Source organism: Collinsella sp. An7, assembly GCF_002159335.1.
Lineage (GTDB): Bacteria > Actinomycetota > Coriobacteriia > Coriobacteriales > Coriobacteriaceae > Coprousia.
Genome location: NZ_NFHP01000002.1, coordinates 343,349 through 400,322, shown reverse-complemented (window position 1 = coordinate 400,322; position 56,974 = coordinate 343,349). Strand labels below are relative to the sequence as shown.

The 56,974-nt window shown below is 64.6% G+C and carries 50 protein-coding genes, 1 tRNA gene, 1 pseudogene and 1 riboswitch (2 of these 53 cut by a window edge); of the genes and pseudogenes, 42 read left to right on the top strand and 10 right to left on the bottom strand.

All coding sequences use genetic code 11. The features are described from left to right. Positions 1–2,011, bottom strand: partial view of a BglG family transcription antiterminator gene (locus B5G20_RS03905; RefSeq protein ID WP_158094386.1) — the 5' portion only. Its footprint begins 11 nt before the window's first position; 2,011 of the gene's 2,022 nt are visible here — the first part of the coding sequence; it begins with the start codon at positions 2,009–2,011; the stop codon falls past the left edge of the window. A gap of 442 nt (positions 2,012–2,453) precedes the next feature. Between B5G20_RS03905 and B5G20_RS03900 the strand changes: the two genes are divergently transcribed. The 6 genes from B5G20_RS03900 (at position 2,454) to B5G20_RS03875 (ending at position 8,049) form a co-directional block, all read left to right on the top strand. Next, a complete protein-coding gene (locus B5G20_RS03900; RefSeq protein WP_087355228.1) occupies positions 2,454–2,717 on the top strand; it encodes an HPr family phosphocarrier protein in 264 nt (87 codons plus the stop codon). Positions 2,718–2,797: 80 nt separating this feature from the next. Continuing rightward, on the top strand, positions 2,798–3,112 hold the full coding sequence (locus B5G20_RS03895) for a PTS sugar transporter subunit IIB (protein ID WP_087355226.1): 315 nt from the start codon (positions 2,798–2,800) through the stop codon (positions 3,110–3,112). A 35-nt stretch (positions 3,113–3,147) separates the two neighbouring features. Continuing rightward, on the top strand, positions 3,148–4,452 hold the full coding sequence (locus tag B5G20_RS03890) for a PTS transporter subunit EIIC (RefSeq protein ID WP_087355225.1): 1,305 nt from the start codon (positions 3,148–3,150) through the stop codon (positions 4,450–4,452). A 123-nt stretch (positions 4,453–4,575) separates the two neighbouring features. Beyond that, on the top strand, positions 4,576–4,911 hold the full coding sequence (locus tag B5G20_RS03885) for a PTS lactose/cellobiose transporter subunit IIA (RefSeq protein ID WP_087355223.1): 336 nt from the start codon (positions 4,576–4,578) through the stop codon (positions 4,909–4,911). A 5-nt stretch (positions 4,912–4,916) separates the two neighbouring features. Further along, the gene (locus tag B5G20_RS03880) at positions 4,917–6,422 is read left to right on the top strand and encodes a family 1 glycosylhydrolase (protein WP_343283987.1); all 1,506 of its coding nucleotides are present in this window, start codon (positions 4,917–4,919) and stop codon (positions 6,420–6,422) included. Between the two features lie 172 nt (positions 6,423–6,594). Continuing rightward, positions 6,595–8,049 carry a glycoside hydrolase family 1 protein gene (locus tag B5G20_RS03875; RefSeq protein WP_087355220.1) on the top strand — a complete coding sequence of 485 codons (1,455 nt, stop codon included), beginning with the start codon at positions 6,595–6,597 and terminating at the stop codon, positions 8,047–8,049. 356 nt (positions 8,050–8,405) lie between these two features. Here B5G20_RS03875 and B5G20_RS03870 read toward each other — a convergent pair whose 3' ends face one another. The 3 genes from B5G20_RS03870 to B5G20_RS03860 form a co-directional block, all read right to left on the bottom strand. Continuing rightward, entirely contained in the window at positions 8,406–9,212 is an 807-nt protein-coding gene (locus B5G20_RS03870; RefSeq protein ID WP_087355218.1) for an energy-coupling factor transporter transmembrane component T, read from the bottom strand. Continuing rightward, a complete protein-coding gene (locus B5G20_RS03865; protein WP_239286861.1) occupies positions 9,196–11,430 on the bottom strand; it encodes an energy-coupling factor transporter ATPase in 2,235 nt (744 codons plus the stop codon). Before B5G20_RS03865 ends, B5G20_RS03870 begins: the two co-directional genes overlap by 17 nt. 176 nt (positions 11,431–11,606) lie before the next feature. After that, positions 11,607–12,152: an ECF transporter S component gene (locus B5G20_RS03860; protein WP_087355216.1), complete on the bottom strand. Its 546-nt coding sequence runs from the start codon at positions 12,150–12,152 to the stop codon at positions 11,607–11,609. Positions 12,153–12,158: 6 nt separating this feature from the next. Beyond that, positions 12,159–12,316: riboswitch (FMN riboswitch) on the bottom strand. 395 nt (positions 12,317–12,711) lie between these two features. On the opposite strand from B5G20_RS03860, the gene nadA reads away from it, so the two are divergent. From nadA to murB, 5 genes are all read left to right on the top strand, one after another. Continuing rightward, complete coding sequence (nadA, locus tag B5G20_RS03855) at positions 12,712–13,707, top strand: quinolinate synthase NadA (protein WP_204207637.1); 996 nt, start codon at positions 12,712–12,714, stop codon at positions 13,705–13,707. A 2-nt stretch (positions 13,708–13,709) separates the two neighbouring features. Next, positions 13,710–15,398 (top strand): FAD-binding protein, encoded by a 1,689-nt coding sequence (locus tag B5G20_RS10545; protein ID WP_087355212.1) that lies wholly within the window; start codon positions 13,710–13,712, stop codon positions 15,396–15,398. A gap of 245 nt (positions 15,399–15,643) precedes the next feature. Next, a complete protein-coding gene (nadC, locus tag B5G20_RS03845; protein WP_087355209.1) occupies positions 15,644–16,543 on the top strand; it encodes a carboxylating nicotinate-nucleotide diphosphorylase in 900 nt (299 codons plus the stop codon). Next, positions 16,540–17,088 carry a transcription repressor NadR gene (locus B5G20_RS03840; protein WP_087355207.1) on the top strand — a complete coding sequence of 183 codons (549 nt, stop codon included), beginning with the start codon at positions 16,540–16,542 and terminating at the stop codon, positions 17,086–17,088. The genes nadC and B5G20_RS03840 overlap by 4 nt, the downstream gene beginning before the upstream one ends. 120 nt (positions 17,089–17,208) lie before the next feature. After that, the gene (gene murB / locus B5G20_RS03835) at positions 17,209–18,171 is read left to right on the top strand and encodes a UDP-N-acetylmuramate dehydrogenase (RefSeq protein ID WP_087355205.1); all 963 of its coding nucleotides are present in this window, start codon (positions 17,209–17,211) and stop codon (positions 18,169–18,171) included. A gap of 584 nt (positions 18,172–18,755) precedes the next feature. On the opposite strand, the gene B5G20_RS03830 is transcribed toward murB, so the two are convergent. Continuing rightward, positions 18,756–19,898, bottom strand: a complete 1,143-nt coding sequence (locus tag B5G20_RS03830; RefSeq protein ID WP_239286860.1) for an FAD:protein FMN transferase — start codon at positions 19,896–19,898, stop codon at positions 18,756–18,758. Then, positions 19,891–20,421, bottom strand: a complete 531-nt coding sequence (locus B5G20_RS03825; RefSeq protein ID WP_087355201.1) for a Gx transporter family protein — start codon at positions 20,419–20,421, stop codon at positions 19,891–19,893. The genes B5G20_RS03830 and B5G20_RS03825 overlap by 8 nt, the downstream gene beginning before the upstream one ends. Positions 20,422–20,668: 247 nt before the next feature. On the opposite strand from B5G20_RS03825, the gene hisG reads away from it, so the two are divergent. From hisG to B5G20_RS10320, 18 genes and pseudogenes are all read left to right on the top strand, one after another. Then, positions 20,669–22,447, top strand: coding sequence for an ATP phosphoribosyltransferase (gene hisG, locus B5G20_RS03820; RefSeq protein WP_087355199.1), 1,779 nt, complete (start codon positions 20,669–20,671; stop codon positions 22,445–22,447). A gap of 155 nt (positions 22,448–22,602) precedes the next feature. Then, a complete protein-coding gene (locus tag B5G20_RS03815; protein ID WP_158094385.1) occupies positions 22,603–22,860 on the top strand; it encodes an HPr family phosphocarrier protein in 258 nt (85 codons plus the stop codon). Positions 22,861–23,057: 197 nt separating this feature from the next. Next, entirely contained in the window at positions 23,058–23,732 is a 675-nt protein-coding gene (locus B5G20_RS03810) for a YitT family protein (protein WP_087355193.1), read from the top strand. Between the two features lie 187 nt (positions 23,733–23,919). Then, positions 23,920–24,848 (top strand): annotated as a pseudogene (locus B5G20_RS03805) (type I phosphomannose isomerase catalytic subunit). Positions 24,849–25,246: 398 nt separating this feature from the next. Continuing rightward, positions 25,247–25,468, top strand: a complete 222-nt coding sequence (locus B5G20_RS03800; RefSeq protein WP_087355192.1) for a FeoA family protein — start codon at positions 25,247–25,249, stop codon at positions 25,466–25,468. A 75-nt stretch (positions 25,469–25,543) separates the two neighbouring features. Then, entirely contained in the window at positions 25,544–25,765 is a 222-nt protein-coding gene (locus B5G20_RS03795) for a FeoA family protein (RefSeq protein ID WP_087355190.1), read from the top strand. A gap of 123 nt (positions 25,766–25,888) precedes the next feature. Beyond that, on the top strand, positions 25,889–28,129 hold the full coding sequence (gene feoB, locus B5G20_RS03790) for a ferrous iron transport protein B (protein WP_087355187.1): 2,241 nt from the start codon (positions 25,889–25,891) through the stop codon (positions 28,127–28,129). A 143-nt stretch (positions 28,130–28,272) separates the two neighbouring features. Next, a complete protein-coding gene (locus B5G20_RS03785; protein ID WP_087355185.1) occupies positions 28,273–28,479 on the top strand; it encodes a hypothetical protein in 207 nt (68 codons plus the stop codon). A gap of 1,115 nt (positions 28,480–29,594) precedes the next feature. Beyond that, positions 29,595–30,935 carry a glutamine synthetase family protein gene (locus B5G20_RS03780; RefSeq protein ID WP_087355183.1) on the top strand — a complete coding sequence of 447 codons (1,341 nt, stop codon included), beginning with the start codon at positions 29,595–29,597 and terminating at the stop codon, positions 30,933–30,935. A 182-nt stretch (positions 30,936–31,117) separates the two neighbouring features. Next, on the top strand, positions 31,118–31,780 hold the full coding sequence (locus B5G20_RS03775) for a winged-helix domain-containing protein (protein ID WP_087355181.1): 663 nt from the start codon (positions 31,118–31,120) through the stop codon (positions 31,778–31,780). Positions 31,781–32,282: 502 nt separating this feature from the next. After that, a complete protein-coding gene (locus B5G20_RS03770; RefSeq protein ID WP_087355179.1) occupies positions 32,283–33,746 on the top strand; it encodes a trypsin-like peptidase domain-containing protein in 1,464 nt (487 codons plus the stop codon). Positions 33,747–33,980: 234 nt separating this feature from the next. Continuing rightward, on the top strand, positions 33,981–34,451 hold the full coding sequence (locus B5G20_RS03765) for a dCMP deaminase family protein (RefSeq protein WP_087355177.1): 471 nt from the start codon (positions 33,981–33,983) through the stop codon (positions 34,449–34,451). Positions 34,452–34,761: 310 nt separating this feature from the next. Then, positions 34,762–36,099 (top strand): electron transport complex subunit RsxC, encoded by a 1,338-nt coding sequence (gene rsxC / locus B5G20_RS03760; RefSeq protein WP_087355175.1) that lies wholly within the window; start codon positions 34,762–34,764, stop codon positions 36,097–36,099. A gap of 4 nt (positions 36,100–36,103) precedes the next feature. Then, the gene (locus B5G20_RS03755; RefSeq protein WP_087355173.1) at positions 36,104–37,036 is read left to right on the top strand and encodes an RnfABCDGE type electron transport complex subunit D; all 933 of its coding nucleotides are present in this window, start codon (positions 36,104–36,106) and stop codon (positions 37,034–37,036) included. Next, the gene (locus B5G20_RS03750) at positions 37,023–37,643 is read left to right on the top strand and encodes an FMN-binding protein (protein ID WP_239286859.1); all 621 of its coding nucleotides are present in this window, start codon (positions 37,023–37,025) and stop codon (positions 37,641–37,643) included. Before B5G20_RS03755 ends, B5G20_RS03750 begins: the two co-directional genes overlap by 14 nt. Beyond that, positions 37,643–38,335: an Rnf-Nqr domain containing protein gene (locus tag B5G20_RS03745; protein ID WP_087355171.1), complete on the top strand. Its 693-nt coding sequence runs from the start codon at positions 37,643–37,645 to the stop codon at positions 38,333–38,335. Before B5G20_RS03750 ends, B5G20_RS03745 begins: the two co-directional genes overlap by 1 nt. Then, complete coding sequence (locus B5G20_RS03740) at positions 38,332–38,928, top strand: Rnf-Nqr domain containing protein (protein WP_087355169.1); 597 nt, start codon at positions 38,332–38,334, stop codon at positions 38,926–38,928. The genes B5G20_RS03745 and B5G20_RS03740 overlap by 4 nt, the downstream gene beginning before the upstream one ends. A gap of 69 nt (positions 38,929–38,997) precedes the next feature. Then, positions 38,998–39,165, top strand: a complete 168-nt coding sequence (locus B5G20_RS10320; RefSeq protein ID WP_158094384.1) for a hypothetical protein — start codon at positions 38,998–39,000, stop codon at positions 39,163–39,165. Between the two features lie 235 nt (positions 39,166–39,400). On the opposite strand, the gene B5G20_RS03735 is transcribed toward B5G20_RS10320, so the two are convergent. Both B5G20_RS03735 and B5G20_RS03730 read right to left on the bottom strand, forming a co-directional pair. Then, complete coding sequence (locus B5G20_RS03735; RefSeq protein WP_087355167.1) at positions 39,401–39,670, bottom strand: type II toxin-antitoxin system RelE/ParE family toxin; 270 nt, start codon at positions 39,668–39,670, stop codon at positions 39,401–39,403. After that, positions 39,663–39,968, bottom strand: coding sequence for a hypothetical protein (locus tag B5G20_RS03730; RefSeq protein ID WP_087355165.1), 306 nt, complete (start codon positions 39,966–39,968; stop codon positions 39,663–39,665). Before B5G20_RS03730 ends, B5G20_RS03735 begins: the two co-directional genes overlap by 8 nt. Before the next feature lie 183 nt (positions 39,969–40,151). Here B5G20_RS03730 and ligA point away from each other — a divergent pair, with 183 nt between their 5' ends. The 11 genes from ligA (at position 40,152) to B5G20_RS03670 (ending at position 53,401) form a co-directional block, all read left to right on the top strand. Next, a complete protein-coding gene (gene ligA / locus B5G20_RS03725) occupies positions 40,152–42,416 on the top strand; it encodes an NAD-dependent DNA ligase LigA (RefSeq protein ID WP_239286858.1) in 2,265 nt (754 codons plus the stop codon). Positions 42,417–42,632: 216 nt separating this feature from the next. After that, positions 42,633–43,208: a hypothetical protein gene (locus B5G20_RS03720; RefSeq protein WP_087355161.1), complete on the top strand. Its 576-nt coding sequence runs from the start codon at positions 42,633–42,635 to the stop codon at positions 43,206–43,208. A gap of 9 nt (positions 43,209–43,217) precedes the next feature. Further along, positions 43,218–43,544 (top strand): helix-turn-helix domain-containing protein, encoded by a 327-nt coding sequence (locus tag B5G20_RS03715; protein ID WP_239286857.1) that lies wholly within the window; start codon positions 43,218–43,220, stop codon positions 43,542–43,544. A 328-nt stretch (positions 43,545–43,872) separates the two neighbouring features. Continuing rightward, the gene (locus tag B5G20_RS03710; protein ID WP_143750209.1) at positions 43,873–45,354 is read left to right on the top strand and encodes an erythromycin esterase family protein; all 1,482 of its coding nucleotides are present in this window, start codon (positions 43,873–43,875) and stop codon (positions 45,352–45,354) included. 546 nt (positions 45,355–45,900) lie between these two features. Beyond that, complete coding sequence (locus B5G20_RS03700; protein ID WP_087355155.1) at positions 45,901–46,857, top strand: hypothetical protein; 957 nt, start codon at positions 45,901–45,903, stop codon at positions 46,855–46,857. Between the two features lie 675 nt (positions 46,858–47,532). Next, complete coding sequence (locus B5G20_RS10450) at positions 47,533–48,099, top strand: MarR family transcriptional regulator (protein ID WP_204207636.1); 567 nt, start codon at positions 47,533–47,535, stop codon at positions 48,097–48,099. Beyond that, positions 48,092–49,939, top strand: a complete 1,848-nt coding sequence (locus B5G20_RS03690) for an ABC transporter ATP-binding protein (protein ID WP_087355153.1) — start codon at positions 48,092–48,094, stop codon at positions 49,937–49,939. The genes B5G20_RS10450 and B5G20_RS03690 overlap by 8 nt, the downstream gene beginning before the upstream one ends. After that, on the top strand, positions 49,939–51,885 hold the full coding sequence (locus tag B5G20_RS10445; RefSeq protein WP_204207635.1) for an ABC transporter ATP-binding protein: 1,947 nt from the start codon (positions 49,939–49,941) through the stop codon (positions 51,883–51,885). Before B5G20_RS03690 ends, B5G20_RS10445 begins: the two co-directional genes overlap by 1 nt. Positions 51,886–52,467: 582 nt before the next feature. Next, positions 52,468–52,824, top strand: coding sequence for a hypothetical protein (locus B5G20_RS03675; protein WP_087355150.1), 357 nt, complete (start codon positions 52,468–52,470; stop codon positions 52,822–52,824). Between the two features lie 62 nt (positions 52,825–52,886). Further along, the gene (locus B5G20_RS10420) at positions 52,887–53,150 is read left to right on the top strand and encodes a hypothetical protein (protein WP_162607365.1); all 264 of its coding nucleotides are present in this window, start codon (positions 52,887–52,889) and stop codon (positions 53,148–53,150) included. 2 nt (positions 53,151–53,152) lie between these two features. After that, positions 53,153–53,401, top strand: a complete 249-nt coding sequence (locus B5G20_RS03670) for a hypothetical protein (RefSeq protein ID WP_204207634.1) — start codon at positions 53,153–53,155, stop codon at positions 53,399–53,401. Positions 53,402–53,589: 188 nt separating this feature from the next. Here B5G20_RS03670 and B5G20_RS03665 read toward each other — a convergent pair. After that, positions 53,590–53,666: transfer RNA gene (locus B5G20_RS03665), tRNA-Arg, on the bottom strand. Between the two features lie 280 nt (positions 53,667–53,946). Between B5G20_RS03665 and B5G20_RS03660 the strand changes: the two genes are divergently transcribed. Further along, positions 53,947–55,182, top strand: coding sequence for a DUF362 domain-containing protein (locus B5G20_RS03660; RefSeq protein ID WP_239286856.1), 1,236 nt, complete (start codon positions 53,947–53,949; stop codon positions 55,180–55,182). Positions 55,183–55,543: 361 nt separating this feature from the next. Here the strand turns inward: B5G20_RS03660 and B5G20_RS03655 are convergent, their stop codons facing one another. Beyond that, positions 55,544–56,323 carry a MurR/RpiR family transcriptional regulator gene (locus B5G20_RS03655; RefSeq protein ID WP_087355146.1) on the bottom strand — a complete coding sequence of 260 codons (780 nt, stop codon included), beginning with the start codon at positions 56,321–56,323 and terminating at the stop codon, positions 55,544–55,546. A 182-nt stretch (positions 56,324–56,505) separates the two neighbouring features. Between B5G20_RS03655 and B5G20_RS03650 the strand changes: the two genes are divergently transcribed. Continuing rightward, positions 56,506–56,974, top strand: partial view of a 6-phospho-beta-glucosidase gene (locus B5G20_RS03650; RefSeq protein ID WP_087355145.1) — the beginning only. Its footprint extends 926 nt past the window's final position; only the first 469 of its 1,395 coding nucleotides appear in the window; its start codon is at positions 56,506–56,508; its stop codon lies beyond the right edge, outside the window.

Below are 56,974 nucleotides of genomic sequence, written 5' to 3'. Positions count from 1 at the left end.
TCTCGCAGAGGCGCGCGATAAAGGACTCGTAGTCGGTGGCGTCCATGAGCGCCGATGCCTGCTCGCGGTTGGCAAGTACCGAGACAAGTGGGTCAAACACCTCATAGAACACCTCTTGGTCACTCTTGCTAAACGAGAGCATCACCACGAGGTTTACCTTGGCGTCTCCCCAGCTGATGGGTGCGCGTGATAGCATCACCGAGATCGACGAGTGCAGACTCGCTAGGCGTAGAGCATGCGGTAGGGCGATTGTGCCGTAGACGGTGCTTGAGAGCTCCTCGCGCTCGCGCACCTGCCGTTCAAAGTCTTCTGTTACATACCCGCGCGCATGGAGCCGCTCGGCCATAAGATGGATCACCTCATCGCGGTCGAGCGGACGAGTGTTTACCTCGAACAATGCCGGCTCGATGAGCCCCTCCAGATGCGAGCGGAGGACGCAGCGGCGCTTCTCGGCGCGAATGTCGTCCACCATGCGGCGGATGTGCGCCCGGTCAGCCTCGGTGGGCACGATGCTTACCAGATAGGTGGGGACTCCGTAGTAGGCGTTGACCGGCACGGTGGTGATAAGAAGCTCGGCGCCCGCCAGATGGCCGAGGTCCCCCTCGTCGGTAACCACGTTGGTTACCAGCAGATCCTCCTCAAAGTGTCGGTTGAGAAAGAGCAGGATCTTGGCGTCGATGTTGTAGTACGACGGGCAGTAGAGTACCGCCTTGACCTTGTTGGTGAGCTGCTTCTGCGTCTCGAGGGTGCTGCCCAGGTGAAAGGCTATGTAGGCAATCTCGTCGTCGTTGACGTGTATGCCGGCTCGGCGCTGTAGCAGGTCGGCCTCCACCACCGCGGTGTCATAGAGCAAAGGGCAGCTCGTTTTGATTTGTAGCGTGAGCGGATTTTTAGAGAGTCCGCCCGTACGTGCTCGCACGATGAGATTCTTAACGTGCAGGGCAAAGCGGACGTAGAACTCGTGCTCCGAAAGGTCGATGCCGGCGTTTTCTTTAAGGTCGGCGATCATCTCGTTCACGATTTCGAGGCAACCCGCTCCCACAAAGCGCTCGATGTTCTCGCGGCTGGCGGTTCGGTAGTCGAGCATCGTGGTGCGCGAAGCGAGGAGAAGCGCGAGCTCCGAGACTTCCGTTGCGTTGAGCTCAACGTTAAAGTGCCGTTCGAGCTCCCGGGCGATGGTGCGCGCCATCTCGAGCTCTTGGGGGCCGATGGCGCTGTCGGCACCTGCTGCGGCGATTACGCCCGATGTTTGGTCTGGTGCGGCTTCAGTGCCGGAAGTCGTGGCGTCGCCATCGCCCTCACTCGCGCTGCCCCGCGCGCTTACCTTCGGTAGCGCTGCCGAGACCGTGCGGCCGCCTTGGATGCGGTCGATGGTGATTGCCACATGGAGCACCAGGTTGATCATGGAGTAGTCGTTGGCAAAGCAGTGGCTTGCCCCCAGTACGGAGCGCACGCACGCCTCGATATAGGCGATGTCAATCTGGGGGAATGCCTGCTGTACGGTCTTGAGGTCGAGAAAGTTTACAGTTGCCTCGTTGTAGAGCAGGTCCGAGACAAGGCGACGCTTGTCGCGTTCGCGTCCCGTGATCTGGAGATGGTTGTTTTCGAGTTTGAGGCCGAGGTGGAAGGGCGAGAGCTTTCCGCGGATGGCCGACACCACGCCCTTGATGGTTGAGTAGCTTACAAAGAGCTGCTCGCAGAGGTCGAAGATATCGACGGAGTCGGAGGCGAGTAGCCGGTGCAATACATAGACGGTACGCTCTTCGTTGGTTTGAGGGGTGTCTCCGGGAGTGCGGCCCTGCTCCAGTAGGGCGCGCACCGTCTCGGGATCGCAGCGGTAGCCCTGTTGACCCGAGATGACGACGCCGGGTGCTTCGCGGTTGATGCGCTGCACGTACGTTTTGACGGTGCGCACCGATACGTCGAGCTGCGCGGCGAGTGCACGTGAGGTGAGGGGTTTGGTCTGCTGTGCCAGCAGGCGAAGCAGCGTAAACTCGCGGTCGCTCAACATTGTGCCCATCCTTCTTGTTGCGGGTTGGTTCCGTGTACAGGGCTTCTGTCCCCTGATGTGCGGCGTATCCAAGCGCGCGAAACCGCGTCGATTATGCAATGGCCGTAGGGGCACCGTCCCGATTGTTCGGTTCGCCATGGGGGTTCCATCCAGTATACCCGGCACCGTGTGTCGCTGCGTCAAGCTGCCGGGATCCCTTCTTGCACACCGTCCGTGCAGACTCACGGGCCCCGCCCTTGCACGGGGGCGGTGCAGCCCGCTGTGCCTCGCTGCTGCCCCGTACCGGTGCAGAAGCCGCGTTGAGCCGTCTCGGCCGCCGCGGGAGTATACGGGTGCAGGGAAGGCGGGTGGTTGCATCGCCTTGCGTCGGAGCGGCTCTAGGCTATGGCCGGCTGGCAGCGTGCATGCGGCACCTGATGGAATATAGGCAAGGAGGGGAGAGATGCAGACGTTCGAGTACACCGTTACCGATCCGGTAGGGCTGCACGCGCGTCCGGCGGCTAATCTATCGCGTGCGGCGGCGGAGCTTGCCTCGACGGTGCGCGTGGCCAAGAAGGACGCGACAAAAGATGCGGACGCCAAGAGCATGCTGGGCGTTATGGGGCTCGGCATCCGCACGGGCGACACCGCGGTCTTTACCGTGGCGGGCGAGACCGAGGAGGCCGATGCCGAGATACTCCAGGCATTCTGCGCGGCGGAGCTGTAGGGCAGTCTGCCGCAAGAGCCGGTAGAACCTGCGCCAGAGCATGGGCTCGAGGCGCCTAGCAAAGAAGAAGGAGAACGACCATGGCAGACAAGACGATCTTCCTCTGCTGCAGCACGGGAGCGAGCAGCGGCTTTATCGCCAAGAACATCCGTCAGGCGGCTAAGGCAGAGGGCATCGAGGTCAACGTGATTGCGCGATCCGACTCGGTGATCGAGGACTACATCGAGGATGTCGACGTCATCCTCATCGCTCCGCACCTGAGCTACCTGCTCGATGACCTTGAGGACATCGCCGACGAGCACGATGTGCCACTCGTGATGATTCCCAAGAAGGCTTACGGCGACATGGACGGCGCGACCATCCTGCAGATCGCCCTCGAGGAGATGGACGCGTAGGCGTCCGGCGCTCATACGCATGTAAGGAGTAATCCATGGAAAAGTTTATGGCGTGGATGGAGAATTCCTTCGCACCCAAGATGAACAAGCTGGCACACAACCCCTGGGTTGCGGCCGTTCAGCAGGCCATCCTCACGGCGATGCCCATGATTTTCATCGGTTCGTTTGTGACGGTGCTGACCGCCTTCGGCGGGCTCATCGAGGGCTTCCCTGATTTCTCGCCCATCAACACCTTCTCGATCGGCTTGCTGTCGGTCTTCCTCTCTTATCTGGTTCCCTACCTCATCATGGAGAAGAAGCGCAACAACAAGACCAAGAAGGAGGCTGGTATTGCGGGCATCGCGCTCTACCTGCTCATTGCGGGTCCTGTGCTCGACGCCGATGCGGGTACCATCTCCTTCACCACGTCTGCCTTGGGCAACGGCGGCATGATCGCCGCTCTCATGGCGGGTCTCTTTACGGGTTTTGTGATGAACCTCTTTGCCAAGCACTCCTTCTTCAAGGAGGACACGGCGATTCCCGACTTCATTACCGTGTGGTTTGATACGCTCATCCCCATCCTCATCATCATCTTCTGCGGCTGGCTCTTCACCTTCCAGTTCCACATCAACATCTCCGATGTGGTTTACACCATCTTCAGCCCGGTGATTGCGGTAGGCGACAGCTTCCTTGGCTACACGCTCTTCTTTGGCTTTGAGTATGCCTTCCTCTACACCTTTGGTATCTCCACTTGGGTGCTCTATCCCATCGAGACCGCCATTATTATGAACGCTCTTGCTATTAACCAGGCTGCCGTGGCCGCGGGTGAGGCTGCCACGATGGTGAGCGCCTATGGCTCCTCATACTACTGGTGCATCGGTGGCGGTGGCTGCACGCTTGCCCTCGGTCTCATGATGCTCTTCTTTGCTAAATCTGAGAAGCTCAAGGTCATTGGCCGCACCACGCTCGTGCCGTCGCTCTGCAACATCAATGAGCCGCTTGTTTTTGGCGCACCGATTGCCTTTAACCCGATTCTCATGATCCCCATGTGGATTATCGGCTTTGCCGGTCCGGCTATCACTTGGCTCGCCATCCACTTTGGTCTGGTGCCCGCTGTCTCGACGCTCTTCTCGTTCTGGTACCTGCCCGACTTTATCCCCGCGTGGGCGGTGGGCGGCTTTGCCGGCGTCATCCTCTTCTGCGTGATCTTTGCGCTCAGCTGCGTGGTCTACTTCCCGTTCTTCAAGGTCTACGACAAGCAGTGCCTTGAGGAGGAGGAAGCCGAGCGCGAGGAGAAGGAGGCTCGCCTCGCCAAGAAGGCTGCCCGTGAGGCTCGTCGCGCGGCCCGCGAGAACGCGTAAGAACCCCAGTCTCCCCAGACGGGCGGTGCCGACTCCTGCGACGGCACCGCCCACTCGGGCAAGTAGACAGAGAACGTAATACGGCTGGCCAATCGGGCCCGCCGCAGACCGAAAGGAACCGCGATGCATACCGCAGATGAACTCAACCAGGCCGCGATGCAGATCATCCTCTGCGCGGGCGACTGCCGTGAGATGCTCGGTGAGGTCGTGGATCTGATGATCGATGACGCCGACGACGACGCGGTAGACGCCAAGCTTGATGAGGCCAAGAAAGAGATCGTCAAGGCGCACGTGCAGCAGACCGATATGATCCAGGACTCCATAGAGGACGATGTGCTCAACACCACGCTGCTCTTTACCCATGCACAGGACACCCTTATGACCATCAACAGCGAGGTCAACATGGTGACCAACATGGTTAAGCTCTACCGCAAGCTCCGTGGCGCGAAGGAGGTGTAAACGGTATGGCAAGCGTTGACGAGCAGGCCGTGGGCACCGGCGCGGCGGACCAGGCGCCTAGCATCACCGTGGATATGACGCCCCCGGCGGGCTTCCCCGAGGACTTTCTCTGGGGCGGCGCCATTGCCGCCAACCAGGCCGAGGGTGCTTGGCGTGAGGACGGTAAGGGACCCTCGATCGCCGACATCGAAATCCTGCCTGAGGAGTACAGCCGCCTTGGCACGCTTGGCTTCTCGCACACCGCCGACGAGGTCGAGGCCGCCATCACCGATACGGAGGGGTACTATCCGCGCCGGTACGGCATCGACTTCTTCCACACCTTCGAGCAGGACCTCGCCCTCATGCACGAGATGGGCTTCCGGTGCTTCCGCACGTCGTTTAACTGGACGCGCATCTTCCCCAACGGAGACGACCCGGAGCCCTGCGAGGCCGGTCTTGTCTTCTACGATCGGCTTATCGATACCATGCGTCGTTACGGGATCGAACCCGTCATGACCATCTCGCACTACGAGATGCCGACGCGCCTGGTAACTGCCTACGATGGTTGGGCCGATCGCCGCGTACTCGGGCACTTTTTGCGTCTGTGCCGAGTTCTCTTTGAGCGCTACCACGACCGCGTGCGCTACTGGATTCCCTTTAACCAGATTAACAGCCTGGGCGGATGGGGAGAGTTTGCGAGTCTGGGGCTTGTAAACGACCGCTTCCCCGACCGCGTGGCGGCTACCTACCAGGCGCTGCACAACCAGTTTGTGGCAAGCGCTGAAGCGGTGCGAATCGGCCACGAGGTCGACCCGACCCTCCAGATTGGCATGATGCTCGGCGACGACCGTCGCTACGCCGCCACTTGCAAACCCTCCGACCAGCTCTGCGCTTATCAGCAGATGCAGATGAGCGATTACTTCTACTGCGACGTGCTGCTGCGCGGCGGCTATCCCGGGTATGCCAAGCGGTTCTTTGCCGAGCGCGGAATCTCGTTTGTTGTGACGGAAGAAGATGCCCGCGTGCTCGCCGAGAACCCGGCGGACTTTTTGTCGTTCTCGTACTACGCCACGCGTGTGGCGGACCCGTCGTGCTTTGAGGTGGGGGCGGACAACCCCTATCTGGAGAAGTCGATCTGGGGTTGGGCTATCGACCCCACGGGCTTCCGCATCTCGCTCAACGATTATTGGGATCGCTACCGCAAGCCGCTCTTTATCGCGGAGAACGGTTTGGGTGCGCTCGACGAGGTGACCGAGGACGGGCAGGTGCACGATCAGTACCGTATCGACTACCTGCGCGCGCACATCGAGGCGATGCGCGAGGCCGTGCGCGACGGTGTTGAGGTCTTTGGGTACGCTTCGTGGGGTCCGATTGACATCGTGAGCTGCTCGCAGGGCGAGATGAGCAAGCGCTACGGCTACATCTACGTCGATCGCGACGACCGGGGCAACGGTACGGGTCGGCGTATCAAGAAAGATAGCTTTGCCTGGTACCAGCACGTCATTGCCACTAATGGTGCTGACTTAGGGTAACAAGCCTGCGCGGTCTTCTGCTGAACGCAGCCTCACCCCTTGAGCGTCGGGCATGGCGCGTAGGCCCATGTCTTCTTCGCTCGGAGCGGTCCGGCGCGCTGCGGAAGGCCGCCTTTGCTGTTGTGTGGGGCGGGACACCCTGCACGGCTCAGCTACACAGAAGGGACTGAACATGAGAGAGATTCCAAAGGGATTCCCCGAGGGGTTCTTCTGGGGCGGCGCGCTCGCCGCAAACCAGTGCGAGGGCGCTTGGCAGGAGGACGGCAAGGGCCCGTGCGTGGCCGACATCCTGCGCGTGCAGGACAAGGGCGATCCCAAGAAGAAGTCCAACAAAGAGACCTCGACCGAGGACATCGCTGCGGCGCTCGCCGACACCGAGGGCGTCTATCCCAAGCGCTTTGGTATCGACTTTTATCACACCTATCCCGATGACCTCAAGCTTCTCGCCGGTACGGGTATGAACTCCCTGCGCATCTCCATCAACTGGGCGCGTATCTTCCCTTCGGGCGATGATGCCGAGCCCAACGAGGCCGGCCTCGCCTTCTACGAGCGCCTCATCGACGAGATCCGCGCCAACGGCATGGAGCCGCTCGTTACGCTCTCGCACTACGAGATGCCGCTCCACCTGACAACGACCTATCGTGGCTGGTACGGGCGCGAGACCATCGACTTGTTTGTGCGCTACTGCACGACTGTGATGGAGCGTCTGCGCGATAAGGTGCGCTGGTGGATCGTGGTAAACCAGATCAACCTCATCCACCATGAGTCGTTCAACCATCTGGGTATTCCCTCCGACAGCGTGGAGAACCTCTGGGAGGCCAAGTACCAGGGGCTCATGAACGAGTGCGTTGCGTCGGCGCGCGTGGTTGCGGCGGGGCATGCCATCAACCCCGACTTTAAGATCGGTATGATGGTCTACGACGCGCTGACGGCACCCGCCACCTGCGAGCCGGCCGATGTGGCGGCCAACTACCAGCACAACCAGATGGAGTGCCTCACGAGTGACGTGCTCATGCGCGGCGTTGTTCCGGGCTATGCGTGGCGTTTCTTTGCCGAGCATGGGCTCGATATCGAGGTAACGTCCGAGGACGAGGCGGCGCTCGCCGCGGGGACGGCGGACTTCTTCTCGCTGTCGTACTACTACTCGGCTATCTGCTCGGCAAAGAGCTGGGGCGAGGTTGCGGTTAACGAGGACGGGACCATGCCCAACCCGCATCTCGAGGCCAACGCTTGGGGTTGGGCGATTGATCCTGAGGGTTTGCGCACCGCGCTCAACATGTTCTATGACCGCTACCAGAAGCCGATTATCATCGCCGAGAACGGCTTTGGTTGCGAGGACGTGCTCGAGCCCGACGGCACGGTGCACGATCAGTACCGCATCGATTACCTGCGTGCTCACGTTGCCGCGACGCGCGAGGCTATCCGCGACGGTGTTGACGTAATCGGGTACTACCCGTGGGGGCCGATCGACATCATCTCGTGCTCGTCGAGCGAGATGCGCAAGCGCTACGGGTTTATCTACGTTGACCAGGACGATTACGGCAACGGATCCAAGAAGCGCTACAAGAAGGATTCGTACGACTGGTACCGTCGCGTCACCGCGTCAAACGGTGCCGACCTGGGGTAGCGGCCGAGCGCGATGACGGGAGGTCGTTCCTCTTGCGTAGAAGGCAGCCGGACTGGGGTCTGCGCGGATGCGTTGGCTCCGGTCCGGCTGCCTTTTTGGTTTTTCGCGCCGCGGTGCGGCTTTGCCAAAAACTCGACCCCCGATGTGAGTGGATGTTTTGCGGGAGGGCGAGTAGACCGGTCGTTTTCCGGTGTTTCGTCCCTCAAAAGGCCTGGTGAGCACTTTAGTGTGATGGAGTGCTACTGGACGGTTTCAAAAGATACGCTCACATCGGGGGTCGAGTTGTTAGCGCCCATTCTGGGACGGTGTTGAAATGCGCCATTTGCGCCGATGCTGGTGCACATGGCGCATTTCGGTCATCCGATGGTGCTGAGGGTTATGAGGGCAACGAGGTAGATCGCCACGCCGAGGACAAACGGCAGGTCGCGGCGGGGAAGCCAGCGGAGCTCGTGGTAGTGGGTGCGCCCCGCCCCGCCAGTGTAGCAGCGGGCCTCCATGGCGCGGCCGAGGTTCTCGGCGTGCCGCAACGTGCTCGCAAACATCGGCACGAGGAGCGGCACGCAGGCCCGGGCGTAGGCGAGGGCGCTTTTGCCCTCGAGGTCGGCGCCGCGGGCTGTCTGAGCGGCGACGACGTTTTTTGCCTCCTGCGAGAGCGTCGGCACAAAGCGCAGCGCGATCGAGAGCACGAGGGTTACCTGGCTCACTGGCACCCCGATGCGCTCGAGCGGGCCGAGCAGCTTCTCGGCGGCGTCGGTAAGCGCGACGGGCTGCGTGGTGAGCATGAGGAGCGACCCGGCGAGCAGCAGCAAAAAGAAGCGAAGGGTATAGAGGAGCGCCGCCTCTACGCCGCCCGAGTAGATGCGCAGTGCGCCAACGGTGAGGACGGGCTCACCGGTCTGCACAAAGAACAGGTTGATGACCGACGTGATAACAAGAAAGAGCGCGATGGGCCTGATCTGTGCGAGCAGCCGCCCCGCGGGCACGCGCGCGGCGGCGATGCAGGCCCCAACGGCCGCGGCGGCGAGCACCAGCGTGGGCAGGTTTGAGACAAAAAAGCAGCTCACCATAAAGACGACCGTCGCCACGAGCTTGGCGCGCGGATCGAGCCGGTGAATGGGCGAGTCGACCGAGTAATACTGGCCGATGCTAACGCGCAGCGCCATGGCGCACCTCCTCGTAATCCGGATCGGTAAGGGCAGTGTTGCAGGTGGAGCACGCGGCGCCCGTGGCTGGGTCTGAGCTCAGCTCGAGCTGCTGGGTGTGAGCATGTTTGATTGGACCCGAATTGTCCCGTGTGGTGCCCAAGCGGGCAAGCTGACCGATGAGCTCGACGAGCTCATGTCGGGTGAGGGGCTCGTAGGGGAGCCGCACGCCGGCGGACTCGAGCTTTCGGGCAAAGGTGAGAGCCTCCGGCAGCCCCGGAGCGGGGGACCGGAGGGCTGCGGGTCTGGCGGACCGGGAGGGGCTGCCCGGCACGGTGCTCGCGTTCGCAGTGACAACGTTTGATGCGCTCTGGCCCGCGGTGGCTGCCTCGGGGGCGTCCACCCTGGCCCCTCGTGCACCAAAGACCGTTCGGGGCGTTCCATCGGCCACGAGCGCTCCGTCGGCCAGCACAAGCACGCGATCGGCGAGCTCAGCCACGTCGTCCATGCTGTGCGTAACCATAAGGATGGTCACGCCGCGCTCGCGCAGACGGCCGATGAGCGTGTGCATCCGCGTGCGGCCCTGTGGGTCGAGACCGGCCATCGGCTCGTCGAGAATCAAAAGCGGCGTCTTGAGCGCAAGCACGCCGGCGAGAGCGACGCTGCGCTGCTGCCCGCCCGAGAGCGCAAACGGCGAGCGCCGCAGTAGCTCGGGCGTGGGCGCGATGCCCGTGAGTTCGAGCGCCTCGTGGACACGCTCTTGGACCTCGTCCTCGGTGAGACCGAGGTTGCGCGGTCCAAAGGCAACGTCGTCAAAAACGGTCTCGGCAAAGAGCTGCCGGTCGGGGAGCTGCGAGACGTACCCCACCTGAGCGCGCAGCTTGCGGCGGCGGGAGAGGTCGTCGGTGGCGATGCCCCCCACGCGCACCGTGCCGGTGCGGGGGAGCTTGAGCGCGCAGGCGAGCTCGACGGTGGTGGACTTGCCCGAGCCGGTGCGCCCTACCAGGGCGGTGAGGCTGCCGCGCGGCATGTCAAACGTGAGGTGTTCCACAGCGAGCGGCCCCGCAGGGGCGGTGCGCTTCTGGCACCGCTGCCAGAAGCGGCGGCGCGTGCGAGCGGGGCGCTCGTCTGCGTAAGAGAACGAGACATCTAGGAACGAGATGGCGGCCTCATCTGCGGGGCGGCACGCGCCGTCCGGCTGCACCACGCGCTCGAGGCCCGCGGTGTCACAAGGGCTCGCACTGGACCATCGGTCGCCGGCCAGCCGGGAGGCCAGCACCCGCGCCAGCTCCTCAGAGCGCGCCGTGCGCGGCAGCGGGCCGAGCTCGGGTACGGCGCGCTCGAGCGTCCAGGCGAGCTCCTCGGCAAAGGGCAGCTCGAGCCCCAGGCGGTGGACGGTCTCGCGCTCGGCAAAGACCTCGGCGGGCGTGCCGTCGAGTGCGATGCGCCCACGCTCGAGCACGATCACGCGGTCGGCGGCGAAGGCATCGTCCATAAAGTGTGTGACGTGGACGATGGTGATGCCGCGCCGGTTAAGGCGCTGCACGATTGTCTGGATGGCGCGGCGGCCGGCTGCGTCGAGCATGGCGGCCGGTTCGTCGAGCAGAAGAATCTGGGGGTCCATGGCAAGCGCCCCGGCAATGGCGACGCGCTGCTGCTGGCCTCCCGAGAGGTCGGCCGGGTCTGCCTGGGCGCAGGTGGCCATGTCGACCGCCTCGAGCGCGGAATCGACCCGTTGCGCGATCTGCGCCGAGGGAACGCCGAGGTTCTCGGGGCCAAACGCCACATCGTCGGCGACGATGCTCGTGACCATCTGGTCCTCAGGGTGCTGAAAGACCATCGCGGCACGCCGCCGGATGGCCGCCGCGCCCTCGGGCGTGCCGGTGCCGATGCCAAAGACCTCGACGCTTCCGGCGGTGGGCACGATGAGTCCGTTGATGAGCTGGACAAGGGTCGACTTGCCGGAACCGTTGGCGCCGAGGATGCAAACGTGCTCGCCTGCGCGGATGCTGAGTGTGATGCCGGCGAGCGCCTCGGTGGGTTCGAGGTCGGGTTGCTCGGGTGCGGGGCCGGCGTTTGGCGCGCCCATCTCCGCAGCGTGCGCGGTGGCGGCTGCGTCGGTCGTCCTAGCACCCGCCTCAGACGCGTCGGCTGGCGCGGGATAGCGAACGTGCACGTCGCGCAGCACGATCTGTGCGTGCCCGTCCTCCTCGGCACCTGTGCGCTCGTCCGCCGGCATGCGAGGGGCGGGTGCGCCCGGCGTGCCCGCACCCGCGCGTCTCTCGCGTGCTGCCTTGGCGCCCCTTGGCACATCACCGCCCCGCGCATCCACGTCCGGCCAAACCTGCTCGTTATCTACCTGCTCCGTCATCAATCTCCGAACTATCTGCCGCATCCGCCGCTTGGTCGCGTTTGCTACTTGCGGCCGCTCGCCATGGGCGTGCCCAGCGCGGCGAGCGCCGGCGCCTCGAGCACCTGGCCCGCGACCACGTTGATGACCATCTTAAGCGTGTTGAACGGCACGAGGATCGGCAGGATCATCGCCATCACGTCCTCCATCGACACGGCGGTATAGAGCGGCGTGACCACAAGGTTGAGTGCGCACGTGACCGCGATGGAGAGCACGGCGCCCGCAACCATGCCCGCAAGGCTCGCCGTGCGGGTGCGGCTGCGGGCAAAGATGAGCGCTGCGGGAATCACGAGCGCGCAGGTAGAGGCCATGCCCATCGGCGCGCCAAACGGGTCGAGAAAGACGCGCGGCAGCCACGAGATGATGGCCACCGCGGCACCCATCTTGGGCCCAAAGGCGAGCGCCGCGATCAGGCACACGATGCCCGACGGGTCGTACATGAGCCACGGCGCCGCGGGAAAGATGGGAATCTGGATAAAGCTCAGCACGAGCGACGCGGCCGTAAAGAGCGCCGCCAAGGCGATATTCCTGGTATTGATAGAACTGTTCATAGGAAGCCTCCGTTTCTTCCATCCGGACTGTACCGTCGGCCCCGGACTCTCACCGGGTCAGCCGCCAAAGCGGGTCGCGGGCTTCTGACGTGCGCTTGTGTGCGGGGTTCCGCTGCGCGCCAGTTACCGCCGGTAGGGAATTTCACCCAACCCTGAAACTGTGCAGCGTCACTATAGCGCTTTGACCTGCGGCGCACAACGGGGTGTTATGCATAGGCGGGCGGTCTGGCCTGTGCGGGGGGGGTGCTCGGTGGCCTTTCTGGTGCGATGGCCTTCCCGGTTTGTGGCCAGACGGCCCGGGTTGTGCCGGGGTGCGCGCCGGGCAGCGCCCCGGGTGCCTGCCGCACTGCTTGGTTTGCGTGGAGACGCGCCTGGTGCCCTTCGATCGACGTCTCGTGCCCACCGCTCGCATCTCCTTGGCTCCTTGGCCGAGCTCCTTATGCGCGTCTCGAGCTGTCTTGTCAGGTGTCTTGTCAGCTTGTGGCAACCGTGCCATACTTGCCCGCAATGCATCGGCGCGATGTCGGCACGATGCGCATATCGTCGTATAGGGGGTTATATGAGTCAGCAAATGGAGCAGGTGGCGGTATGTGCTGCGCCTGCGTCTAGAGCGACCGAGGCGGCGGAAAGCGGTGCCACCGAGCTTGCCGCCCGCGTGCGCCGCCTCGCCGTGGAGCGCGACGCCGTTATCCTTGCGCACTACTACGCCCCGGCCGAGGTTCAGGCCGTGGCCGATTATGTGGGCGATTCGTTTTACCTCGCCAAGCTCGCCGTCGAGCTGCCGCAGCAGACCATCGTGCTGGCGGGCGTGGCCTTTATGGGCGAGAGCGTCAAACTGCTCAACCCAGCCAAGACGGTTCTTCTGCCCGAGCCCGCGGCCGACTGTCCCATGGCCCACATGGTGCGGGCGGAGACCATCGCCGCGGCGCGCGAGCGATGGGGGAGCGACCTCGCCGTGGTGTGCTACGTCAACTCGACCATTGCCGCCAAGGCGGCGAGCGACGTGTGCGTGACTTCGTCCAACGCGGTCAAGATCGTGCGCGAGCTGCCCGAGGGGCATGTGCTGTTTATCCCCGACCGCAACCTCGGCCGCTACGTGGCCGAGCAGGTGCCCGAGAAGGACGTTCTCCTAAACGACGGCTGCTGCCCGCGGCACGATGCGGTCTCGGTTGTCGAGGTGCAGACGCTGCGGGCGGCGCACCCGGAGGCGGAGGTGCTCGCGCACCCGGAGTGCACACCCGAGGTGCTCGCCGAGGCCGACTACATCGGTTCTACCTCGGGAATCATCGCGCGCGCCGAGGCGAGCGAGGCGCAGGAGTTCATCGTCCTCACGGTGCGCGGCGTGAGCTATGAGCTCCACCGCCGTTGCCCCGGCAAGCGGTTCTTCTTCCCGCCAACGCCGCTCACCTGCGCCGATATGGATTCGATCACGCTCGGGAAGGTCGCCCGTTGCCTCGAGACGGGCGAGGGCGCGGTTGAGCTCGACGCCTCGGCTCCCGCGTCGCTGGCCGCCAAGCGCGCGCTCGACCGCATGCTCGAGTTGGCGGGGCGATAGCGATGGCAGGGGAAGTGCGCCTCGGCGCGGCCGACAGGGCGTGGCCGGCTGCCCCGACGCAGGCTGAAGAGGCCGAGTTCGGCACGGCCGTCGCAGCGCCCCCGCCGGCCGGGACCTCCTGCGACGTGCTCATCGCGGGATGCGGCGTGGCCGGTCTCTACGCCGCGCTCAACCTCCCGGCGAGCTGCCGGATCATCATGCTCTCCAAGGGGCGCGTGGACGAGTGCGATTCCATGCTCGCCCAGGGCGGCATCTGCGTATTGCCCGAGGCTGCCGATTACCAGGCGTTCTTTGATGACACACTGCGTGCCGGCCACGGCGAGAACCGCCGCGAGAGCGTCGACATCATGATCCGCTCGAGCCGCTCGGTCATCAACGACCTCGTGGCGCTCGGCGTCAACTTTGAGCGCGAGCCCGACGGCAGCCTCGCCTTTACGCGCGAGGGCGCGCACTCCCGTCCGCGCATCTGCTACCAGGCCGATATCACCGGCCGCGAGATCACGACCAAGCTCCTCGCACAGGTGCGGCGCCTGCCCAACGTTGAGATTTGGGAGCATGCGGCGCTCATCGACCTTCTAGATGAGGCCGACCCGGCAACGGGTGGCCGCCGGTGCGCGGGCGGCCTGGTGCGGCGGGTGAGCGAGGCGGAGTCGACGGCAACGGTGGAGGAGCTGCGCGCGGGCAGTGGGTGCGCCTTAGGGGAAACTGTGCCCGCGGCGGCTCCGGCTGCGGCGGCAAGCTCCGCCTCCGCTGCAGCCCCGGACTCGTCTCCGTCTCCGGCGCCCACAGCCCCGGTACCCGGCCCGGACCCCGCAGAAGCTTCGGCCTCAACGCCCGGTCCGGCCCTAGCAGCCGACGCCCCAGACTCCGCGCACCCCGTTGCCGTCCGCGCCGGGGCGACCATCCTCGCCTGCGGCGGCATCGGCGGGCTCTACGCGCACTCAACCAACTTCCCGCAGCTCACGGGCGACGCGTGCTTTCTCGCAAACGAGCATGGCCTTGAGCTCGAGAACCCCGACTACGTTCAGATTCACCCTACGGGCCTCTACTCCACCAAGCCGGGGCGCACGTTCCTCATCTCGGAGAGCTGCCGGGGCGAGGGTGCCGTGTTGCTCGACCGCGCCGGCGAGCGGTTCTGCGATGAGCTGCAGCCGCGCGACGTGGTGACCGAGGCCATCCGCACCCAGATGCGCGCTGATGGCACCGACCATGAGTGGTTGTCGTTTGTTCCGGTGCCGCGCGAGGTGGTGCGCACGCACTTTGCCAACATCCGCGCACACTGCCGCGACGAGGAGGGCATCGACATCTTGGAGGAGCCCATCCCCGTGGTGCCCACGCAACATTACTTTATGGGCGGCATCCACGTCGACCGCGACTCGGCAACCGCGCTACCCGGGCTCTTTGCGGCAGGCGAGACGAGCTGCAACGGCGTGCACGGGGCCAACCGCCTTGCGAGCAACAGCCTGCTGGAGTCGCTCGTCTTTGCCCGGCGCGCGGCGGTGCGCATTGCCACGGGGGCGTCGCTGGCGGTTGAGGAGGCGGGTGAACCCGCGCTCGATGGACGGCATCGCTCGTGCGGAGTGGATGGTGCCGCGATCGACCTTCTGTGCGGGGAGGCCGGCACGGTGCGCAAAGGCGGGTGCGTAACGGGCGAGCCCGAGCTCGGCGCGGTCGGCTATGCTGGTGCATGAGGACGGTTTTGCGGCGCGAGCTTGCGGTACGCGTCTGCAGCTCGAACCCGCATGCGGTGCCTGCGCTGACGACCGACGCCCGCACCCAGCGTCCGTGCCCCGCAATCCGCACCTGCTCAGCGACGGCTCCCTGCCCACCTGAGGCCCTGGCTTTGCCGCTTTCTGCACCCGACCTCACCCGCAGCTGCCGGTCCCACCCGCCTGTCGACCGGCTCGCTGCGAAGCTCACACGAAAGGATTGCACTATGGACCCTGTATATATGCGTCTCCACGGCGACGATATCATCCACCGCGCACTCGAGGAGGACATCACCTACGTGGACGTGAGCACCGCTGCCGTCTGCCCCGGCCCGCGCGCTGCCACCGTGGAGCTCATCGCCAAGGCACCGGGCATCATTGCGGGGCTCGACGTTTTTGAGCGCGCCTTTACCCTGCTCGACCCGTCCACCCGCGTGGAGGCCCGCGTGGCCGATGGAGACGAGGTCGAGTCGGGTGAGCTCTTGGCCCAGGTGCGCGGTGACGCGCGCGTGCTGCTTTCGGGCGAGCGCGTGGCCCTCAACTTTCTGCAGCGCATGAGCGGTATCGCCACCTATACGCGCGGTATGGTGCGTGCGCTCGAGGGAACGCGCACCTGTCTGGTGGACACGCGCAAGACCATGCCGGGGCTCCGCGCGTTTGAGAAGGCGGCCGTGGCCATCGGCGGCGGGCGCAATCACCGCTACAACCTCTCGACGGCCGTGATGCTCAAAGACAACCACATCGACGCCGCGGGCGGTGTGGCGGCGGCTATCGAGGCAGCGCGGGCCCGCGCGCCCTTTACCTGCACCGTTGAGGTGGAGTGCGAGAACCTCGCCATGGTGCGCGAGGCGGTTGCGGCGGGGGCGGACATCATCATGTTCGACAACATGTCCCACGACCAGATGGCCGAGGCCATCGCGCTCATCGACGGACGGGCGCGCACCGAGTGCTCGGGCAACGTCGACGCGGCCAACATTCGCGCCCTCGCCGACCTCGGGGTCGACTACATCTCCTCGGGGGCGCTCACCCACTCCGCGCCGATTCTCGACATCTCGCTCAAGCACCTGCGCCTGCTGGACGCACCGACCGGGGTAGAGTCCGCTCAGCAGCCGGAGGACGGGCGGTGAGCGCCGGGTCGGGCGGCGCGCGCCGCAAGCGCATCGTCGAGGTGCTGCGCGCTGCCGAGCGGCCGCTCTCGGGCAGTGCGCTCGCCCGCGAGCTCGGCGTGAGCCGTCAGGTAGTGGTGCAGGACATCGCCCTTCTCCGTGCCGACGGCAGCGATATCGTGGCCACGAGCCGCGGCTACGTCTTGCGCGAGGGCGATTCCTCCTCTGTGCCCACGAGGCTCGTCAAGGTGCACCATACCCTCGACGAGCTGGGCGACGAGCTCACCTGCATCGTCGACCTCGGTGGCACCGTGCTCAACGTCATGGTCAACCACCGCGTGTACGGCATGATCTCGGCCGACCTCAACATCCGTAACCGCCGGGACGTGGCGCGCTACCTGGACGAGATTCGCTCGGGCAAGAGCTTCCCGCTCATGACGGTGACCTCGGGCTACCACTTCCACCGCATCACGGCTGACACCGAGGCCGCCCTCGACGAGATTGAGGCCGCGCTTGCCGCCCGCGGCTACCTGGCGGAGGTCTTTCCCTACGAGCAGGGGATGTGATGCCGGGTTGCTCGCTGCTCGCGCCTATCGCTCTGACTAGGGTAGAATCGGGCAGGTGCGCGCCGCAGCGGGCGGTCGCGCACGGCGGACAGCGACCCGGCCCGACCAAAAGGGGTGCCCATGCACGACTACGATAGCTTTAACGAGGACGTTATCTGCACGCTTACCATGGCGGCGGGCGAGGACAACGTGGCGATGGTCGAGCCCATGAGCCGGCACACCACGTTTAAGATCGGCGGACCGGCCGACGTGCTCGTGACGCCCGAGACGCCCGAGGCACTCGTCAAGGTGCTCGACACCTGCGCCATCGCCGGCGTTCCCGTGACGGTGGTGGGTAACGGCAGCGACCTTTTGGTGGGCGACCGCGGCATCCGCGGTGTGGTGGTGCTGCTGCGCGAGAACCTCGCCCGCGTGGCGGTCGAGGGCACCCGTGTTACGGCCGAGGCTGGCGCGCTTCTGCGCGACGTGGCGCTTACCGCGGCGGACGCGGGTCTCACGGGGATGGAGCCCCTCTGGGGCATCCCCGCAACGGTGGGCGGCGCATGTTTTATGAACGCGGGCGCCTACGACGCGTGCACGGCCGATGTTCTGGAATCGGTGACGGTGTATGTGCCGGGCGGCCCGGATGAGGGCGGCGCCCGCCTGCGCGGGCGGGTGCGGACGCTCGGCCGCGACGAGCTGCGTATGGGCTACCGCAAGAGCCGCGTGGCGGACGAGGGGCTCATCGTTATCTCGGCCATCTTTGCGCTTGCCCCCGGCAACGAGGCGCAGATTCGTGCCGACATGGACACCTACCAGCGCCGCCGCGAAGAGAAGCAGCCGCTCGAGCTGCCGAGCGCCGGTTCGACGTTCAAGCGGCCGGAGGGGTACTTTGCCGGCAAGCTCATCATGGACGCGGGCCTGGCGGGCGCAAGCGTGGGCGCGGCCGAGGTCTCGACCAAGCACTGCGGTTTTGTGGTCAACACGGGCGGCGCCACCGCGGCGGACGTCTGCGCGCTCATCGAGAAGGTGCAGGACACGGTGCGCGAGAAGTTTGGCGTGGAGCTGGAGCCCGAGGTACGGCGCATCGGCGAGTTTGTGTAGGGAAGCGCCGTCGTCTGGGACCTTTGTGTCCCCGGGCCGCCGAGACAACGGGGCTGGCGCCGTTGCCGCAGCTCGTTGCCTAAGGCCCCGTTCTGCCTCCCTATATGACGATTTGCGGAAATGGTAGTCGAGCCATCCGCAACTGCCGCACGTTGTTATCTAAAGGCCGTGTTGGAGCCTCTTGGGTAATAACCTGCGGCAACCGTGTGCCCCTCTGTCGCCGTTGCCGCAGCTCGTCGCCGAAGGGCGGTACCGACCTGTCTTGCGAGTGCGCGTGTGTCGGCGAGGTAATCTTGCTTTATGCATATCTAAATCAAAACATCCACTTATGTGCATACAGTTTGAGGTCGGGCGTCTGATGCGCGCCGAAAGGCCATCCGCCTGGTCAAAATCCGGAGAAATCAACGATTCTCAGACCAACGTTGAGCCCGCTGGGGGCACGCGGGCGTATCTCGATGACAAAACTGCAGGACACGTTTTATGCATCGACGGCGCTGGCGAACCAATCGTTGAATTCTCCGGATTTTGAGGAGGCCCCTGCATCTTGCGGCGGCGCGGCGTCGGCGCTCGTAGCGCGGGCTTGTTTATGCTTTGAAGTCCGTCAGCTCTTGCCAGCGGGTGCTCTCGCACGTCGTGCCGTCCTCCAAGATAAAGTACGCCGCGGTGTTGTCGTAGGCGTCCGCGAGCTCGGTGCCGCGGGCGCTGCCGGCTACAAAGAGCGTGGTAGAGAGCGCGTCAGCCTGCGTGGACGAGGGCGATACCACGGTTACGCTCACGGTGTCGGTGGCCACGGGCATGCCGGTTGCAGGATCGAGGATGTGCCAGTACGTAACGCCGTCGAGCTCGAAGGTCCGCTCGTAGAGACCACTCGTTACGAGCGAGACCGCCTCGCCCACGCCGGTACCGGCGCGCAGGTACGCCGTTCCCACCGTGGCGGAGCCGCCCGGGTCGTTGGGGTCGCGCACGCCCACGCTCCAGGGCTCGCCGTCCGGTTTTGTGCCCCAGCAGACCACGTTGCCGCCGAGCGAGATGATGGCTGCCGTCGCCTCGGTTTCGGTACGCAGGGTCTCCACGAGTTTGTCAGCGATGAACCCTTTGGCGATACCACCGAGGTCGAGTGCGGCTTCGGGGTCGGCGAGCGTGATGGTGGGGGCGTCTGGGTCGGTGGTGACTACCGAGACCCCGTGCCAATCGACGTGAGCAAGGGCTGCGGCGATCTTGTCGTCGGTGGGGCGCACGCCCTCGTCAAAGTCCCACAGGCGCGAGACGGCGCCGATGGTGATGTCAAAGCGCCCCTCCGCTTCGGCGCAGAATCCGAGTGCGGCTTCCACGATCTCTGCGGTGGCCGGGTCGACCACCGTGGGCGCCCCGCCCGCTGCGTTGACGCGCGCGATGTCGCTCGCGGGGTCATAGAGGTCAAGGAGCGCGTCGTAGCGGGCGCAGTCCTGCGCGAGCTTGGACGGTGCCGTGTCGTCGCCGTACACGGTAAAGGTGCAGTAGGTGTCAAAGGCAAAGGTTGAGCTCGTGGCGGGCTTGTCGGGGTCGTCGGAAGCGGCGCCGTTGGTCTTGCTGCCGCCACCCGACTGCGCAGTGCTGCATCCGCCAAGCAGCGTGCCCGTGCCGAGCAAACCGAGAGCCGCGCCAACTCCGGCAAGGCTGCCGATAAAACGGCGCCGCGCGATAAGGCCCTCCGTGCGGGATGCTCGCCCGCCGTGCATCCTACCCATGGCGCACCTCACCGGGGACGGCGGCGAGCACGGCACGCACGAGCACGCCGATCGCCGCGCCGCAAATGGTGCCCGCCACGGCGAGCACGGGCGCGTTAACGAGCGCTACCTGCGGCGAAAGCAGTAGCGCCACCATAAGAAGCTGCCCCGCGTTGTGGGCGATGCCCCCGAGGATGGACGTGGCCACCACCGAGAAGATCCCGCTCCGCACGGCCACCGCCATAACGGCCCACGAGAGCACGCCGCCCGCCAAGCTAAAGACGAGCATCTGCGGGTTGGCAAACAGGAGCGTGGTGCAAAGCACCTTGGCGAGCATGAGAAACGCCGCTGGGCGCGCGCCGAGGCGCACGAGGGCAAAGAGCACGATGGCGTTGCCGAGCCCGAGCTTAACGCCCGGCACGGTCACCGGGAGCGGCACCAGCACCTCCACGTAGCCTGCAACGAGCGCGAGCGCGGTGAGCGCCCCGTAGAGCGCTGCGCGCCGGGCGGGCGAGAGCTGGCTGATGTCGGTCTGGTCGGTCATGGGATCCTCGGGTTGAGGGCCTGTTGCGGGCGTTGTCACGGCGTGCTGGCGGCCGCCCGCGCGGTCGCGCACCAGTATACGCGAGTGCGGGCACCTCGGGGCGCCGGTCATACTCCGTCCATCTCCCGGTCGAGCGCTTGCAGAGACACGTTTGTAGCGATTTTCCCATAGAGCACTCCAGTATGATAAAGTACCGCAGAACAACTCACGGGTCCGGACGGCCCGCAACGATACGAGGGGAGCGCACATGCTCGCAACGCCATGGGGGTTCCGCGACATCCTGCCCGAGGAGGCGCTCGCGCGCGAGGGCATTGCCGATACGGTGCGCGGTGTGCTCCGCGCCGAGGGCTATCTGCCCGTCGAGACGCCGCTTGTGGAGGACAAAGCCGCGCTCGAGGCTGGCGGCCGCATCGCCGACACGCCCTTTAAGCTCTTTGACGACGACGGACGCCTGCTCGTTGTCCGCCCCGATAACACCCTCTCGGTCGCTCGGCTCGTCGCGGCCCGCATGCGCGGCACAGAGCTGCCCCTCCGCCTGCGCTACGAGGCGCCGGTCGTGCGCGAGCGCGCGCGGCTCACGGGCGGCTCAAGGCAGTTCACGCAGCTCGGTTACGAGCTCATCGGGCTCGGCGGGGCAGCGGGCGACGCCGAGGTCGTGCGTCTGGCCGCCCGCGCGCTGCGCGAGCTCGGCCTTGGCGATGCGCGCATCGTGTGCGGGAGCGTCCGACCCTTTACCGAGCTTCTGGCTGCTGCGGGCGACCGTTCGCTCGCGGCGGATGCGCTCGCCCTCGTGCACGCCAACAATTTGGTCGACCTCGATGTGCGCGTCGCCGAGGCCGGGCTTTCGCCCGCAATGGCCCGCGCGATCTGCGGCCTGCCGCGGCTTGCGGGCGGCATGGAGGCCCTCGATCAGGCGGACGAGCTGCTCCAGACGGCGGGGGTTGCAACCGAGGGCATCGCTGAGCTGCGCGACCTCGCGCGCGAGCTTGAGCAGGCGGATGCTGAGCTGCCGGCCGGGGCGCTTGCCTTTGACTTCTCGATCATGAACTCCTTCAACTACTACACGGGCCTGGTGCTCAAGGTGTACGCCGGCAACCTTTCCGACCCGGTGGGTTCGGGCGGCCGCTACGACACGATCTTCGATGATTCGCTCGGCGCGACGGCGGGCACCGGCGGTCATGTGCCGGCAGCGGGCTTTGCGTTCTCGCTCGAGCGGCTCGCCGGTGCCTGTCAGGCGCGGCGCGAGGCGGTTGCCGTGGCGGTTGAGGGCGCTGTTGCTCGTACGGCGGAGGCGCCCCTGCGCATCGCGGTGCCCAAGGGCTCGCTCTTTGCGGGGACGATCGAGGTGCTCGCCGCGGCGGGGCTCGACACCACCGAGCTGTGTGAGCCGGGGCGCCGGCTGATCGTACCGGGACGCGATGTGGCGGTGCCGGGTGCCGGTTCGGCCGCAGATGCCGCGACGGCCGGCGATCCCGGCGCATCCGAGGCGACGGTCGCCATCGGCAACGTGGAGTTTGTGATCGTACGCGCAACCGACGCCCCCGCCTTTGTAGCCTGCGGCGGTGCCGACTGCGGCTTCTGCGGGCGCGACTCGCTCATCGAGGCGGAGCTCGACCTGCTCGAGCTTGTCGATATGGGCTACGGCGCCTGCCGCTTTATCGAGGCCGAGCCGGCCGACCGTGCGGGCGAGGCCGAGCGCGCCTACGCCCGGCGCGGGAGTCTCAGGGTGGCGACCAAGTACCCCAAGATTGCAAGCCGGTGGTACGAGAGCCGGGGCATCACAGCCGATATCGTAGCGCTCCACGGCAACATCGAGCTCGGGCCTATCGTGGGCCTCGCCGACCGCATCGTCGACATTACGGCCACGGGCACCACGCTCCGCGAGAACAACCTCGTCATCACGGGTGAGCTGCTGAGCTGCACGGCACGGTTCTTTGTTAACCCGGGCCGCGCGCGGCTCGACCCGCGCGTCCGCGAGCTCGGTGCGCGCTTGGCCCGTGTTGCCGCCGCGCGCACGGTACAATAAGCGCGTTGCCCCTTGCGCCCGGGCGGGCGCCGCGGCTGGGCTCTGGCTGCCTCAAGCCGGCGGACCCGCATTGAGTGCCGGCAAGCGGGTTGTTGCTGGCCGCGTGCCGCGCGATGGGGCGGGGTAGGGCGGTTGAGCTGCGGAGGTGTCGAGTCGTGATCACGTTTTCCCATACCATCACCACGCCGCAGGGGCTGCACGCCCGCCCCGTAGTGGTTATCTGCCGCGCGGTGCTCGACCACCTGAGCAGCGTTTCCGTGCAGCTCGGCGAGCGCGGTGCCTCGGGGAGCGACATGGTCGGCCTTATGGGTCTCGACGGACGCGGCGGCGACACGCTTACCTTTACGATCGACGGCCCCGATGAGCACGAGGTTGCCACAGAGATCCGCGCTATCTGCACACAGATGCTCTAGATCGGTATGTGGGTCAGTTGGGGACGTGTTCCATCTGACCCATTGCCGCAAAATGGGGCAGATGGAACACGTTCCCGACTGACCCATTCTTGTTTATGCACCCCCTGTGGAGGTTGACATCCCTGTGCGACTCAAGTAGTCTGAAATCGGACTAAATATGTCGCACCAAGAACGTGCACCCAAGGAGGATTGATAGCATGCAGCCAGTGCGTCCCGCCCTGCTGCTGACCAAGCTTGCCGGCGCTGCACGGAGCATCGCGACGGCCCGAAACGCCCGTCGCCTGGCGCTCATCGCGCTCGGAGCGGGCATCCTTACCTTCGGCATTCACAACATCCACCAGGTCACGGGCATCACCGAGGGCGGCATCATCGGCGGCATGCTCCTCATCAACCACTGGTTCGGCATCCCGTCATCCGCGGCAACCTTTGTGCTCGACGCCCTCTGCTATCTGCTGGCGCTGCGCTTCCTCGGGTGGCGCTTCCTGGTGTGGTCGGCGGTTTCCACGGCCTGCACCTCGGCGTTCTACGCCCTGTGGGATACCCTGCCGCATCTTCTGCCCGACCTCTCGGCGCATCCGCTCGTGGCGGCCCTTGCCGGCGGCTGCTTTGTGGGCGTGGGCTGCGGGCTCATCGTGCGCCAGGGCGGTTCGTCCGGCGGCGACGACGCGCTCGCCCTCGTGCTCTCGCGCGTGACGGGCCTCCGGCTCGGACGCTGCTACCTCGCCACGGACCTCACCGTGCTCGCGCTCTCGCTGAGCTACATCCCCGTCATCAAGATCGCGTGCTCGCTCGTGACCGTAACGCTTTCATCCGCGCTCATCGACGTGGTGGTCAGTGCGGGGCGCGGCCGGTCCCAGGGGACCGCTGCATAACGGTTTTCGCGCCCCCCTCGCCCGCGCCCGTTTGGTGAAGCCAACCGCTCGTCGCGGCCCGTGCCTCCGAGCAGGAGGGGTTATCCGCCCGTTTTGCCCGCGCGCAATGGGGTATCCTAGGAAACCATCGGACATAAGCATCTCGCGCGCCGCCCACCGCCCGCACCGCAGACGAGAAAGGCCTGCCATGGAGTCCCTCATCGCACTCGAGCCCGTGTTCAAGACCATGATCTGAGGCGGGCGCAAGCTCGAGACGGAGTTTGGGTACCACATCCCCGCAGGCAGGGTGGGGGAGTGCTGGCCCATCTCGGCGCATCCCCACGGCGACTGTGTCATCGCGAGCAGGGCGTACGCGGGCAAGACCCTCTCGTGGCTCTGGGACGAGCACCGTGAGCTCTTCGGCGGTATCGAGGGGGACCGTTTTCCGCTGCTCGTCAAGATTATCGACGCGGCTGATGACCTCTCTATCCAGGTGCACCCCGACGACGCCTACGCCGCCGCGCACGAGGGGGATCGCTGGGAAAGCAGGAGTGCTGGTACGTGCTCTCGGCTGAGCCCGGCGGCACCATCGCGATCGGTCAGCGCGCTCGCACGCGCGAGGAGTTCGCGCAGATGGTCGAAGAGGGGCGCTGGGGCGAGCTGCTCAATGAGATTCCGGTACATGCGGGCGACTTCTTTCAGATCGACGCGGGCACGGTGCATGCCATCAAAGGCGGTACGGTGATTTTGGAGACGCAGCAGTCGAGTGACATCACCTATCGCGTCTACGACTACGACCGCACCCAGGCCGACGACAGCCTTCGCGAGCTCCACCTCGCCCAAGCGCTCGACGTCATCGATTACGACCGGCCGCTGCCCTCCTCTGGCGAGGTTGCCGCGGCGGACGGGCCTATCTGCACGCTGGAGGCAAACGATCGCTACACGGTCGAGCGCGTGGACGTGTCGGGTACGCTCACCGTGCCCCTCGGCCATCCCTTCACCTGTGTGAGCGTCATTGCGGGCGAGGGGACCCTCTGCGGCGAGCCGGTGCGTTGCGGGTCCAACCTCCTTGCCTTGGCCGACCTTCCCGCGCTCGAGCTTGCGGGCGAGATGCAGTTCGTCATTTCCTACCTGTAGCGTCGATCGCCGAGGGCGCGCTTGGCTGCGCTTGCGCTGTCAAGCCCGCCCCAACCGCGCAGACGCGCCTTTCCAAACGTGCCCGTCCGCCACGGGCGGCGCTTGCGCTGCCGGACGCGACCGTCCGCCTTGGTCGGCGGGCTCCGTCAGCCGCGCTAAAGTGCGCCGACGGTTACTTTTTGTTTCCCTCGGCTAATTTGTGCTTCACACCGCAGCTTCGTCGTGGTAGTTTACTTAGGTGAACAAGCTCCCGGGTGCGGTTCCTGCATGCGCATCCGGCTTGCTCCGTGACGTGTCCGCTTCGATGCGCGAAGAAGGTGATCCATGTGCTGGCAGGTTTACGGCAGGACCGGGCCACGCCCGCCCCGTATGCGGGCCGAAGCACGGCGGGTGCGCAGATGCCCGCGATGCCGCTTTCGCTGGTCCGCGCAGGCGACACGGTCACCGTGCGTCGCGTGCGCGGTAACGAGGACATGAAGCACCATCTCGAGAACCTCGGCTTTGTCGAGGGCTCGGAGGTGCACGTGGTCTCCTCGAGCGGCAGCAACATCATCGTGACCGTCAAAGGGGCGCGTTTTGGCCTCGATGCCAAGGTCGCGCAGCACGTCATGACCGTTTAGCGCGGACCGCGCTCGGCCGAGATGGCCGAGCGAGGAGCCGCGTGCCCGTTTCGTATGGAAGAGAGGGGGATACCAATGAAGACGCTGGGAGATGTGGCGATCGGCCAGTCCGGGACGATCGTCAAGCTGCACGGCGACGGCGTGCTCCGCCGTCACCTCATGGACTTGGGTCTTATCAAGGGGACGCAGTTCAAGGTGGTCAAGGTGGCGCCGCTCGGCGACCCGATCGAGATCACCGTCCGCGGCTACGAGCTCTCCATCCGCAAGGAGGAGGCCGCGATCGTGGAGGTGCTCTAGGAACGGGAGCTTTTTTATTTGCCACAAGAGTTAGGCACAGCTAACAATTGTCACCGAGCAGGAAGCATTTGTTAGACAGTGCAAACTCGTCTGAGAACGACAACGCCAAGGAAGAAGGAACACATGGCAGCCTCACAGCTTCATGTCGCGTTGGCGGGTAACCCCAACTGCGGAAAAACGACCCTCTTCAACCTGATCACCGGCCAAAACGGTTATGTGGGCAACTGGCCGGGCGTGACGGTTGAGAAGAAGGAGGCCCGGCTCTCGAGCGACAAGAGCGTCATCGTGACGGACCTCCCGGGCATCTACTCGCTCAGTCCCTACAGCCCCGAGGAGCGCGTCAGCCGCGATTACCTCATGGGCGGCGAGCCCGATGTGGTGGTTCAGCTTATTGACGCGACCAACCTCGAGCGCAACCTCTACCTGGCGCTCCAGGTGATCGAGACCGGGCTCCCCGTGGTCGTGGCGCTCAACATGGCCGACCTGGTGGAGAAGAGCGGCGACAAGATCGATGCCGACGTGCTCTCGCGTCGCCTCGGGTGCCCGGTGGTGATGGTCTCCGCCCTCAAGAACACCGGTATCGACCGGCTTTTCGCCGAGGTGCGCCGCGTCGCCGGCAGCAAGGGGAAGGCGGCGGACCATTGCTTCGACTCGGCCATCGAAGACGTGCTGCAGAAGATTGAGGCGCTCCTGCCCGGGTCCGTGCCGGCCGAGAAGCGTCGCTACTGGGCCGTCAAGCTCTTTGAGCGTGACGCAGACGCGCAGGCGTCCGTCAACCTTACGCGCGACGCTGCCGCGAGCGTGGAGCAACTCATCGCCGATTGCGAGCGAGACTGCGACGACGACGCCGAATCCATCATCGCCGGCGAGCGCTACGCCGTGATCGCGCACATCATGGACGAGTGCGTGCGCAAGGCGCCGGCGCGCATGTCCGTGTCCGAGAAGATCGACCGCGTCGTGACCAACCGCGTACTCGGCCTGCCGATCTTCTTGGCGATCATGTTCGCCGTCTACTTCATCGCCACCTCCTCGGGCGCCATCGGCACCGCCGGTACCGATTGGGTGAACGACAACCTCTTCGGCGAGGGCTTCGAGCTCTTCGGGGTCTCGTTCCCCTCCATCCCCGGGGCTATCGAGGGCTGGCTCGCCTCGATCGGGGCGAGTGAGCTGGTGACGAGCCTTGTGCTCGACGGCATCGTTGCCGGTGTCGGCGCGGTGCTCGGCTTCATCCCGCAGATGTTCGTGCTCTTCGTGCTGCTCAGCTTCCTCGAGGACTGCGGCTACATGGCGCGCGTGGCCTTCGTCATGGACCGCGTGTTCCGTCGCTTCGGCCTGTCGGGCAAGTCGTTCATCCCCATGCTCGTCTCCACGGGCTGCGGCGTGCCGGGCGTGCTCGCCACCAAGACCATCGAGAACGAGAAGGACCGTCGCATGACGGTCATGACCACCACCTTCATCCCCTGCGGGGCGAAGCTTCCCATCATCGCGCTGCTCATGGGCGCGCTGGTGGGCGACGCCGAAGCTGCGTGGATCAGTCCGCTGTTCTACTTCCTTGGCGTGATCGCGGTCATCGCATCGGGCATCATGCTCAAGAAGACGCGTCTGTTCGCCGGGCGTCCGACGCCGTTTGTGATGGAGCTGCCGAGCTACCACTTCCCGTCGCTGCGCTCGTGGGCGCTGCATGTGTGGGAGCGCGTGAGCGCGTACATCAAGAAGGCCTTTACGATCATCTTCGCTTCCACCGTGGTGGTCTGGTTCCTCACCAACTTCGGCGTTGCCTCGTGGGACGGCGGTTCGGGCGCCTTCGGGTTCCTGCCCGGCATGGCCGGCGTACCCGAGGAGTTCACCGACTACTCCGTGCTCGCTATGCTCGGCGGCGCGATCGCGTGGATCTTCGCCCCGCTCGGCTTCAGCTCGTGGCAGGCGACGGCCATGTCCATCACGGGCCTTGTGGCCAAGGAGAACGTCGTGGCCACCGCGTCGTCGCTGCTGCACATTGCCGACGGTACCGAGACCGACCCGAACCTCTGGGTCGCGTTTGCCGGGATGTTCCCCACAGCCGGCGCGATTGCCGCCTTCGGTGCCTTCAACCTTCTGTGCGCGCCGTGCTTTGCCGCGATGGGAACGATTCGCGCCCAGATGAACTCGGCCAAGTGGACGGCCATCGCGATCGGCTACGAGTGCGCCTTCGCGTGGGTCGTGGGTCTTATGATCAACCAGTTCTACCTGGCTGCGACGGGTGTGTTCAGCATCTGGACGGTAGTGGCGCTGGTCTTTGCCGCGCTCATCCTCTTCCAGCTCTTCCGGCCCATGCCCAAGTACGCTTGGACCGACGATCGCGAGCCCGCTGCCGCCGCAGCGTAAGGGTTGTCGGTTGCCGCTCCGGAGCGAGCTCTGTCCCGGGGCGGTTTTGCGCGGGCGGCGGCGTGCGGTCGCTCCCGTTTGCGCCCGCACGCGTGGTGCGATGAGGCATGGGGTAGGATATCAGTGCCGTAAAGGAGGTGCCTATGGGTCCGGTTGACTTCATCATCCTCGCGCTGGTTGCGGTGGCGTTTGCTGTCGTGTGCGTGCGCGTGCGCCGTAAGGGCAGTTGCGCCGACTGCGCTCAGGGCGGCACGTGCTCGGGGCATTGCTCCTCTTCTGAGCGGGCGTCGTGCCCGGCGCTCAAGGGCGTCGACGCTGTTGCCGATAAGCTCGGTCGCGGCGTGAAGTAGCGCTTGCAAGCATACTCTCCCATGAGGCGGTCCGTACGCGATGACGTGCGGGCCGCCTTTTGCCGTGACCGCTTGGAGTCAGGCGCCAAACGGTCACGAGTGGTTTTCTGCCGTATCTAAGCCTCCTGGGACGCAGGGGTGGGAGAAAACCACTCGTCGGTGTATCCACAGGCAGTCGAGGAGTGATATTCTGCCCTTTCTCCACCTGCGCAGAAACGAGACGGGTTCCATCCTGCACACACGAAGGGGCCCGCGCCCCTCGTCCGCATGTCACCGTGTGCTGCCGTTTGCCGCGCCTGATGTCAACTCGACCCGGAAAACTGTGTAAGGATGGCGGGCCGTCGAGTACAGGCCCAAACCGCAACAGAGAACCCGCAGGTCAGAGCTTCGGCCGATTTGAGGCTACTCGGCTTGCGTTGCTTCTTTCTCTCGCTGCAGTTCGTGCTCGACGTCATTTTCTCGTTGGCGGTGATCGCCGACTACCCTCGTGTGCTCGAGGCGTCGCTGCGCGCTGTGCCCGGCGCCGACTTCTCCCAGCTTTCCTGTCGGTCCGATGGGCCGGGCGAGTCCGGCAGCGAGAGGGCCGCCGCAGGGAGATGGGCGGCAGCGGCGCTTCAGCGGCCGGTATTCTCCTTTTTTGCGTGCCAAGAGGCCGTGCGCAACATCTCGACCCCGGAAGTGAGTGGATCTTTTCCGACCCTCCGAGTACACTGCATCAGGCTAAAGCGCTCAACTGCCCTTTTACCGGGCACCAGCGGGCAAAAAACGCGGTCTACTCGGGGACCCGCAAAAGATCCACTCACTTCCGGGGTCGAGATGAATCGCCGGGCGCAAGGAGCGTGAAATAGGCGGGCGCGGGAGGTCCGTCAAGACGCGCACCCCACCGGTTTCGCTTCGCGATGGACGATGCGGCGCGGAGGGTGAGCCGTCCTCCACGCTCGCCGCCGAATCGCTGCGCGATGGACGATGCGGCTCGGGCAGGGCGCCGTCCTCCGCACGCCCTGCGGAATCGCCCGTGCGGTAACCCCACTGAAACAAAGCTGTGCCAAAGTAACCCTATCTGTGGCCATCTGCGACGAGCCGGAGTCCCCGGCGGGCACGGCGAAAGGAGCCCCATGGACCAGCAGCAGTACATCGACTTTGTCCTACGCACCGTCGAGGAGCGCGATATCCGCTTCATCCGCCTGTGGTTCTGCGATGTGCTCGGCCGCCTCAAGAGCTTTGCCATTGCGCCCGAAGACCTCGAGGCTGCCTTTGAGGAGGGCATCGGCTTTGACGGCTCGGCTATTGAGGGCTTTACGCCCAAGGAGGAGGCCGACATGCTGGCCTTCCCCGATCCCTCGACCTTCCAGGTGCTCCCGTGGCGTCCCAAGCAGGACGGCGCCGCGCGCATCTTCTGTGACGTCTGCACGCCCGACCGCAAGCCCTTTGCTGGCGACCCACGCGAGTGCCTGCGCCGCATGTTCTACCGTGCCGAGGCGCGCGGCTATTTGCTCAACGTCGGCGCTGAGCTGGAGTACTACTACTTCCCCGACGAGCGCACGCCCGAGCCGCTCGACGACGTGGGCTACTTCGACCTCACGCCCGACGACTCAGCGCGCGACCTGCGCCGCGAGACCGTCCTCATGCTCGAGAAGATGAGCATCCCCGTGGAGTACACCTTCCACAGCTCGGGCCGCTCACAGCACGGGATTTCGCTGCGCCATGCCGAGGCGCTGACGGCCTCGGACGCCATCATCACGGCCAAGCACGTCATCCGCCTCGAGGCGTACCAGGCGGGCATCCACGCGTCGTTTATGCCCAAGCCCATCAAGGGCGAGGCGGCGAGCGCCATGATGCTTCACCAGTCGCTCTTCGACCACAGCGGCAACAACGTCTTTTGGGGCGAGGACGACCCGGTCTACCACCTGTCGCCCATCGCCAAGAGCTATATGGCGGGCATCCTCGCGCACGCCCGCGAGATGGCGGCCATCACCAACCCCACGGTCAACTCCTACAAGCGCATCCTCGGCGACGAGGGTCCCACGCCCAAGGCCGCGACGTGGGGCCTGCGCAACCGCGCGGCGATGATCCGCGTGCCCATCTACAAGCCCGACAAGCAGCTCTCCACGCGCATCGAGCTGCGCTCGCCCGACCCCATGGCAAACCCGTACCTCGTCAACGCCGTCACGCTCGCCGCGGGTCTCGACGGCATCGAGCGCGGTCTTACGCTCCCGGCCGAGACCACGAGCGAGATGCTCGGTATGACGGCCGACGAGCTCGAGGCGGCGGGCATTGACTCGCTGCCGTGCAACCTCGACGAGGCGCTCGACATCTTCGAGAAGTCCGAGTTTATGAAGGACGCGCTGGGCGAGCACATCCACACGTTCTTCCTCGCCAAGAAGCGCGACGAGTGGAACAAGTTCGCCTCCACGGTCACCGAGTGGGAGGTGCGACACTACCTCGCCAACTCGTAGGGTGGCGGTGGCCGCCCGGGTGCCCGTAGGCCGCTTGCGGACGGGCGGGCGCGTTGCGGGCGGCGTGTCGGCCCTGCCGGGGACAGGCGTACAGAACGTTCTTTTAAATGCGCAAAGTCTAGGTTTTCGCAGCATAAAGGCTATGTTGCGATACTATGAGAAAAACGTACAGGAGGTCGAGCATGGCCGAGAACAGCATCCTCTTCATGGCGCGGACCACGCGCTTTAACGACTTTGCCCGCACCCTCGTCGATGCCGCAGGGTACGAGGTGGTGCTCGCCACGCCCGACTCGCCCAACGCCGTGCACGACTTCTGCCTGCTGCTGCTCGACGCCGACGGCGTGCGCAACGACCGTATCGAGCAAATCGCCAAATGGCTCGACGACCGCGGAGGCATCCCCATGCTCGTGATCGCCGACGAGGAGACCCTGCCCGGGCTGCATCTGCCGGCGCACTCCCACAGCGACTTTATCTGCCCCACGGCGAGCGCGCTCGAGCTCGAGACGCGCGTGCGGCGCCTCGTGGGTCAGGAGGATTCCTTTGCGGCCGACGACGTGCTCAAGGTCGACAACATGGTCATCAACCTGGCCACCTACCAGGTCTATCTGGACGACGAGCCGGTCGACCTCACCCTCATGGAGTACTCGCTGCTCTCGTTTTTGGCCACGCACCCCAACCGCGCCTACAGCCGCGAGGTGCTGTTGCACCGCGTGTGGGGGTTTGAGTACTGTGGCGGCACGCGCACGGTGGACGTGCACATCCGCCGCATCCGCTCCAAGGTGGGTCCGCAGATTGCGGCGCACATCACCACGGTGCGCGGCGTGGGCTACCTCTTTAAGGACTAGCCACTCTTCTAGTGCTACCGGGGCGATGGACGCGTCCCGCCCGTTTGCCTGCGTGCCGCCGGCCGCGTCTCGATCGAGTGCGCCCCGGCCGACCGCGCCGTGCAAAAGGCCCGTCAGTGAACCCGGCGATGAACCCGCAAATGAACCCGTGAAGGAAGCGCAGGTAGGGGGCGTGCGTTTTCGCGCGCAATGCGCCCGCTCGCGGGGAAACCGCCCTGTAGCGCATCTGCGGGTTCATTGCCGCGAGAAATGCACGGAGCGTCTTGGTAAAAAACCTGGTAATGAACCCGCAGGTGCATCCGATCGCGTACCGGCGGGTAATTGCGGGCGGGAGATGCCCTCATACAGTTCCGGCGGCACCCGGAGTGTGGGCAGGCTGCGTAGATGAATGCTCGTCCACAAGTCTTAAGAGTGAGTGAAGCTCAGGTTTACGTAAGGCTACCTTGGGGTTTCTGGGGTACAACCAAGCTAACTATATTGAGATTCTGAAAGGAAGCACCACATGGATACCAACCACACCCCCGAGCGCCCCGATAGCCGGGGTACCTCCGGCAACGGCCCAACACCGCCGCGCGTGGAGGTCGAGCCCACGCCCGATGCCGGCGCAACCAATCCCGCGGGCGCTCACGCCTCGGGCGAGTACAACTCGGGCGAGCACGCCGCCGGCGCCCATGCTGCCGGGGCGCACGCCGCGGGCGCCACGGAGCACATTCCCTACGAGCCCTCCACCGCAAGCGAAACCCGCACCGTCGTTAAGACCCGGACCAAGAAGCTCCCGGTCTTTTTGGCGGCACTCGGCGGCTTTGTGCTCGGTGGCATCCTGCTCATCGCGCTCGTCATGTCGGGCGCCTTCCGCATCACCGATTCCGACGTGCAGGCCGCGGGCGACTCGGCTGCCCAGACCATCAAGATCGATGCCGAGGATGCCACCCTCGCCGAGGCTGTGGCGGCCAAGGCGCTGCCCTCTGTGGTCTCCATCACTACCGAGACCCAGGACGGCGGCGGCGTGGGCTCCGGCGTGATCCTCGATGCCGACGGCAACATCCTCACCAACTACCACGTGATCGAGGGCGCCACGGCCATCGCCGTAAACGTTGATGATGACGCGAGTTACGAGGCCGAGATCGTGGGTACCGACGAGTCGAGCGACCTGGCCGTCATCCGCATCACCGACAAGGGCGACGCGCAGCTCACCCCCATCGAGGTTGGCGACTCCGACGACCTCAGCGTGGGCGAGTGGGTCATGGCCATCGGCAGCCCGTTCGGCAACGAGCAGTCCGTCTCGACGGGCGTCGTGAGCGCGCTCTACCGCTCCACGGCCATGCAGTCTTCTACGGGCACGACCATCTACGCCAACATGATCCAGACCGATGCGGCCATCAACCCCGGCAACTCCGGCGGCGCGCTCGTCGATAGCGAGGGTAAGCTGGTGGGCATCAACTCCATCATCGAGAGCTACTCCGGCTCGAGCTCGGGCGTGGGCTTTGCGATTCCCATTAACTACGCGATCAACATCGCCAACCAGATCATCGCGGGCGAGACCCCGGCGCATCCCTACCTTGGTGTGAGCGTGACCTCGGTAAACGCCTTTGTGGCGCGCCGCGAGAACCTCTCCGTCTCTGAGGGAGCGCTCATCTCGCAGGTTAACGAGGGCACTCCGGCGGCCGAGGCGGGCCTCGAGGTCAACGACATCGTGACCGCTGTGGACGACGAGCCGGTGACCTCGGCCGACGGCCTCATCATGGCCCTGCGCGAGCACGAGGTAGGCGACAAGGTGACGCTCACCGTGGTGCGTGGCGACGAGACCAAGAAGATCGACGTGACGCTCGGCTCCGACGCCGACCTGCAGACCGACCAGCAGGACACCTCCTCGGGTAACGGTGCCATGACGGAGGAGGAGTTCCTTCAGTACCTCCAGGAGCTCATGGGCCAGAACGGCGGTAACCTTGGCGGGCAGATTGGCTAAGTACAAGAGATAACGCACGGGGTACGTGCGAGGCGGCGACTTGCGGCTGGGCTGCGGGTCGCCGCTTTTGTTTTAGGACGGGTGAGTCCGGGCGAGAGTGAGCGGGTCAGGAGAGGGCGAGCAATCGCGAGCCCGCGGTGCAGCGTCCGGTGCAAGACGTCCCGCCCCGGTTAATCGTTTGCGTCAAGCCGGGTAGAATGGAGCCCAAACGGGTACGGCACACGAGGAGGAGCCATGCCGGGCAAGCGTACCGATGTCATTAGCTGGGACGAGTTCTTTATGCGCGCCGCCGTTGCGGCGAGCCTGCGCAGCAAAGATCCCAACACGCAGGTGGGGGCCTGCATTGCCGACACCAACAATCGCATTCTCTCGGTGGGCTACAACGGCACGCCGGCCGGCCTCAACGATGACGACTTCCCCTGGGGCACGGCGGACGATCCGCTCTATGACAAGCACAACTACGTGATCCACGCAGAGGCCAACGCCATCCTCAACTACCGCGGCTCGCTCAAAGACATGGCGGGCGCGACCGTCTACGTTACGCTCTTCCCGTGCCACGAGTGCGCCAAGACCCTCGTGCAGGCGGGCATCGGCGAGGTCGTTTACCTCGACGATAAGTACGCGGGCACTAAGGACAACCTCATCTCCAAGAACATCCTCGAGCGCTGCGGCGTTACGTATCGGCAGATCGAGCTTTCGGAGTAGCGGCACGCGCGCTCAGTGGAGGGGGCTAGCCGGCAGTCCACCGAGGGCCGTATGAACAGCGCCGACCGCTTAGCGGGGGCGACGAGTCGGCTGTCCGTCACGCCCCCAACGGGCCGCGCGTCGCTGCTCGTGCCGCCGGCATTATCCTCTAAAAAGAATAAAGAACCGTGCATATTGGTTGTTGCCCCGCTAATTTGTGTGTTCAAAATGTGTGCTCGTGTCGTTACAATAGAGAGCATGCATGTGTAGACACCGTTCAATCTGCCGGGAGAGCCTGCTTTCGGCAGAGCATGAGGGGGAAGGGGAGTTGATGTTCTCTCTGCACAAGACGTTAGGCGGTGTGCATCCGCCGCAGTGCAAGGACACGCGGGACTGCCCCGTCACGTCGATCGAGCCTCCCAAGCAGGTGCGCATCCCGCTGAACATGCACATCGGGGCGCCTGCCAAGCCGGTGGTGAGCGTGGGCGACCACGTTTACATCGGTACGCTCATCGGCGATGGCGAGGGCCTCTGCGCGCCTGTGCACGCCACGGTTTCGGGCACGGTTACGTCGGTTGCCGAGGAGACGCTGCCCACCGGACAGCACGCCCCGGTGGTCCAGATCGAGTCCGACGGCAAGATGGAGAACGATCCGGCGCTCACAAAGCCCACGTACTCCAACAAAGACGAGTTCATCGAGTGCGTCCGCAAGAGCGGCGTGGTGGGCCTCGGCGGTGCGTCGTTCCCGTCGTGGTTCAAGATGAAGTGCCCGCCGGGCAAGAAGTTCGACTTTGTTGTCGTTAACGGCATGGAGTGCGAGCCGTTCATTACGAGCGACTACCGCCAGATGATCGAGCACGCCGAGCGCGTGATCGACGGCGTGGCGCGCATCGCTCGTGCGCTCGAGATCCCCGCGGCCGTCATCGGCGTGGAGGACAACAAGCCCGAGGCCGTCGACAAGCTCAATGAGGCCATCAAGGCCAAGGGCGTGGGCGACCTCGTTGAGGTGCTGATGGTTCCCACCAAGTACCCCATGGGCGGCGAGAAGGTGCTTATCCAGACCACCACGGGCCGCGCGGTGCCGGCGGGCGGGCTGCCCGTCGACGCGGGCTGCCTCGTGCTCAACGTCACCACCGTCTCGCGTATCGAGGAGTACTTCCGCTACGGCGTGCCGCTCGTGCGCAAGACCGTCACCATCGCCGGCGACTGCGTCAAGAACCCGGGCAACTACCGCATCCCCATCGGCATGAGCGTGCAGGATGTGATCGAGGCCACGGGCGGGCTCGTTAAGGAGCCGCGCAAGATCATCATGGGCGGCCCGATGATGGGTCGCACCATCACGCACATCGACTGCCCGATCCTCAAGGCCAACAACGCCATCCTCTGCCTCGAGGACAAGGCGATCCTGCCCGACGAGACGCCCTGCATCCGCTGCGGCCGCTGCGTGCGCGTGTGCCCGCTGGGCCTCATGCCCTTCCAGCTCGACGCCGCCAGCCGCAGCCACGACGTGGTCAAGCTCGACGAGTTTGCCGTCATGAACTGCATGGAGTGCGGTAGCTGCGCCTACACCTGCCCGGCGCACCGGCGCATCACCGCCTCGATCCGCGAGGGCAAGGGCTTCTACCGTTCTGAGTCCGCGCGGCTCACGCAACCCGCAAAGGAGGCTTAAAGCTATGAACCTCATCAACGAAGCCTCCCCGCATTTTCACGGGAACGCGCTGACCTGGAAGATCATGGGCGCCGTGTGCCTGGCGCTCGTTCCAACGCTCATCGCCGCCACGGCGCTCTACGGCCTTTCCGCTCCGCTCGTGGTGCTCGTCTGCATCGCCACGGCGCTTGTGTGTGAGCACCTCTGCTGCATCATCATGCATCGCGAGTCCACCGCCGGTGACTTCTCGTGCGTGGTGACGGCCATGCTCCTCGCCTTTACCCTGCCCGCGACCTGCCCGTTCTACGTGGCGGCGGCCGGCACGGCGTTTGCGATCATCGTGGCCAAGATGCTCTTTGGCGGCATCGGCTGCAACTTTGCCAACCCCGCGGTGGCGGGCCGCATCTTTATCATGGTGGCCTTCCCCTCGGCGCTTGCGAGCTATCCGGCCGTGCAGGGCACCCCGCTCGACGCCATCTCGGGTGCCACGCCGCTCGCGGAGGCCGCCTCGGGTGCGCCTACGGCGAGCTACCTCGACCTGTTCCTGGGCAACCATGCGGGCGCCCTGGGCGAGACCTGCATCCTCACGCTGCTCATCGGCTACATCTTCCTGCTCGCGGTGCGCGTGGTCGACGCATGGGCCACGGTGCCCTTCATTGCCACGGTTGCCATCGTGACGGGCATCGGTGGCCAGGACGTGGTCTACCAGGTGCTCTCTGGCGGCTTGGCGCTCGGTGCGTTCTTTATGGCAACGGACTACACCACCACGCCCATGACGCCCAAGGGCAAGATCATCTTTGGCGTGGGGTGCGGCCTCATTACCGCGCTCGTGCGCCTGTTTGCCTCCGCCCCCGAGGGCGTGGCCTTCTCCATCCTCTTCATGAACCTGTTTGTTCCGCTGATCGACCGCTACACCCGGTCGCAGCCGGTGGGAGGTGTTAAGCATGCCCTCGTCTAACGCGACCCCCGAGTCCGGCGCCAAGAAGCTCTCCTGGATCGCGCGGCACCGCAACGGCTCGCTCTATGCGTTCGTGACGATGCTCGTGGCGGCCGTCGTGTGCGGTGGCGTCATGGGCTTTGCCTACTACCAGGGCCAGTGGGGCACGACCGCCTTCGCCGACGCCGACGCGCGGCTCGACGAGGCTCAGGGCGGAGCCCAGCGCGCGCTGCTCTTCCCCGAGGCCGGGAGCTTTGAGAAGCTCGACATCCCGTCCATCGACGGGCTCAACTCCGCCTACAAGACCGACGCGGGCGACTACGTCTTTGACGTGCAGTCTGCCGGTTACGGCGGCGACGTGGAGCTCATGATCGGCATCGCCTCCGACGGCACCGTCGCGGGCATCCAGGTGGTCTCGGAGAACGAGACCGACGGCATCGGCTCCAACGCCCTCACCGAGGACTTCTTCGATACCTTTAGCGGCACGGCGGCCGAGGGGTCGCTGTCGCTCGACGGCTCGGAGGGCACTCAGGTGGACGGCATCTCGGGCGCGACCTTTACCTCTACCGCCGTGGTGGAGGACCTGAACATCGCCTTTGAGGCGTACGCGCAGTTGGGAGGTAACTAATGGCTCTCAATGAGAACGTGGTGCGCGAGCAGAACGCGCGCATCGGCGAGCTCGTGCGCACGCCGTCGTTTCTGGTGGCGGCTGGCTCGCTTACGGGTCTTGCGGCGGCCACCTCGGTTGCGAACGGCATCGCCATCGGCGCGGTGAGCGCCATCGCCATCGTGGTTATGGCCGTTCTGGCACGCCCGCTTCGCTCGATCACGGGCATCTGGGCGCGCATCCCGGTGCTTCTGATGGTGAGTGCAACCGTGGTGACGCTGCTCTCGTTTGCGGTGCGCATCATCGACCCGCTCGTCTATCAGAACCTTGGCATCTACCTGCCGCTCGCCGCGGTTAACGGCCTTGTTGCCTTCTTTATCTATGACGACGCCTTCACCGCGCGCCCGGCCACGGGCTCCACGGTGGGGACGGCCGTCTTTGGCGCGGTGTGCACCTTCCTGGCGCTCACCTTCGTGGGCTTTATAAACGGCATGTTTGCCACGGGCGAAGTCTTTGGTCTCGTAAACCGCGAGCTCGCCGCCTCGCCCATCGCGATCTTTGGCACGCCTGCCGGGTCGCTTCTGGTGCTTGCGCTCGTGTGCACCTTTGTGAACTCGATCGTCGACGCGGCGCGCAAGAGCGCCGAGCTGCGCGCCGCCAACACGGCCGATGCAGCCGGCGATTCCGCCGCCAAGGGAGGTGAGCGCGCATGACGTTTTTCAATGCGCTGTTTAGCGCGGCACTCGATCAGAACCTGGTGTTCTGCCAGCTGGTGGGCATGGTTGTCGTCTTTTTGGTGGCCGAGCGCCCGCAGGATGCCTTCCGCTTGGGCGGGGCGCTCTGGATCGCTTGCGCCGCGGCCGGCATCATCGGGTGGCCGGTCTACACCTACGTGCTCGAGCCCTGGGGCGTGAGCTACATGGCAAGCGTCGTCTACCTCATGGTGAGCTGCGCCGTCATCTTTATCATCGGTGCGGTGGCGGCCCTGCGCTGCCCGGCTGAGCGCCGCGCGTCCGTGCTGCGCACCTGCGCGCTCCTTGCGGTGAGCGCTGCCGTGCTCGCGGTGCCGCTCTCTATGGCCGCCTCGGCTGACGTCGCCACGTTTGACGTGGCGCTCGGTTCGGCCATCGGGTCGGGCATGGGTGTCTTTATCGCCGTGGTGGCGTTTGCCTTCATCCACGACCGTATCGACGAGCGGCTGGTACCGGGCGTGCTCCGCGGCGTGCCCATCTCGCTCATCACGGCCGCGCTCATGGCACTCGCGTTTACGGGCGTTGCCGGCATCGCCGGCGGATTGTTTGTATAACTTGCGCTTGCGGGCAGCCCACTCGGGCATGCTCGCTGCGATGAACGGTTTGGGGTAAGGAGGTTGGCTATGGGAATCTACTTCATTGCGCCCCCCATCATCATGGCCACGGTGGTCTTTCTCCCGCTGGCGATCATCGCCCTCGCCTCGCGCGCGGTGCGGCGGTCGCTCTGGCTGCAGAGCCAAAGCGGACTCTCGGAGAAGATTGACGAGAAGGACGCTGAGGTCCAGGAGTAGCATCAAGCGGCGTAGCGTCTTGGTACCGGGCTGCGTATATAGTGGATAGCGCTCAAAACGGGGCGCGGTGCTCAGAGGAGCGCCGCGCCCCGCTGCGTTTTGGTTCATTTGGGGACGGGGTCAAAATGCACCATCGGGGAGGACGAGTGGGAGCTTGCGCGCATGTTGCGCGATGCGCACGGAGGATGTGCCCCACGCGCGATAGGTGGAAATCGCCTCTCGCTCACGTGCGGTGCTAGCGGATGGTCTTGTCAAACGGGAGTGCGAGAAACTCAAGCTTGTCCTGAGTATCGTCGTAGCGGTAGACGATGGTGAAGGGTGGTACGGGGAAGGTGCGCAGCGTTGGTCCAAACCGCTCGATGAGCGAGGGGCGAACGTTGGGAGAGCCGATGAGCGGGTGCGACTCGATGGCCGCAAGGCGCCGGTCGAGCAGCGAGAGAACGCACTCGGAGTAGATGGCGGCGACGTCATCGATAAAGCGATCGGCGTAGACGACGCTACGCATGGCGGGCCCTCCGCGACTCGGCGCGGCGGAACATCTCCTCGCGCGACGTGACGTACCGACCTTCTTCGATATCGGCCACACCCTGCTGGACTGCGTCAAGCAGATAGGCCTCGTAGGCGGCGTCGGTTCGTTCGCGCTCGATGAGCTCCTTGAGCGCCTGCTCGCTCATAAACACATAAGCTCCGCGGCCGTTTTCGGTGATGCGCACCGGGCCTCGGTCGGCAGCTTTTTTAACTGCTGCCGGCTGCTTGGAGAGCGCTGTGATGGGGAAGATCGGGGCAGTGATGCTCGTATCCATTGTCTACTCCATCAGATAATAATCGGATAATAAGCAGATTATACGCTTCTCAGATACAGCTGAGCAGAGGAGAAGTGGGTATCCGTGGCAGCTTCAACGTTGTCGGGACGGGATGGTACTCTATACCCCGAGCGATTGATGCGGTCCCGCGCGGTGCGGCGGCCGAACGATAAGGAGGGTACCGTGGAGCAGGAGAACCTGTTTGGCGAGAAGGTCGAGACCGAGGCTCCGAGCACGCAAGAGCTGCGGGAGGGCTCGGAGGGGCCGTCGGGGACCAGCGCGGTAGATACGGCCGAGCATCGCGCGGCAGCGGCGCGCGCCGTGGAGCTCCGCCACGAGCTCGACTACCACGCCTACCGCTACTACGCGCTCGACGCCCCCGAAATCACGGATGCCGCCTTTGACAAGCTTTTGGTGGAGCTCCAGCAGATCGAGGCGCGCTACCCTGACCTCGTGACGCCCGACTCCTACACGCAGCGTGTGGGCGGCTACGTGTCGCCGCAGTTTGCGCCGGTTACGCACATGGCGCGCATGTACTCCATGGATGATGCCATGAACCTCGACGAGCTCGACGAGTGGCTCGAGCGCACCGAGGAGGCGCTCGGCGCGGGGCATGCCGTCTACACCTGCGAGCTCAAGATTGACGGCCTTGGCGTGGCGCTCACCTACCGTGGGGGCGACTTTGTACGCGCGGCCACGCGCGGCGACGGCACCACGGGCGAGGATGTAACGCTCAACGTGCGGACCATTCGCGACGTGCCGATGCATCTCTCGGCGGCGGCACTCGACCACATGGGTGCCGACCGCGACACGGTGATCGAGGTGCGCGGCGAGGTGTACATGCCCAAGGGGAGCTTCGTGCGCCTTAACGAGGAGGCCGATGCCGAGGGGCGCGACCCCTTTGCCAACCCGCGCAACGCCGCCGCCGGCAGCCTCCGCCAAAAGGACCCCAAGGTCACGGCCTCGCGCGACTTGGCGACCTTCCTCTACGCGGTGGCCGATACGGCGCCGCTCCATGTGGACTCGCAGCACGAGTTCCTCGCTTGGCTGCGCGACGCCGGCTTCTCGGTGAACCCCAACGTCGCCCGCTGCGCCACACCGGCCGAGGTGCACGAGTTCTGCGCGCAGGCGCTCGCGCACCGCGGCGACCTCGACTACGACATCGACGGCGTGGTGGTAAAGGTCGACTCGTTTGCGCAGCAGGAGGAGCTGGGCTTTACGGCGCGTGCGCCGCGCTGGGCCATTGCGTTTAAGTTCCCGCCGGAGGAGAAGACGACCGTCCTGCGCGAGATCCGCATCCAGGTCGGCCGCACGGGCGTGCTCACGCCGGTGGCCGAGTTTGACCCGGTGACGGTCTCTGGCTCCACCATAGCGCGTGCTACGCTCCACAACATCGACGAGATTCATCGCAAAGACGTGCGCGTGGGCGACACCATCGTGGTCCACAAGGCGGGTGACGTGATCCCCGAGGTGGTGGGCCCTGTGCTTGACCGCCGGCCCGAGGGCGCCGCTGAGTACCAGATGCCCGAGGTGTGCCCCGCGTGCGGCGCGCCCGTGGTGCACGAGGAGGGCGAGGTTGCCTATCGCTGCGTCTCCATCGACTGCCCGGCGCAGCTCCGCGAGCGCCTGGCGCATTGGGTGAGCCGCGGGTGCATGGACATCGACGGCGTGGGCACCGAGCTCATCGACAAGCTCGTGGAGGCCGGGCTCGTGCACGACGTGGCCGATTTCTACGGGCTCACGGTGGACGTGGTCGCGGCGCTCGACACGGGCCGCACCTACCAGACCGATAACAAGCGCCGTGGCATCAAGGCAGGCGACCCTATCCCCGTGGGGGCGACCATTGCGCAGAAGGTGGTGGACGAGCTCACCCGCTCCAAGGCGCAGCCGCTCAGCCGCGTGCTCTTTGCGCTGGGTATTCGGCATGTGGGCAAGAGCGTGGCGGAGCAGTTGGCGGGGCGCTTCCTCGCGCTGCCGGCGCTCATTGAGGCCAACGAGGAAGATATCGCCGATGTGGACGGCATCGGGCCCAAGATTGCGGCGAGCGTGAAGGAGTTCTTGGCGGTGCCCGAGAACCTGGCAGTGCTCGAGCGCTTGCGCGTGGCGGGCCTCACGCTGGAGGAGAACCTGGGCGGGGCCGGGGCGGACGCGGCGTTTGCCGAGGAGGCGGGCGTTTCGGCCGAACTGACCGAGGCTCAGCCGCTCGCCGGGCTGACGTTTGTGCTCACGGGCGCGCTCACGCGCTTTACGCGCGACGAGGCGGGGTCGGTCTTAAAGGCGCTCGGCGCTAAGGTGACGGGCTCGGTTTCTAAAAAGACGAGCTACGTGGTGGCGGGCGAGAAGGCGGGCAGCAAGCTCGCCAAGGCCGAGAGCCTGGGCGTGCCGGTGCTCACCGAGGACGACCTCGCGCAGATCATGGCCACGGGCGAGGTGCCAGCAGGGGAGTAGGCGCTGCGAACCATCGCGAGACCGGGAATTGTCATGCGGGCGGGGCTCTGGCCCCGCCCTTTTGGGTCCCGCCCCTTCGTCGTCATATGTGCGCACCGGTACAAGAGGCCTAAAACTATCAGAAGTACTCTTGTAAATAGATTGTTATCGTTTTACAGTAACAATATCTATCAGAGAAAACATTCTGGCAAATGACTGAAGCTACGGAGGCTCGTCATGTCCAAGAGCTCGCATCACATCGAAACGTCCCTGCACAAGCTGCAGCGGCTCGGAAGCGTACTGAGTGCGGTGTTTGCCGCGCTCACAGTCGCAACGGTTGTGCTGGCGGTGGCGCTCGCGATCAATGTCGGTGCGCACGTGGGTCGCGATGCTCGTGTCACGAGCTTTGGCGTGATCGAGGGGGCCGGCCTCAGCGTCTACATCCTGCCGGCCGTCGCATGGCTCGCCATTGCGCTTGTGCTCGAGGTGACGCTATGGAGCATCTGCCGCGATATGAAGCATGGCGAGTCGCCGTTTACCGTCAAGCATGTGCGCTTGATCGCGCTGCTCGGCGCGGCGTTTGTGTTCAATGCTGTAATGGGCGTGTTCTTTCCGGGCACTATGCGAATCGGACACGAGATCCTTCTCTTTACGTATGTGCCCAACGCGATGATGCTCGGAATCGCCCTCGGTCATGGTCTCTCGCTCATGCTCGATGTCGGCTCGCTGCTCACGGCTCTCGTCTGCTTTGCGACTTCGGCCATGTGGCGCTATGCGGCGCTGCTGCAGGCGCAGTCCGACGACCTGGTATAGGAGGCCGCCGTGGATTACCTCATCATCGAGCTCGAGGCGCAGTTGCTCAAGGCGGGCAAAACCAGCGCAGACCTCATCCGCGCCACGGGGCACACGCCGGCCAACATCTCTAAGCTGCGCAACGGCAAGATCAAGGCCATTCGTCTCAAGACGCTGCTCGACATTTGTGTAGAGCTCGATTGCCAGCCCGGCGACCTCATCCGCCGCGTGAGCGAGGAGGAGCTCGACGAGCTCGCCGTGGAGCGCGCACGCAACGCCGTCCGCAGCATGAAGGGTGACCCCGACGCGCGGCAGGAGCCCACGGCGGTCTACGCCGTCGACCTGAGTGACGAGTAGGCGTTGCGCACCGGCCGGACGCGGTTGTGCCCCTGCGTTCGCGGCAGGGTGTGGCCGTGGCATGTGGCCGGGCGCAGGCTGGTGCACGCTTGCCGGGGCATGAGCCATAGCGCAGGTGGGCGCGCACTTGCCGGGGCGTGTGCCATGGCGCGGCTGGGCGCACGCTTGGCTAACGGCGACGAGTGGTTTTCTGCTATTCGAGGGGTCTGACAAAGTCTGAAACAGCAGAAAACCACTCGCGGGTGAGCGCACGGTGTGCTGGGGAGTGGTTTTCTGCCGTTTACGATGGGTAGCGAGCGTCGGGGCCGGGCAACGTTCAGAGAGCGACGTGCATCGGGCGGCGTGCCGACGGCGGGGCGAGCGTCAGGCGGCGTGTAGAGGGCGGCGGGGGGGCGAGCGGCGTGCGGCGTGCAAGCGACGGTGTAGGCGGCTCGCTCGTACGCTGTTCACCGCCGCGCGCCAACAACGCCACGCCTGCGCCCGTGCCTGCGCCATCTTCACGCCCGTGTCAAGCCATCAATTCACCCATCACGTCTTGCGGGAGGCTTATCTTATGGACAGGGAAACTGTCGGCAAAAACATCCCCGGCGCAACGGCGATCACGCGCCGGGGCTTTCTGGCGAGCGCCGCGGCGCTGGCGTGCGCGAGTGCGTTGGCGGGCTGCGACGCCGTGGGGCCGCAGGTGACCGATCCGACCGATTATCTCGTCGAGCACGTTCGCTCCTACGATCCCCACGGTGAGCTCGAGGTCGATGCGCTCGGCGACCTCGGCTGCTATCAGCTCATACTTACCGGCGAGATGCATGCTATCGTGCAAAACTTCGATGTGCAGCTTATGCTCATCCGCTACCTCAATCGGCACTGGGATTTGCGCTATATCGTCGCGGAGCTCGGTCTCGGCGCGAGCATCTATCTCAACCGCTATCTTGAGACGGGCGACAATGCCCTGCTGGACGACATCATGAACCAGCTCTCGGGAACCGCGTCGTACACGGTTGAGCAGCGCGTTTTCTACCAGAAGCTGTATGAGTACAATGTGGGGCTGCCGGATGAGCAAAAGCTGCGGGTGATCGGGCTCGACGTTGATCATCAGGGGGCGCTCTGGCTTTCGGGCTTGGCGCTTTTGCTGCCCGATACGCCGCCCGAGGACGAGGTGGCCGCGAGGTTGTACGAGCTGATCGGGCGCCTTGCGCAGGAGGGTGATTACCTCGCAGCACACATGCTGCTGGCATCGGAGAAGAGTGTGGCGCCCGATCTGATCGACCAGGTGTTTGGCAAACAGTGCGAGCTGGCGCGGCAGGTTATCAAGAACTTCGACGCCGCCCTGCATTTCTACAATGTCTTGGAGGGTGATGTCGAGTGGGCCTTGCGCGACGAGGTAATGGAACAGAATTTCCTCTACGTGCGTGAGCGCCTGCCGTTTGAGCACTTTTACGGCCAGTTTGGCAGTGCGCATGTCGCACAGCACGACTATGTTCCGGGGGAGTTCAAAGATGGTCTTCCCTTCGCGGCGCGGCTGAACGCCGATGGCTCGCCGATGCAGGGGAAGGTCTGCTCAATTCCGCTGATGTATACCGACGAGAACGGCTCGGTGGGGCAGAACATCGCAGCGCACCTGACCGATGACCTGTTTGGCGCATATTGGGGCATGAATCTGATCTTTGACTTGGCGGACGAGCCAAGCCCCTTTGCACAGGATATCTGTCTTGCCGTCAGGCGGCGTGACGATGCGGTCGGCACGCTCGACTATTACCAGAAGATGATCTTCGTGGCCGATCTCACTCAGGCCGAAGCGCTTGACGAGGCGTAGGACGGGCGGGTCTCGGGACTGGGGCGACAGGCGGCCCATCGACGAGTGGTTTTCTGCTATTCAGGGGCTTACATCTGGCCCTAGACGGCAGAAAACCACTCGTCGGCGGATGGGCGTCATGCTGAGGAGCGGTTTTCTGCCGTTTGCCGAGAATAGTGGTTGGCGAGACAGCTGGCAAGACGGTTGGCGAGACAGCTGGCAAAACGGTTGGCGAGACAGCTGGCAAGACGGTTGGCGAGATGGCTGGCGAGGCCGTGTGCCGAGGAGTTCCGGTCACGCACGAGGCTCGGGGGAAGATGGGCCGCGCTGCGATTCTATTTTGCGACCGTTTGCCCTGCTTGGGTGACCGCTGACCGATGGGGCTCGTTCTAGCAGGGCGGGACGACGGCCGCATCGTTCTCTATGAACGCGAAAAACAGCATGAGCTACCTGCGCGGTTAGAAAGTGCCAAATCTTGGTCAGATCCTGGTTGGCTTTGTGTCCGCACGGCGTCAGAAAACGGTTAGATGCGCTTGTTATGGTGTCGAGGGAGAGGAAGGAGCGGCGATGAGCAAGCGAATTGACGCCGAGCTGTCTTTTCTGCTCGATGAGGCTGAGGCCGACAGGCGATTTCTGATGACTTCGGATCCGAATCTGCAACGCTGCCTTGTTCGGCGCGTACGTACCGGCGAGCTCGCGTCGCCCCTTCCTCGGGTGTTTTCGCGGCCAGACTATCTGCGCGAGCTTACGCACGAGCAGCGCCAACTTCACAGTATGCGTGCGCTGGGCGGGCATCATCCTACGTGGGTATTTGTGCGGGGAAGCGCGGCGTTGGCACAGGGGTTGTTTGTCGGCCGGGCGCTCACCGGGACAATCTGCGTTGCGTCGGCATATACGGCGACGGCTGGCGGCGTGCAGCATGAGCGTCTGCGCGTGATGGGGCGTTGCGAGGCATCGGGCGTGTGGGTCACATCGGTGCTGCAGACCATGGTTGACTGCCTACGCAATACCCCGTTTGAGCAGGGGCTTGGCATTGCGGATTCGGCTTTGGCGAATCTGGGGCTCAATCGGGAATACGTCGCTGAGCTTGTGCGCGAGGGATGGGGCGGTGCGCGGGGGATCAGACACGCGCTGCAGACGCTCGCGTGGGCCAATCCGTTGAGCGAGAGCGGCGGCGAATCGTATGTGCGAGCGCGCATTGTGCAGTTGGGGTTTGCTGAGCCGATTTTGCAGGTGGAGTTGCCCGACCCGCTCAATCCCGGCAGTGCGTACCGCGTGGACTTGTTCTGGCGGCTGGCCGGCGGCATAACGATTGCCGGCGAGGTCGACGGGTTGGAGAAGTATCGATTGCCGGATAGCTCGGGCGTGATAAACGAGACGAAGAAGTTTGTGGCCGAGCGGCAGCGGGAGTCTCGGCTGACGCTCGGGGTCGACCGGATCTTTCGGATTACGCCTGCCCAGGCGCGGAGCGATGCGTATCTGACGCGGCTGCTCGAACAGTACGGTGTGCCGCGCGTGCGCTGACGTCCGTGCCGAGCGTGCCGCGGGTGCGGTGACGGCTGTACCGAGCGCCCCGCGCATAGCGACGGCCGCGCCACCCCCCCCTGTGTAGCAACGGCCGCGCCAACCTTTCCACAAGTGGTTTTCTGCTCTTTGAGCGGTCTGCAAGCGCCAATAACGGCAGAAAACCACTCGCCGGTGGGGACGCGGAGCATCGACGAGTGGTTTTCTACCGTTTGGGTCGGTGCGAGAGGGGTTGGATGGCAGAAAACCACTCACGGGTGGGTGCGTGTGGCGTGAAGGCTGCCGTGGCGGAGGACGGTTGCTCGGCTGCATCGGGTCGGTGGCTTCGGTTGACAGTTGAGCTGGAGCGCGCTATTACTTGATTGGTCAATTGTTGACGAGTCAAGTAAAGGACGGCGACCGCGGATGACCGTGGATTCCCCCAGCGCCTCAGAATGCGCTGATACCCCTGCGTCTTCTGGCGTGCCGGTTTTTTCCGGTGGCCCGGAGACACCTCGCTCCTTTGGCGCCTCTGGCGCTCCCGAAAAGTCCAAAACGCCTGTCGCTTCGGGGGCGCCCGACTTCTCTGACGACCGGGATGTCCCGCACCCGAGCGCACCTCCGTGTGATCCGGGCAGCTACCGCATGCTACTTTTCCGTGCGAGTCATGCCCAGCGGCAGCTCATGCATCCTTTCATGGCGAGCATCGGGCTTGGCACGGGCCAGCCCAAGCTTCTCTCATACCTTGCCGAATACGGTTCGAGCTCTCCGCGCGACATGGCGGACTTCTACGAACTCGACCCGGCGGGTGTGTCGCGCATGCTCGACGCGTTGGCGGGCAAGGGGTTTGTAAAGATTGAGCCGCATGCGGCCGACCGTCGCTCTAAGGTGGTCTCGCTCACGCCTGAGGGCGCGCGTGTGGCCTGCGCATGGAACGCGGCCTGCGCTGAGGAGGCCGAGGCCATGCTCGCTGGCTTTACGCCCGAGGAGCGCAAGGCTTTTGCCGATTACCTGCGGCGCGCCCACACCAACCTGCGTGCGTACGGCAGCAGGCTCCAGGCGTCGGCGGCAGCGGCGGAAGATGCCGCGGCGTCGGTGACGGCGGGGGAGGATGCTGCGGGTGCGGCGGTGACGGTGGCGGATGCGAGCCCGGCCGCGGCACCGCCGGCGTCGGCCGGGGCCGACCCCAAGCCCACCGCGGACCCCGCCGTCCCGACGCCCGCTCCCGCAGTCCCCGCTCCCCAGGAGGCCCGCCATGCATGAGCTCCGCCGCATCGTCGGCTACCTCGGCCGCTACCGCACCGACGCCATTCTCGGCATGCTCCTCGTCGTCATCGAGAGTGCCTTTGAGATGGTCATTCCCATCCTCATGGCCGATATCATCGACGTTGGCGTGGCCAACCGCGACCTCGACTTCATCTTCCGCCAAGGCACCTACATGGGCATCTGTGCGGTGCTCGCCCTCATCACAGGCCTCCTCTACGCGCGCTTTGCGGCCCGCGCGGCCTACGGGCTGGGGGCGCATCTGCGCGCGGCGGAGTACGAGCGGGTGCAGGCGTACTCCTTCGCCAACCTCGACCGCTTTGAGACCTCCTCGCTCGTCACCCGCATGACGACCGACGTCACCGTTATCCAAAACGCCCTCAACGCGGGTTTTCGCCCCATGGTGCGCGGCCCTGTGATGCTCATCATCGGGTTTGGCCTGGCGTTCTACCTCAACGGCGAGCTTGCGCTCGTTTTCTGCGCCGTGGTGCCCGTCATGGCCATTGCCATGGCCGTCATCGTACGGCATGTGGGCCCGCTCTACGGCGTGCTGCAGCGCACGGTCGACAAGCTCAACGACGTGGTGCAGGAGATGCTCACCGCGGTGCGCGCGGTTAAGGCGTACGTGCGCGGCGACTATGAGTGCGAGGAGTTCCGCGCCGTCAACGAGGGGCTTGCCGCCACCAGCGAGCGGACGTTCCGCCTCGCGGTGCTCAACATGCCCGTGCTCTACGTGTCGATGTATACGGCCACCACGCTCATCATGTGGTTTGGCGGCCAGATGATTCTGGGCGGCACGTTGGAGGTGGGCGAGCTCACCGGTTTTCTTTCCTACGTGATGCAGATCCTCAACTCGCTCATCATGATCTCCAACGTGTTTCTGCTGCTCACGCGCTCGCTCGCGAGCGTGCACCGCATCAGCGAGGTGCTGGACGAGCCGGTTGACCTTACCTCGCCCGAGAGTGCGCTCACCGAGGTGCCCGACGGCCGGGTGGAGTTCCGTGACGTGTCGTTTAAGTACCGCGCCGACGCGCGCGAGAACGTGCTCGAGCACATCTCGCTCAACATCCCTGCGGGCTCCACGGTGGGCATCCTCGGCGGCACGGGCTCGGGCAAGACCTCGCTCGTGCAGCTCATCGCCCGCCTCTACGATGCCACCGAGGGGCAGGTGCTCGTGGGCGGACACGACGTGCGCGACTACGACCTCGTGGCCCTGCGCGATGCCGTGGCGGTTGTGCTGCAGAAGAACGTCCTCTTCTCGGGCACGGTGCGCGAGAACCTGCGCTGGGGCAACGCCGAGGCCGCCGACGAGGAGATTCTCGAGGCATGCCGTCGGGCGCGGGTGGATGAGTTTCTCGACCGTCTGCCCGGCGGGCTCGACTACGACCTTGGGCAGGGCGGCGTTAACGTCTCGGGCGGTCAGAAGCAGCGCCTGTGCATCGCCCGTGCGCTGCTCAAGCGCCCCAAGGTCATCATCTTCGACGATTCCACGTCGGCGGTGGACATGGCCACCGATGCGCAGATTCGCGCGGCGCTTGCCGAGCTTACGGGCGTGACCAAGATCATCATCGCTCAGCGGGTGAACTCGGTGGAGTCGGCCGACCAGATCGTGGTGCTCGACGACGGGCGCGTGGACGGCGTCGGCACCCACGAGGAGCTGCTGGCCCACAACAAGATCTATCGCGAGATTTACACCTCGCAGACCTATACGCCCGAGGGCGAGGGGGAGCGTGCCGCCACGCCGCAGCCAGATGGGCCGCTTCCCGCGGAAGCGCAGCCTGGAGAGCCCTCCCTGCGCGCGGCAACGGGCGCACAGGGCGCGGAAGGAGGTGAGCGCTGATGCCGGCACCGGGAAAGAAGCCTCAGAACCTCATGCGCACCCTGCGCGAACTCATGTCCTACCTGGGGCGGCACAAGCTGCTCTTCTTGGCAGTGGCGGTGCTCGTGACCATCTCGGCCACGGCCAACCTGCTCGGCACCTATATGATCCGCCCCGTGGTAGACGCGCTCTCGCAGGGCAATATCGAGGGCTTTGTGGCGAGTATTGCGCTCACGGCTGCCATCTACGTGGTGGGCGTGCTCTCGGCCTTTGGATACACGCAGGTCATGGTGCATGCGGCGCAGAAGGTCCTCGTGGATATCCGCCGCGACCTCTTTTCGCACATCCAGACGCTGCCGCTGCGCTACTTCGACACGCGCAGCCGCGGCGACATCATGAGCTACTTCACCAACGACGTGGACACTGTGGCCGAGGCCATGAACAACAGTTTTGCCATGGTCATCCAGAGCTTTATCCAGATCGTGGGCACGCTTGCGATGATCTTTATCCTTAACTGGCAGCTCTCGCTCGTTGTGGTGGTGGGCTACATCGTGATGTTTGCCTACATACGGTTCTCCACCAACCGCAGCCGAGGCTACTACCAGCGCCAGCAGACCGAGCTGGGCGAGCTCGACGGCTACATCGAGGAGATGGTCACCGGGCAGAAGGTCGTAAAGGTCTTTAACCACGAGCGCGCCAACGTGGAGGAGTTCCGCGCACGCAACGAGCGGCTGCGCGTGGCGGGCACGAGCGCCCAGGCCTACGCCGCCTCGATGGTGCCGGCGGTGGTCTCCATCAGCTATGTGAACTACGCGATCGTGGCCGTGCTCGGCGGCTGGATGGCCATCACCGGGGCGACGGACGTGGGTGCGCTCGCAAGCTACCTGGTGTTTGTGCGGCAGACGGCCATGCCCATCAACCAGTTTACGCAGCAGTCCAACTTCTTGCTCTCGGCCCTTGCCGGTGCGGAGCGCGTGTTCTCGGCCATGCACGAGCCTCCCGAGGTGGACGAGGGACGCGTGCGGCTTGTGCAGACGGCGCGCGACGCGTGGGCGTGGCAGATCCCCGACGGCTACGGCGTGGGCGTGTGGGGCTCGCTCGTGCCCGTTGCCGATGACTCATGTGGGGACGGGGTTACAATGCGTCATCCTGCAGCTGAGGACATGGGCGCCGTGGCGACGGAGACCGCGCTCGGCGTGGACGGGACGCTCCTCGCCACGGGGCGGCTGCCCCTGCGCGGTGACGTGCGCTTCCACAACGTGAGCTTTGGTTACGAGCCGGGGCACGAGGTGCTCCACGGCATCAACCTCTTTGCCAAGCCCGGTCAAAAGATCGCGTTTGTGGGGTCCACGGGCGCCGGCAAGACCACTATCACTAACCTCATCAATCGTTTCTACGATGTGCAGGAGGGCGAGATCACCTTCGACGGCATCAACGTCAAGAATATCGAGAAGGATTCGCTGCGCCGCTCGCTGGGTATCGTGCTGCAGGATACGCACCTCTTTACCGGCACGATTGCCGAGAACATCCGCTTTGGCAAGCTCGACGCCACCGACGAGGAGGTTCGCGCGGCGGCCAAGATCGCCAACGCCGACAGCTTTATTCGACGTCTGCCGCAGGGCTACGACACCATGGTGACCTCCGACGGCGCCAACCTCTCGCAGGGGCAGCGGCAGCTCCTCGCCATTGCGCGCGCGGCGGTGGCCGACCCGCCGGTGCTCATTCTGGACGAGGCGACCTCGAGCATCGACACGCGCACCGAGATGCTCATCAGCCGTGGCATGGACCAGCTTATGCAGGGGAGAACGACCTTTATGATCGCGCATCGCCTCTCTACCGTGCGCGACGCCGACGCCATCATGGTGCTCGACCACGGGCGCATCATCGAGCGCGGCACCCACGACGAGCTCTATGCCCTTGGGGGAACGTACTGGGAGTTGTGCCAAGGGCTCAAGGAATTGGATTAACGGACCTGTTCGGCCTTCCCGGGCACCGCACCTTCGCCTTCAATCGTCGGTCGCCACCGTAAGGCGCGCCCCTCTTTCAGGTGAATCTGCGGCACCTGGAAAGGCCTGCTCCGTTGCAGCCTGGCAATGGGGAAGGGCGCGTCACCTCGGCGTTCAATCGTCGGGCATGGCGCGAAGGCCTATGCCCTCCTCTTTCGCGCCGATCCGACGTACTACGGACACCCGGCACGGGGAAGCCGGCTTTGTTGTTGTGACCATGGGGACAGGTTATGTTATCGCGTGAAAAAACCTGTCCCCATTGTCACATCTTATGTACAGGCCCCTCTCTTGTTGTGGCCCAGCGAAAATGTAGTTCGCTCATATTTTGAACGGAATAAGCTGGGATTCTGCCGTTTAGGTGAGTGGGCTGCATTTTGTGGATGGCGCTTGCCGGTTGCTGTGGCTGGACAGTTGGCGGGCTGTGGCGTGTAGCACGTCGTGCGGACAAACTTTGACCATGAGCGAACAAAAGTTCCACGAACAAATGTTTGTACTAAAGCGTATACTGGAGCCACAAAAGGAGATGGTGAGAAAGGGGCTGAGATGGTAGTTGGAACGGCGGCGGAGTTGCAGGTGGTGCTGTTTGAGAGCGGACCAGATGAGGAGCGGTTACGGGTGGTTGCCGCACTTGAGCCGGAGGGCGGTATGGCAATCCGGCAGGCGAGTGAAGGGGCGCTCACGCAGTTCTGCTTTGAGGAGCCCCGTCATGTGGTGGAGACGGTTCTGGATAGGCGAGCGGTGCGTGGCCTTGCCGCGTATTTTAGGGTGGAGACGCGCATCCAGCTGCTCGAGGTGTTGCGTGTGGCGTTTACCGGCTACGATTGCGCCGCTACCATCCGCAACCTCCTCAGGCGCTTGGACCTGCCTTACGAAGTGCGTGAGCGCGCCATCTCGCGATAAGTGAATGCGCCATATTAAAAGTATTACAAAAAGGTATTATGAAATAAGCGCGGGGGAAGAAGATGGAAGTACACGTTCACCCTCGTATCGAAAGACGGCACCCGGAGTTGGGACCATGCGATGTCCAGAAGGCTTGGCGCTCCTATGCCGGGGCGGCAACGAGGAAGCCGGGGGAACGGGAGCTGAGGGTTGGCTTTGATGAGCTGGAGCGAGAGCTCGAGATGGTCGGGGTTCTCACGACGGACGGATGGCTGGCCTACCATGCGATAACGCCGCCTTCGCGCAAGACGATGCGCGAGATCGAGCAGGCGCTGAGGAGGAGATAACGATGACCGAGTACCGTTTGGCAAACGGGGACGTGGTAACGGACGAGGAGCTGGAGCGCGAAACCCGCTCGTTTGAGGATGGCTCGTGGGAGGGCCGTCTCGAGAATGTGCGTGTGGGTCGCCCACCGCTTGCTGACGAGCCTCTGGTGACGGTGCCGGTTAAGTTCCCGGCTTCTATGGTTGCGGCGATTGACCGCAAGACCACCAACCGGTCCGACTACATCCGTAAGGCGGTCGCGGCAACGCTTTAGCCGGGACGCCAAACGGCAAGAGCGCTCGAGCGATCCAGTGGTGGACACAGCGCGTGTTGAGCGAAGGCGGGCTCGTGGGCTGGAGGATCGGCCTGTAGATAACGCTGGCGGAGGAGGGTAAGATGCACAGCGCTATCGCTGGCGCGTAAAACAAAAAAGGGACCACGTGGGTCCCCGGAGAGATCTTGTGGTGCGCCATGTAGGATTCGAACCTACGACCTTTTGATTCGTAGTCAAACGCTCTATCCAGCTGAGCTAATGGCGCAGCGCAAGGGATATAATCGCACGGCACCCGGGGTGCGTCAAGACCTTTTTCAAAAAAGTTTGGCGGAGGCAGAAAAGAGCTGTCAGTCCGGGACGTAGAGAAGGGGTTAACGCGAGGCGTACGGAAGAATCACGGGCATGGCATAACAAAGACAGATGGTCGGCGTGGTACCATGCGCAAACCGCATGCCGCGCTATGCCGAGGAAGTATTTTTGCCCGCGCGGCGCATCGGCGATAATGCAACACGACAGATGATGCGTACAAGAGGGGAGTCTTGCACATGACAGACCAGATGACCGCTCAGACCACCAGGGCCGCTGCCGACGGTTCTGCCGAGCCCGCAAAGGTGTACTTCACCAACCTGCGCACCTACGGCAGGGAGAGCCAGCTCGACAAGCTCAAGCGCCTCATCCGAAAGGCTGGCATCGAGCAGATTGATTTCACCAACAAGTTCGTCGCCATCAAGATTCACTTTGGCGAGCTGGGCAACCTGAGCTTCCTGCGCCCCAACTATGCGCGCGCCGTGGCGGATGTGGTTAAGGAGCTGGGCGGCAAGCCCTTCCTAACCGACTGCAACACGCTTTATGTGGGCAGCCGCAAGAACGCGCTCGAGCACATCGACTGCGCCTACCAGAACGGCTTTACCCCGTATGCCACGGGCTGCCACGTAATCATCGCCGACGGCCTCAAGGGCACCGACGAGACGCTCGTGTCCGTCAAGAACGGCGAGTACGTAAAGGAGGCCAAGATCGGCCACGCGCTCATGGATGCCGATATCGTTATCTCCCTCACGCACTTTAAGGGTCATGAGCAGGCTGGCTTTGGCGGTGCCATGAAGAACCTCGGTATGGGTGGCGGCAGCCGTGCTGGCAAGATGGAGCAGCACGCCGCGGGTAAGCCGAGCGTCCACACCGAGAAGTGCATCGGCTGCCGCGCATGCGACCGCATCTGCGCGCACGGTGCTATCAGCTTTGACGAGACGCGCGATTGCGAGCTCGCAAACGGCACTACGCGTACGGTGCGCGTGGCGTCGATCGATCACGACCGCTGCGTGGGCTGCGGCCGTTGCATCGGCGCCTGCAACCAGGATGCCATCGAGCCCGATTACGACGCCGCGGTGGACGTGCTCAACTACAAGATCGCCGAGTACACGCAGGCCGTGGTGCAGGACCGCCCGAACTTCCACATCTCGCTCGCCATCGACATCTCGCCCAACTGCGACTGCCATGCCGAGAACGATACGCCCATCGTGTCCGACCTCGGGATGTTCGCGAGCTTTGACCCGGTCGCCATCGACCAGGCGTGCATCGACATGGCCCTTGCCGCTCCGGCGCTGCCTGGTACCGAGCTCACCGATATGCGGGACAAGCTCGAGGCCGAGGGAGGCGTGCCCGAGCGCTGCGAGCACGACCACTTCAACATGACGCACCCCGATACCAACTGGCGCTCGATGATCGAGCACGCCGAGAAGATCGGTCTCGGCACGAGCCACTACGAGCTCATCGAGGTCAAGTAGTCGCCGCTTGCAAAAGTGCACCGCACGTAACGCCGGGCGTTGGCTCCCCAGGGTGGGGCGCCGACGCCCGGCGCTTTTTTGTGCGAACGGGGCGGATGGAGACGTGTTCCTTTTTGACCCATTTCTAAGCTCGACCCGGAAGTGAGTGCATCTTTTGGCGCCGTGGAGTAGCACTCCACTTTGCTGCAGTGCTCAACTGGGGTTTTGATGTGCGAAATTGCCCAAAAGGGTCGGTCTTATCGGGAGTTCTGAAAAGATGCACTCACATCGGGGGTCGAGTTTTTCTGAGGCGGAAAATCCCAGCCTTGCGGAGCCCGTTGCGCTCGTCGTCCCGGCGTCTGTTTCGGCAGCGCATCATGTTTTACGCCCCCGCTGGCCGCCCCATGTGGCGCTGCACCTCGCGCGCAAGCGTCTCTACGATATAGAGCGCCGGCACCTGCGTGGTAATATCGGGCGGCGCGGCCGAGCCATCCGGCATTTTCTCGATGGCAATGTGGTAGGGGATGTTGATGTCGGAGAGCCGCGCCACTGTTGAGGTGCTCGTACTGGTGATCGAGATGATCGAGCTCTCAGACAGATTGAAGTGGCTCAGATAGTTGATGACCTCGGGCGTTTCGCCCGAGACCGATAGCGCCACGATGCAGATGCGTCGCGCTAGTTCGGGCGTCATGTGCGTGACGGGGTAGTTGTTTGGGTCCTCGATGCGCACGGCCATGGTAAAGATGGACGAGAAGTAGAGCGCTCCGTATTCGGCGATGATATTGGACGATCCGAGCCCGATAAAGAGAATGAGCTCCTTTTCTAGGAGCAGCGCCACCGCCTCGTCGATCTTCTCGCGATAGTACGTGTCTTGAAAGCGTGAGAAAAAGTTGATGAGCTCGGGCGCGTTGCTTCGGTTGAGCGTCTGCTGTGGCGACGGCTCGTGCGCACGTATGTACGCGGCGAGCCTGATCTTAAACTCAGTAAAGCCCGTGGTGCCAAACTTGCGGCAGAAGCGCAGGACCGAGGCGGTGCTCGTGTTGCTCTCCGCGGCGAGCTGGCGCACCGAGAGGCTCTCGATGTCCTTAAAGTGGCTCGTCACACGTTGATAGATGGCTAGATCGGTCTCGTTGAGGTCGGGGGTGTCGGATACAAAGAGCATGTGTGCCCCTCTCTATGCTGCCTTAGTCGCACCCGCAGGCAAGGTGTAACATCGCGTTACGTAATTGTAACGTATGTCTAAAACCATTTGCCGAAACAACGCATGCAGCGTAAACCATGCAGATAAACAACCTCCTTTATGGTGCAGAGGTGACGTAACCATCTTGTATCAGGGAGGGTGCCATGCACGACGGACTCAAGATTGCAACCATCGGGGGAGGGTCGAGTTACACCCCCGAGCTCGTGGAGGGGTTCATCAACCGTGCTGATGAGCTGCCGGTGCGCGAACTGTGGCTCGTAGATATCAAGGAGGGGCGCGAGAAGCTCGAGGTCGTGGGCGCTCTCGCGCAACGCATGGTGGCGCGTGCGGGCAATCCCTTTAAGGTCATCCTTACGCTCGACCGCGAGGCGGCGCTCAAGGACGCCGACTTTGTGACCACGCAGTTCCGCGTGGGACAGCTCGACGCGCGCGCCAAGGATGAGCGCATCCCGCTCGAGCATCACGTCATCGGCCAGGAGACCAACGGCCCCGGTGGCCTCTTCAAGGGCCTTCGCACCATCCCCGTCATCCTCGACATCATCGAGGACATGAAGCGCCTCTGCCCCAACGCGTGGCTCATCAACTTTACCAACCCCTCGGGTATGGTTACCG

Excerpts from the sequence above, each read along its gene's own strand:
- B5G20_RS03775 (WP_087355181.1), top strand. The coding sequence starts at position 31,118 with ATGGCCGAGAACAGCATCCTCTTCATGGCGCGGACCACGCGCTTTAAC.
- nadC (WP_087355209.1), top strand. The coding sequence starts at position 15,644 with ATGGACCCTGTATATATGCGTCTCCACGGCGACGATATCATCCACCGC.
- B5G20_RS03825 (WP_087355201.1), bottom strand. The coding sequence starts at position 20,421 with ATGACCGACCAGACCGACATCAGCCAGCTCTCGCCCGCCCGGCGCGCA.
- B5G20_RS03770 (WP_087355179.1), top strand. The coding sequence starts at position 32,283 with ATGGATACCAACCACACCCCCGAGCGCCCCGATAGCCGGGGTACCTCC.
- nadA (WP_204207637.1), top strand. The coding sequence starts at position 12,712 with ATGAGTCAGCAAATGGAGCAGGTGGCGGTATGTGCTGCGCCTGCGTCT.
- B5G20_RS03900 (WP_087355228.1), top strand. The coding sequence starts at position 2,454 with ATGCAGACGTTCGAGTACACCGTTACCGATCCGGTAGGGCTGCACGCG.
- B5G20_RS03755 (WP_087355173.1), top strand. The coding sequence starts at position 36,104 with ATGAACCTCATCAACGAAGCCTCCCCGCATTTTCACGGGAACGCGCTG.
- B5G20_RS03700 (WP_087355155.1), top strand. The coding sequence starts at position 45,901 with ATGAGCAAGCGAATTGACGCCGAGCTGTCTTTTCTGCTCGATGAGGCT.
- B5G20_RS03885 (WP_087355223.1), top strand. The coding sequence starts at position 4,576 with ATGCATACCGCAGATGAACTCAACCAGGCCGCGATGCAGATCATCCTC.
- B5G20_RS10420 (WP_162607365.1), top strand. The coding sequence starts at position 52,887 with ATGGAAGTACACGTTCACCCTCGTATCGAAAGACGGCACCCGGAGTTG.
- rsxC (WP_087355175.1), top strand. The coding sequence starts at position 34,762 with ATGTTCTCTCTGCACAAGACGTTAGGCGGTGTGCATCCGCCGCAGTGC.
- B5G20_RS03740 (WP_087355169.1), top strand. The coding sequence starts at position 38,332 with ATGACGTTTTTCAATGCGCTGTTTAGCGCGGCACTCGATCAGAACCTG.
- B5G20_RS03830 (WP_239286860.1), bottom strand. The coding sequence starts at position 19,898 with ATGGGTAGGATGCACGGCGGGCGAGCATCCCGCACGGAGGGCCTTATC.
- B5G20_RS03690 (WP_087355153.1), top strand. The coding sequence starts at position 48,092 with ATGCATGAGCTCCGCCGCATCGTCGGCTACCTCGGCCGCTACCGCACC.
- B5G20_RS03670 (WP_204207634.1), top strand. The coding sequence starts at position 53,153 with ATGACCGAGTACCGTTTGGCAAACGGGGACGTGGTAACGGACGAGGAG.
- B5G20_RS10545 (WP_087355212.1), top strand. The coding sequence starts at position 13,710 with ATGGCAGGGGAAGTGCGCCTCGGCGCGGCCGACAGGGCGTGGCCGGCT.
- B5G20_RS03795 (WP_087355190.1), top strand. The coding sequence starts at position 25,544 with ATGAAGACGCTGGGAGATGTGGCGATCGGCCAGTCCGGGACGATCGTC.
- B5G20_RS10445 (WP_204207635.1), top strand. The coding sequence starts at position 49,939 with ATGCCGGCACCGGGAAAGAAGCCTCAGAACCTCATGCGCACCCTGCGC.
- feoB (WP_087355187.1), top strand. The coding sequence starts at position 25,889 with ATGGCAGCCTCACAGCTTCATGTCGCGTTGGCGGGTAACCCCAACTGC.
- B5G20_RS03890 (WP_087355225.1), top strand. The coding sequence starts at position 3,148 with ATGGAAAAGTTTATGGCGTGGATGGAGAATTCCTTCGCACCCAAGATG.
- B5G20_RS03660 (WP_239286856.1), top strand. The coding sequence starts at position 53,947 with ATGACAGACCAGATGACCGCTCAGACCACCAGGGCCGCTGCCGACGGT.
- B5G20_RS03750 (WP_239286859.1), top strand. The coding sequence starts at position 37,023 with ATGCCCTCGTCTAACGCGACCCCCGAGTCCGGCGCCAAGAAGCTCTCC.
- murB (WP_087355205.1), top strand. The coding sequence starts at position 17,209 with ATGCACGACTACGATAGCTTTAACGAGGACGTTATCTGCACGCTTACC.
- B5G20_RS03745 (WP_087355171.1), top strand. The coding sequence starts at position 37,643 with ATGGCTCTCAATGAGAACGTGGTGCGCGAGCAGAACGCGCGCATCGGC.
- B5G20_RS03785 (WP_087355185.1), top strand. The coding sequence starts at position 28,273 with ATGGGTCCGGTTGACTTCATCATCCTCGCGCTGGTTGCGGTGGCGTTT.
- B5G20_RS03870 (WP_087355218.1), bottom strand. The coding sequence starts at position 9,212 with ATGGCGCTGCGCGTTAGCATCGGCCAGTATTACTCGGTCGACTCGCCC.
- B5G20_RS03675 (WP_087355150.1), top strand. The coding sequence starts at position 52,468 with ATGGTAGTTGGAACGGCGGCGGAGTTGCAGGTGGTGCTGTTTGAGAGC.
- B5G20_RS03810 (WP_087355193.1), top strand. The coding sequence starts at position 23,058 with ATGCAGCCAGTGCGTCCCGCCCTGCTGCTGACCAAGCTTGCCGGCGCT.
- B5G20_RS03860 (WP_087355216.1), bottom strand. The coding sequence starts at position 12,152 with ATGAACAGTTCTATCAATACCAGGAATATCGCCTTGGCGGCGCTCTTT.
- B5G20_RS03895 (WP_087355226.1), top strand. The coding sequence starts at position 2,798 with ATGGCAGACAAGACGATCTTCCTCTGCTGCAGCACGGGAGCGAGCAGC.
- B5G20_RS03865 (WP_239286861.1), bottom strand. The coding sequence starts at position 11,430 with ATGCCGGCGGACGAGCGCACAGGTGCCGAGGAGGACGGGCACGCACAG.
- B5G20_RS10320 (WP_158094384.1), top strand. The coding sequence starts at position 38,998 with ATGGGAATCTACTTCATTGCGCCCCCCATCATCATGGCCACGGTGGTC.
- B5G20_RS03800 (WP_087355192.1), top strand. The coding sequence starts at position 25,247 with ATGCCCGCGATGCCGCTTTCGCTGGTCCGCGCAGGCGACACGGTCACC.
- B5G20_RS03880 (WP_343283987.1), top strand. The coding sequence starts at position 4,917 with ATGGCAAGCGTTGACGAGCAGGCCGTGGGCACCGGCGCGGCGGACCAG.
- hisG (WP_087355199.1), top strand. The coding sequence starts at position 20,669 with ATGCTCGCAACGCCATGGGGGTTCCGCGACATCCTGCCCGAGGAGGCG.
- B5G20_RS03780 (WP_087355183.1), top strand. The coding sequence starts at position 29,595 with ATGGACCAGCAGCAGTACATCGACTTTGTCCTACGCACCGTCGAGGAG.
- B5G20_RS10450 (WP_204207636.1), top strand. The coding sequence starts at position 47,533 with ATGGCGAGCATCGGGCTTGGCACGGGCCAGCCCAAGCTTCTCTCATAC.
- B5G20_RS03735 (WP_087355167.1), bottom strand. The coding sequence starts at position 39,670 with ATGCGTAGCGTCGTCTACGCCGATCGCTTTATCGATGACGTCGCCGCC.
- B5G20_RS03720 (WP_087355161.1), top strand. The coding sequence starts at position 42,633 with ATGTCCAAGAGCTCGCATCACATCGAAACGTCCCTGCACAAGCTGCAG.
- B5G20_RS03730 (WP_087355165.1), bottom strand. The coding sequence starts at position 39,968 with ATGGATACGAGCATCACTGCCCCGATCTTCCCCATCACAGCGCTCTCC.
- B5G20_RS03875 (WP_087355220.1), top strand. The coding sequence starts at position 6,595 with ATGAGAGAGATTCCAAAGGGATTCCCCGAGGGGTTCTTCTGGGGCGGC.
- B5G20_RS03765 (WP_087355177.1), top strand. The coding sequence starts at position 33,981 with ATGCCGGGCAAGCGTACCGATGTCATTAGCTGGGACGAGTTCTTTATG.
- B5G20_RS03655 (WP_087355146.1), bottom strand. The coding sequence starts at position 56,323 with ATGCTCTTTGTATCCGACACCCCCGACCTCAACGAGACCGATCTAGCC.